Annotated in this window: 57 protein-coding genes and 1 pseudogene; 39 read left to right on the plus strand and 19 right to left on the minus strand. The window is 66.1% G+C overall.

All coding sequences use genetic code 11. From position 1 onward, the window contains the following. From HV798_RS28510 to HV798_RS28530, 5 genes and pseudogenes are all read right to left on the minus strand, one after another. A pseudogene (locus tag HV798_RS28510) lies at positions 1–479 on the minus strand (flagellar hook-length control protein FliK); the annotation flags it as partial. Then, a complete protein-coding gene (locus tag HV798_RS28515; protein ID WP_025138863.1) occupies positions 476–829 on the minus strand; it encodes a flagellar protein FliT in 354 nt (117 codons plus the stop codon). The pseudogene HV798_RS28510 and the gene HV798_RS28515, both read right to left, overlap by 4 nt. A gap of 47 nt (positions 830–876) precedes the next feature. Beyond that, positions 877–1,305: a flagellar export chaperone FliS gene (gene fliS / locus HV798_RS28520; RefSeq protein ID WP_025138862.1), complete on the minus strand. Its 429-nt coding sequence runs from the start codon at positions 1,303–1,305 to the stop codon at positions 877–879. Between the two features lie 18 nt (positions 1,306–1,323). Next, entirely contained in the window at positions 1,324–2,733 is a 1,410-nt protein-coding gene (gene fliD, locus HV798_RS28525; protein ID WP_175196659.1) for a flagellar filament capping protein FliD, read from the minus strand. 144 nt (positions 2,734–2,877) lie between these two features. After that, a complete protein-coding gene (locus HV798_RS28530; protein ID WP_025138860.1) occupies positions 2,878–3,255 on the minus strand; it encodes a flagellar protein FlaG in 378 nt (125 codons plus the stop codon). Between the two features lie 143 nt (positions 3,256–3,398). Between HV798_RS28530 and HV798_RS28535 the strand changes: the two genes are divergently transcribed. Next, the gene (locus HV798_RS28535) at positions 3,399–4,136 is read left to right on the plus strand and encodes an IclR family transcriptional regulator (RefSeq protein ID WP_025138859.1); all 738 of its coding nucleotides are present in this window, start codon (positions 3,399–3,401) and stop codon (positions 4,134–4,136) included. A 2-nt stretch (positions 4,137–4,138) separates the two neighbouring features. On the opposite strand, the gene HV798_RS28540 is transcribed toward HV798_RS28535, so the two are convergent. From HV798_RS28540 to HV798_RS28555, 4 genes are all read right to left on the minus strand, one after another. Continuing rightward, a complete protein-coding gene (locus tag HV798_RS28540; protein WP_175196661.1) occupies positions 4,139–5,305 on the minus strand; it encodes an acyl-CoA dehydrogenase family protein in 1,167 nt (388 codons plus the stop codon). Beyond that, positions 5,305–6,540, minus strand: a complete 1,236-nt coding sequence (locus HV798_RS28545; protein ID WP_175196663.1) for a CaiB/BaiF CoA transferase family protein — start codon at positions 6,538–6,540, stop codon at positions 5,305–5,307. Before HV798_RS28545 ends, HV798_RS28540 begins: the two co-directional genes overlap by 1 nt. Then, complete coding sequence (locus HV798_RS28550; RefSeq protein WP_175196665.1) at positions 6,537–7,511, minus strand: Bug family tripartite tricarboxylate transporter substrate binding protein; 975 nt, start codon at positions 7,509–7,511, stop codon at positions 6,537–6,539. Before HV798_RS28550 ends, HV798_RS28545 begins: the two co-directional genes overlap by 4 nt. A 104-nt stretch (positions 7,512–7,615) precedes the next feature. Further along, positions 7,616–8,026, minus strand: coding sequence for a cupin domain-containing protein (locus HV798_RS28555; RefSeq protein ID WP_025138855.1), 411 nt, complete (start codon positions 8,024–8,026; stop codon positions 7,616–7,618). Positions 8,027–8,190: 164 nt separating this feature from the next. Here HV798_RS28555 and folC point away from each other — a divergent pair, with 164 nt between their 5' ends. Genes folC through purF form a run of 4 tightly spaced genes read left to right on the plus strand, consistent with a single transcriptional unit; the run spans position 8,191 to position 12,415 of the window. Beyond that, positions 8,191–9,501 (plus strand): bifunctional tetrahydrofolate synthase/dihydrofolate synthase, encoded by a 1,311-nt coding sequence (gene folC, locus HV798_RS28560; protein ID WP_175196667.1) that lies wholly within the window; start codon positions 8,191–8,193, stop codon positions 9,499–9,501. A 32-nt stretch (positions 9,502–9,533) separates the two neighbouring features. After that, the gene (locus HV798_RS28565) at positions 9,534–10,376 is read left to right on the plus strand and encodes an SPOR domain-containing protein (RefSeq protein ID WP_175216613.1); all 843 of its coding nucleotides are present in this window, start codon (positions 9,534–9,536) and stop codon (positions 10,374–10,376) included. Beyond that, positions 10,376–10,864 (plus strand): CvpA family protein, encoded by a 489-nt coding sequence (locus HV798_RS28570; RefSeq protein WP_025138852.1) that lies wholly within the window; start codon positions 10,376–10,378, stop codon positions 10,862–10,864. Before HV798_RS28565 ends, HV798_RS28570 begins: the two co-directional genes overlap by 1 nt. A gap of 30 nt (positions 10,865–10,894) precedes the next feature. Next, the gene (gene purF / locus HV798_RS28575) at positions 10,895–12,415 is read left to right on the plus strand and encodes an amidophosphoribosyltransferase (RefSeq protein ID WP_175194337.1); all 1,521 of its coding nucleotides are present in this window, start codon (positions 10,895–10,897) and stop codon (positions 12,413–12,415) included. An 83-nt stretch (positions 12,416–12,498) separates the two neighbouring features. On the opposite strand, the gene HV798_RS28580 is transcribed toward purF, so the two are convergent. The 5 genes from HV798_RS28580 to map all read right to left on the minus strand — a co-directional run bounded on the left by HV798_RS28580 (position 12,499) and on the right by map (position 17,877). Further along, entirely contained in the window at positions 12,499–13,014 is a 516-nt protein-coding gene (locus HV798_RS28580; RefSeq protein ID WP_175194335.1) for a M48 metallopeptidase family protein, read from the minus strand. Continuing rightward, on the minus strand, positions 13,011–13,502 hold the full coding sequence (locus HV798_RS28585) for a disulfide bond formation protein B (RefSeq protein WP_175194333.1): 492 nt from the start codon (positions 13,500–13,502) through the stop codon (positions 13,011–13,013). The genes HV798_RS28580 and HV798_RS28585 overlap by 4 nt, the downstream gene beginning before the upstream one ends. A 91-nt stretch (positions 13,503–13,593) precedes the next feature. After that, positions 13,594–14,307 carry a MarC family protein gene (locus HV798_RS28590; protein WP_025138848.1) on the minus strand — a complete coding sequence of 238 codons (714 nt, stop codon included), beginning with the start codon at positions 14,305–14,307 and terminating at the stop codon, positions 13,594–13,596. Positions 14,308–14,421: 114 nt separating this feature from the next. Continuing rightward, on the minus strand, positions 14,422–17,025 hold the full coding sequence (locus tag HV798_RS28595; protein WP_175194331.1) for a [protein-PII] uridylyltransferase: 2,604 nt from the start codon (positions 17,023–17,025) through the stop codon (positions 14,422–14,424). 30 nt (positions 17,026–17,055) lie between these two features. Then, positions 17,056–17,877, minus strand: coding sequence for a type I methionyl aminopeptidase (map, locus tag HV798_RS28600; RefSeq protein WP_175194329.1), 822 nt, complete (start codon positions 17,875–17,877; stop codon positions 17,056–17,058). Positions 17,878–18,702: 825 nt separating this feature from the next. Between map and rpsB the strand changes: the two genes are divergently transcribed. The 21 genes from rpsB (at position 18,703) to HV798_RS28705 (ending at position 37,066) form a co-directional block, all read left to right on the plus strand. After that, positions 18,703–19,452 carry a 30S ribosomal protein S2 gene (gene rpsB / locus HV798_RS28605; RefSeq protein WP_025138845.1) on the plus strand — a complete coding sequence of 250 codons (750 nt, stop codon included), beginning with the start codon at positions 18,703–18,705 and terminating at the stop codon, positions 19,450–19,452. Between the two features lie 181 nt (positions 19,453–19,633). Further along, entirely contained in the window at positions 19,634–20,512 is an 879-nt protein-coding gene (tsf, locus tag HV798_RS28610; RefSeq protein WP_025138844.1) for a translation elongation factor Ts, read from the plus strand. Positions 20,513–20,690: 178 nt separating this feature from the next. Then, positions 20,691–21,407, plus strand: a complete 717-nt coding sequence (gene pyrH / locus HV798_RS28615; RefSeq protein WP_025138843.1) for a UMP kinase — start codon at positions 20,691–20,693, stop codon at positions 21,405–21,407. A gap of 15 nt (positions 21,408–21,422) precedes the next feature. After that, positions 21,423–21,983 (plus strand): ribosome recycling factor, encoded by a 561-nt coding sequence (frr, locus tag HV798_RS28620; RefSeq protein ID WP_175194327.1) that lies wholly within the window; start codon positions 21,423–21,425, stop codon positions 21,981–21,983. Positions 21,984–22,132: 149 nt separating this feature from the next. After that, positions 22,133–22,897: a polyprenyl diphosphate synthase gene (uppS, locus tag HV798_RS28625; RefSeq protein ID WP_175194325.1), complete on the plus strand. Its 765-nt coding sequence runs from the start codon at positions 22,133–22,135 to the stop codon at positions 22,895–22,897. Between the two features lie 67 nt (positions 22,898–22,964). Further along, complete coding sequence (locus HV798_RS28630) at positions 22,965–23,822, plus strand: phosphatidate cytidylyltransferase (RefSeq protein WP_175194323.1); 858 nt, start codon at positions 22,965–22,967, stop codon at positions 23,820–23,822. Continuing rightward, positions 23,819–25,018, plus strand: coding sequence for a 1-deoxy-D-xylulose-5-phosphate reductoisomerase (locus HV798_RS28635; protein ID WP_025138839.1), 1,200 nt, complete (start codon positions 23,819–23,821; stop codon positions 25,016–25,018). Before HV798_RS28630 ends, HV798_RS28635 begins: the two co-directional genes overlap by 4 nt. 50 nt (positions 25,019–25,068) lie before the next feature. Then, on the plus strand, positions 25,069–26,400 hold the full coding sequence (gene rseP, locus HV798_RS28640; protein ID WP_025138838.1) for an RIP metalloprotease RseP: 1,332 nt from the start codon (positions 25,069–25,071) through the stop codon (positions 26,398–26,400). A 53-nt stretch (positions 26,401–26,453) separates the two neighbouring features. Further along, positions 26,454–28,799, plus strand: coding sequence for an outer membrane protein assembly factor BamA (gene bamA, locus HV798_RS28645; RefSeq protein WP_175194321.1), 2,346 nt, complete (start codon positions 26,454–26,456; stop codon positions 28,797–28,799). A gap of 109 nt (positions 28,800–28,908) precedes the next feature. Then, the gene (locus HV798_RS28650; protein ID WP_025138836.1) at positions 28,909–29,469 is read left to right on the plus strand and encodes an OmpH/Skp family outer membrane protein; all 561 of its coding nucleotides are present in this window, start codon (positions 28,909–28,911) and stop codon (positions 29,467–29,469) included. An 11-nt stretch (positions 29,470–29,480) separates the two neighbouring features. Further along, on the plus strand, positions 29,481–30,575 hold the full coding sequence (gene lpxD, locus HV798_RS28655) for a UDP-3-O-(3-hydroxymyristoyl)glucosamine N-acyltransferase (protein ID WP_175194319.1): 1,095 nt from the start codon (positions 29,481–29,483) through the stop codon (positions 30,573–30,575). 71 nt (positions 30,576–30,646) lie between these two features. Further along, positions 30,647–31,102, plus strand: a complete 456-nt coding sequence (gene fabZ, locus HV798_RS28660; protein ID WP_025138834.1) for a 3-hydroxyacyl-ACP dehydratase FabZ — start codon at positions 30,647–30,649, stop codon at positions 31,100–31,102. Continuing rightward, complete coding sequence (lpxA, locus tag HV798_RS28665; protein WP_175194317.1) at positions 31,103–31,897, plus strand: acyl-ACP--UDP-N-acetylglucosamine O-acyltransferase; 795 nt, start codon at positions 31,103–31,105, stop codon at positions 31,895–31,897. Continuing rightward, positions 31,894–33,090: a lipid-A-disaccharide synthase gene (gene lpxB / locus HV798_RS28670; protein ID WP_175194314.1), complete on the plus strand. Its 1,197-nt coding sequence runs from the start codon at positions 31,894–31,896 to the stop codon at positions 33,088–33,090. Before lpxA ends, lpxB begins: the two co-directional genes overlap by 4 nt. Next, the gene (rnhB, locus tag HV798_RS28675) at positions 33,077–33,685 is read left to right on the plus strand and encodes a ribonuclease HII (protein ID WP_175194312.1); all 609 of its coding nucleotides are present in this window, start codon (positions 33,077–33,079) and stop codon (positions 33,683–33,685) included. The genes lpxB and rnhB overlap by 14 nt, the downstream gene beginning before the upstream one ends. Beyond that, the gene (locus tag HV798_RS28680) at positions 33,682–34,470 is read left to right on the plus strand and encodes a TrmH family RNA methyltransferase (protein WP_175194310.1); all 789 of its coding nucleotides are present in this window, start codon (positions 33,682–33,684) and stop codon (positions 34,468–34,470) included. Before rnhB ends, HV798_RS28680 begins: the two co-directional genes overlap by 4 nt. A 119-nt stretch (positions 34,471–34,589) precedes the next feature. Beyond that, positions 34,590–35,060: a DUF2846 domain-containing protein gene (locus HV798_RS28685; RefSeq protein ID WP_175194309.1), complete on the plus strand. Its 471-nt coding sequence runs from the start codon at positions 34,590–34,592 to the stop codon at positions 35,058–35,060. A gap of 112 nt (positions 35,061–35,172) precedes the next feature. Continuing rightward, a complete protein-coding gene (locus tag HV798_RS28690; RefSeq protein ID WP_246289269.1) occupies positions 35,173–35,607 on the plus strand; it encodes a hypothetical protein in 435 nt (144 codons plus the stop codon). Further along, the gene (locus HV798_RS28695; RefSeq protein ID WP_175194307.1) at positions 35,604–36,071 is read left to right on the plus strand and encodes a DUF2846 domain-containing protein; all 468 of its coding nucleotides are present in this window, start codon (positions 35,604–35,606) and stop codon (positions 36,069–36,071) included. Before HV798_RS28690 ends, HV798_RS28695 begins: the two co-directional genes overlap by 4 nt. 20 nt (positions 36,072–36,091) lie before the next feature. Then, the gene (locus HV798_RS28700) at positions 36,092–36,565 is read left to right on the plus strand and encodes a DUF2846 domain-containing protein (protein ID WP_175194304.1); all 474 of its coding nucleotides are present in this window, start codon (positions 36,092–36,094) and stop codon (positions 36,563–36,565) included. 21 nt (positions 36,566–36,586) lie between these two features. Next, the gene (locus HV798_RS28705) at positions 36,587–37,066 is read left to right on the plus strand and encodes a DUF2846 domain-containing protein (RefSeq protein WP_025138827.1); all 480 of its coding nucleotides are present in this window, start codon (positions 36,587–36,589) and stop codon (positions 37,064–37,066) included. 117 nt (positions 37,067–37,183) lie between these two features. Here HV798_RS28705 and ppsR read toward each other — a convergent pair whose 3' ends face one another. Then, the gene (gene ppsR / locus HV798_RS28710; protein WP_025138826.1) at positions 37,184–38,011 is read right to left on the minus strand and encodes a posphoenolpyruvate synthetase regulatory kinase/phosphorylase PpsR; all 828 of its coding nucleotides are present in this window, start codon (positions 38,009–38,011) and stop codon (positions 37,184–37,186) included. Between the two features lie 193 nt (positions 38,012–38,204). Between ppsR and ppsA the strand changes: the two genes are divergently transcribed. Then, on the plus strand, positions 38,205–40,571 hold the full coding sequence (ppsA, locus tag HV798_RS28715; protein WP_175194303.1) for a phosphoenolpyruvate synthase: 2,367 nt from the start codon (positions 38,205–38,207) through the stop codon (positions 40,569–40,571). 377 nt (positions 40,572–40,948) lie between these two features. After that, positions 40,949–41,824 (plus strand): LysR family transcriptional regulator, encoded by an 876-nt coding sequence (locus HV798_RS28720; protein WP_175194301.1) that lies wholly within the window; start codon positions 40,949–40,951, stop codon positions 41,822–41,824. 93 nt (positions 41,825–41,917) lie between these two features. On the opposite strand, the gene HV798_RS28725 is transcribed toward HV798_RS28720, so the two are convergent. Then, positions 41,918–42,760 (minus strand): bifunctional transcriptional activator/DNA repair enzyme AdaA, encoded by an 843-nt coding sequence (locus HV798_RS28725; RefSeq protein WP_025138822.1) that lies wholly within the window; start codon positions 42,758–42,760, stop codon positions 41,918–41,920. A 120-nt stretch (positions 42,761–42,880) separates the two neighbouring features. Further along, a complete protein-coding gene (locus tag HV798_RS28730) occupies positions 42,881–43,618 on the minus strand; it encodes a glutamine amidotransferase (protein ID WP_175194299.1) in 738 nt (245 codons plus the stop codon). Between the two features lie 168 nt (positions 43,619–43,786). Between HV798_RS28730 and HV798_RS28735 the strand changes: the two genes are divergently transcribed. The 3 genes from HV798_RS28735 to HV798_RS28745 all read left to right on the plus strand — a co-directional run bounded on the left by HV798_RS28735 (position 43,787) and on the right by HV798_RS28745 (position 46,552). Further along, positions 43,787–44,227 (plus strand): NfeD family protein, encoded by a 441-nt coding sequence (locus HV798_RS28735; protein WP_025138820.1) that lies wholly within the window; start codon positions 43,787–43,789, stop codon positions 44,225–44,227. A gap of 181 nt (positions 44,228–44,408) precedes the next feature. Continuing rightward, on the plus strand, positions 44,409–45,335 hold the full coding sequence (locus HV798_RS28740) for an SPFH domain-containing protein (protein WP_025138819.1): 927 nt from the start codon (positions 44,409–44,411) through the stop codon (positions 45,333–45,335). Between the two features lie 26 nt (positions 45,336–45,361). Beyond that, positions 45,362–46,552 (plus strand): GGDEF domain-containing protein, encoded by a 1,191-nt coding sequence (locus HV798_RS28745; RefSeq protein ID WP_175194297.1) that lies wholly within the window; start codon positions 45,362–45,364, stop codon positions 46,550–46,552. A gap of 20 nt (positions 46,553–46,572) precedes the next feature. On the opposite strand, the gene smpB is transcribed toward HV798_RS28745, so the two are convergent. Next, the gene (gene smpB, locus HV798_RS28750) at positions 46,573–47,121 is read right to left on the minus strand and encodes an SsrA-binding protein SmpB (RefSeq protein ID WP_175194351.1); all 549 of its coding nucleotides are present in this window, start codon (positions 47,119–47,121) and stop codon (positions 46,573–46,575) included. 109 nt (positions 47,122–47,230) lie between these two features. On the opposite strand from smpB, the gene HV798_RS28755 reads away from it, so the two are divergent. From HV798_RS28755 to HV798_RS28785, 7 genes are all read left to right on the plus strand, one after another. After that, entirely contained in the window at positions 47,231–47,665 is a 435-nt protein-coding gene (locus HV798_RS28755; protein ID WP_006223413.1) for a type II toxin-antitoxin system RatA family toxin, read from the plus strand. Next, a complete protein-coding gene (locus HV798_RS28760) occupies positions 47,655–48,002 on the plus strand; it encodes an RnfH family protein (RefSeq protein ID WP_175194295.1) in 348 nt (115 codons plus the stop codon). The genes HV798_RS28755 and HV798_RS28760 overlap by 11 nt, the downstream gene beginning before the upstream one ends. 221 nt (positions 48,003–48,223) lie before the next feature. Then, complete coding sequence (locus HV798_RS28765) at positions 48,224–49,378, plus strand: acyl-CoA dehydrogenase family protein (protein WP_175194293.1); 1,155 nt, start codon at positions 48,224–48,226, stop codon at positions 49,376–49,378. Next, entirely contained in the window at positions 49,375–50,550 is a 1,176-nt protein-coding gene (locus HV798_RS28770; protein WP_175194291.1) for an enoyl-CoA hydratase/isomerase family protein, read from the plus strand. The genes HV798_RS28765 and HV798_RS28770 overlap by 4 nt, the downstream gene beginning before the upstream one ends. A 91-nt stretch (positions 50,551–50,641) precedes the next feature. After that, the gene (gene mmsB / locus HV798_RS28775; RefSeq protein WP_175194289.1) at positions 50,642–51,532 is read left to right on the plus strand and encodes a 3-hydroxyisobutyrate dehydrogenase; all 891 of its coding nucleotides are present in this window, start codon (positions 50,642–50,644) and stop codon (positions 51,530–51,532) included. A gap of 1 nt (position 51,533) precedes the next feature. Continuing rightward, positions 51,534–51,971, plus strand: a complete 438-nt coding sequence (locus HV798_RS28780; protein WP_175194287.1) for a PaaI family thioesterase — start codon at positions 51,534–51,536, stop codon at positions 51,969–51,971. 58 nt (positions 51,972–52,029) lie between these two features. After that, on the plus strand, positions 52,030–52,719 hold the full coding sequence (locus HV798_RS28785; protein WP_025138811.1) for a VIT1/CCC1 transporter family protein: 690 nt from the start codon (positions 52,030–52,032) through the stop codon (positions 52,717–52,719). Between the two features lie 19 nt (positions 52,720–52,738). On the opposite strand, the gene ygfZ is transcribed toward HV798_RS28785, so the two are convergent. After that, positions 52,739–53,737, minus strand: a complete 999-nt coding sequence (ygfZ, locus tag HV798_RS28790; RefSeq protein WP_175194285.1) for a CAF17-like 4Fe-4S cluster assembly/insertion protein YgfZ — start codon at positions 53,735–53,737, stop codon at positions 52,739–52,741. A 157-nt stretch (positions 53,738–53,894) separates the two neighbouring features. On the opposite strand from ygfZ, the gene mltG reads away from it, so the two are divergent. Continuing rightward, positions 53,895–54,944: endolytic transglycosylase MltG (mltG, locus tag HV798_RS28795; RefSeq protein ID WP_175216614.1), on the plus strand; the 1,050-nt coding region annotated here is incomplete at its 3' end.

Here is a 54,944-nt window from a genome sequence, read left to right on the forward strand (position 1 = left end):
GCGGGTGGCTGCGCCGCAGGCTGGCCGGCGGCCGGCTGTGCGGGCGTGCCGGCTGGCGGCGCCGCAGTGTCCGGCGTCCAGAGCGGCGCGCGGCCTTGCACCGCGGGGGCGGCTTCAGGGTATTGGGCCAGCAGCGCCAGGATGGCGCGCGCGGTGGTGCCCAGCGTGGTCGGGGCCGATGCCGTGGTGTCGCTGCTGGTGACCAGGCCACGCGCAGCCAGCGCCAGCGCGGCGGCTGTCTTGGCGTCGACAACGGTCGGCGGGCGGTCGCCACGGGCGCCGCCCGTCTGCACGCCTTGGCGTGCGTCGCGGTTGGAACCATCGGCCGAGCCGGGACGATCCAGGCCGGCAGGCTGGCTGACCGCATCGGGCCGTGCGCCCGACACCTGATTGGCGTTCGCGGCGGACATGGTCGTGCCAAGCACGGCGTCCAACCGCTGCACCAGGACGTTGCCGAGTGCCGCGGGACCTACGCTCATTCTTCAGACGCCTGGTAGCCGTAGGCCGAAAGCAGGGTCTGCTGGCGCTTCATGCGGCCGAGCAGTTCGCCCAGCCGGGCCAGTTGCGGAAGCGCCAGGTCGCGCGTGAGGGCATCGTTTTCCAGGATGCGCACGAGCAGGTCGTATTTCATGGCGCGGCCCGCCTCGTCCAGCGGCGCTTTGGGTTCGGCGGCGCGCAGGCGCTCGACCAGCTCGCAATACTGCTGCCCATGGACCATCGCCGCATCCCAGTCGCCAGCCTGGGCGGCCGTCAGCATTTCGCCCGTGATAAGGGCGATCTCCTGGTAGTGTTCCAGGATGGGAGAGGAGTACTGGGTAAGGGACGTCATGGAAATCTCGGGCGTTCGATGGCTGGCTGAAATCGTGGAATGGGCCATCAGGGCTGCGTCACGCCAGCCGGTCGGTCGATGGAAGTCTGCCAAGCCTCGGCCAGGTCCGCCAGCAGGCGGTCGGCGATGTCGAGTTGCTCGGCATCCGCTTTCAGATTCGCCATCAGCAAAGTGCGGACGATGTAATCGTAGAGCCTGGCGAGGTTGGCGGCGATGTCGCCGCCAGCCTCCATGTTCAACCCCGTCTTCAACCCTTCATCGACGATCTTGATCGCTTTCGAGATAGCCGCGCCGCGATCGGCAATCCGGCCTTCCTGCATGTGGATGCGTGCCTGCCCGATCGCCGCCCGGGCCCCCAGATACAACAGGGTGATCAGCCGCTCGGGGCTCGCGCCCAGCACCTGGGTTTCCAGGCCGATATCGGCGTAGGAGCGGACAGAGTGGGACCCTGTGGGACGGCGGGCGGCGTAAGTCATTAATGCATCTTCTACAGGTTATTTGCTCGATTTGTTCATCGCCGCAAATTGTTGGGTCAGGTAGTTGGCGGTGACGCTGGTCTGGGCAACGAATTTGTCCAAGGCGACGAAGCGGGTGCGCATCTGGTCCATTTCCGCATCGCTCGAGGCCTTGGCGCGTTTTTGCTGAGCGTCCAGGTCGCTCATGGTCTTGTTCAGACCGTCGGTACGGGTCTTCAACGAGCCGTTGGTGCCCAGCACGTCCTTGAACGCGGCCTCGAAATTCTTGGCCAGGCCGTTATCGCCCGACAGCAGTTTGGTGAGGTCGCCGGGGTTCTCGGCCAGGGCCTTGTCCAGCTTGGTCTGGTCCAGCTTCAACTGGCGCGTCTGCGGGTCGGTGGTGATGCCCAGGTCCGCCAGGGAACGCACGGTGCCCTCGCCCAGCACCGCTTGCAGTGCGCTGGTCATCGACGACTGGATCGAGCGCGTGGTGCCGTCGCCGGTCAGCGGCATGTTGGTGGCTGCCTTGGGGTCGAAGGCCGTCAGGTTCTTGATGGTCGACTGCAGAGCGTTGTAGTTCTTGACGAAGTCCTGGATGGCCTTGTTGGCGACGGACGTGTCCGATTCCAGCTTCAGGGTGATCGGCTTGTCCGGCAGGGTCGTTTCGGTCAGGTTCAGCGTGACGCCGTCGATGGCCGTCGAAATGCTGTTCGAGCCGCTCTTGACGGTGAGACCGTTGATGACCAATTCGGCGTCGGCGGGCTTGGTCTGGGTCATGCCGGTGGTGGTGCCGTCGGCGGCGGTGCTGAAGCTCAGCACGTTCTTGAGCGACTGGTCGCCCGTCACCGTGATGTTCTTCACCGCGGCCTGGACGCCGGTGTCCTTGGCCGTCAGCATCAGGTAGTTGTTACCGTTGCCGTCGTTGATGACGGTCGCGCGCAGGCCGGACTTGTCGTCGGCATTGATGGCCTTGACGATGCCGTTCAGCGACGTATCGCCCTTCAGGTCGACCGTGTGCTTGGTGCCATTGGCCAGCTCCACTTCAAAGGAACCCGTGTCGCCGTTCTTGGCGGTACGGTCGGCCACGGCGCCCGATTGCAGGCTTTGGGCGCGTGCCAGGGTGTTCACGGCGATCGTGTATTGACCGGCCACGGCGCCCGGCTTGCCCGCAAGCGCGCCTTCGGCCGTGATGACGGCCGTCAAGGCGGTGCCGCCCGTGACGCTGCCCTTGATGGCGGACATCGTTTCGGGTTTGCCGAGCACGCCGGCCGATTTCTGCACGGCTTCCAGCGCGCTTTGCAGCTGCGCATAGGCGTCGATGCGGGTCTTGTAGCTGGCCGCGCGATCCGTGTAGATCGAGAGCTTCTTATCCTCGGCGGCCTGCAGGTCCGACAGGATCTTTTCCAGGGGCAAACCGGAAACTGAACCGAGGTTAGTGATAGAGGCCATGTGAAATTCCTTCCTAGCGATGCGATTCTGTCAAAAATAGGGTGCCGGCGATTGGCCGGGTAAGGGCATAAGGCGGGCCTAATTCGATGCTTCTGTCATCGAATGGCGCCAAAACGGGCACAGCAGAAAATATTCGGGGCCATATCAAGCCGTGGTTTTGATGCCATTTCCCTGCATGTTCACGATCATTTTGGCGATCTTGAGCAGGGCTTCACTGGGGATGGTGCGGATGACGTCCCCCGTATTGGCGTCCACCACCGACACCACGACCTGGTGCACGTTCGGGTCGATCTCGAACTGCAGCTGGGTCGACCAGGCCTTCATCTGGTCGTTGATCTCGTCCAGCGCTTTTTCCAGCGGCAGCTTCTGCGAGTTGGACTGCTCGGACGTGGCGGAGTCGGTACCCCCGCTGTTGGTGCTCGCCACGGGCGGCGCGACGGTGACGGACGGGTCGGCGACGACGGGCGTCGCGGCGACCGACACCGGCGCGAACGTTGCGGGGGCTAAGGGGGTTACGGCCATGATCACTCCAACGGCGAGGTGGGCGTCTCGGAGGAACGCGCTGTTTTCAGGGAATTCTCAGCTACGATAACGGCACCCTCGCAGGGAACTTTAGCCCCCTGCGGGGACAGATGTTTCACGTGCTAAACAGTTCGGATCGGGCAATGAGTGTCAAAACGGCGTTGCGAGTCATAGAAATCATCGAAACCTACGCCCGGGAGAAGCGCGCACTGCCCCTGTCCGAGCTGGCCCGCCTGCTGGATGTGCCGGTGTCCAGCTGCCTGGCCCTGATCCGCACCCTGACGGGCCTGGGCTATCTGTACGAAACCGGGCGCCGCCAGGGCTATTACCCGACCGGACGCCTGTTGGCGATGGCGCAGCGCATCGCCCGCGCCGATCCCGTGCTGGACCGCGTCTATCCCAGTCTGGTTGAATTAAGGGACGCAACACGAGAAACCGTCGTCTTCGCCAAGCTGACGCAGGACGGCCGGGTGGTCTACCTGGATGTGCTGGATTCGCCCCATACGATCCGATACGCACCTGTTGCCGGCGAGTTCAAGGACGTACACGCCAATTCGCTGGGTAAAGCCCTGATGTCGCTGATGGATGACGCCGGCCGGGATGCCCTGCTGGGGGCGACGCCGCTGACGCGCTACAACGAGCGCACGCTGGTCACGCGCGAGGCGGTCCTGGGCGACCTCGAACACTCGCGCCAGCGCGGCTGGTTCATGAACAGCGGCGAATCCATCGCCGACGTCGGCGCCATCGCCTGGCCCGTCACGCTGTCGGGCGAGCACTATGCGATTTCGGTGGGCGGCCCGATCTATCGCATCGAGCCGCACCAGGAAGAATACGCCCGCATCCTGCGGGCGGCCTGCACGGGGCTGGAACAGCAGTCCTAGCTTCAATAAGACTTCGGCAGCCCCAGCACCTTTTCCGCAATGAAGCACATGATCAGCTGCGGGCTGACCGGGGCGATGCGCGGAATGAAGCTTTCGCGCAGCAGCCGTTCCACGTGGTATTCCTTGGCGTACCCCATGCCGCCCAGCGTCATCACCGCCGTCTGGCAGGCGTTGTAGCCGGCTTCGGCCGCCAGGTACTTGGCGGCGTTGGCCGCCGGGCCGCAGGGCTGGCCCGCGTCGTACAGGCTGGCCGCCTTGAACACCATCAGGTCGGCGGCTTCCAGCTGCATCCAGGCTTGCGCCAAGGGGTGCTGGATGCCCTGGTTCTGGCCGATGGGCCGGCCGAACACCGTGCGTTCGCCGGCATACTTCACTGCCCGGTCCAGCGCGGCGCGGCCGATGCCCACGGCTTCGGCCGCGATCAGGATGCGTTCCGGGTTCAGCCCGTGCAGGATGTATTCGAAGCCGCGGCCTTCTTCGCCAATGCGGTCAGCCGCCGGAATGCGCAGGCCGTCGATGAACAGCATGTTCGAATCGACCGCCTTGCGGCCCATCTTCTCGATCTCGCGCACCTCGATCTTGCTTCGGTCCAGATCGGTATAGAACAGCGACAGGCCCTGGGTGGGCTTGGCCACCTCGGACAGCGGGGTGGTGCGGGCCAGCAGCAGCATCTTGCTGGCGACCTGGGCGGTCGAGATCCAGATCTTGCGGCCGTGCACCACGTATTCGTCGCCTTCGCGCACGGCGCGGGTGCTCAGCTTGGTGGTGTCCAGCCCGGCGTCCGGCTCGGTCACGGCGAAGCAGGCCTTTTCGCGGCCGGCGATCAGTGGCTCCAGCCAGCGGGCGCGCTGTTCGTCGCTGCCGAACACCACCACCGGATTCAACCCGAAGATGTTCATGTGCACGGCGGACGCGCCGGTGAAGCCCGCGCCCGATGCCGCAATGGTCTGCATCATCAGGGCGGCTTCGGTCATGCCCAGACCGGCGCCGCCGTATTCCTGCGGCATGGCGATGCCCAGCCAGCCGTCGCGCGCCAGGTCGGCATGCAGCGGCTCGGGAAAACCGCCTTCGCGGTCGCGTTCCAGCCAGTATTCGTCGGGGTAGCGGTCGCAGATGCGGGACACGGCGTCGCGTAGCGCCAATTGGTCGGGAGTGAATGCAAAGTCCATCAGTCGGTTCCGTCTTGGGTGATGCGGTGGGCGAACAGGGCGGCGATGCCGGCGTCGTCGTAGCCGGCTTCGGCCAGTACTTCGCGGCTGTGCTGGCCCAGCGTGGGGGCCGGGCGGCGCAGGGACGTGGGCGTGCCTTGATAGCGGCCCAGCGGGGCAGGGGTGCGCAGGCGCCCCTCGGTGGGGTGGTCCACGTCCTGCACGAAGCCGGTGGCCGTCAGGTGTTCGTCCTGCAACAGGTCGTCCACCGTGTACAGCTGGGAGGCCGGAATATCGGCCCGCGCCAGGTCTGCCAGCCAGGCCTTTGTCGCCCGCGTGCGGATCACCTCGGCGACAAAGGCGTACACCTCGCTGATATGCGCCGCCCGCGCGCCATGGGTGCAAAAACGAGGGTCGTCGGCCAGCTCGGGCTGGCCGATCAGGTCGAAGAAATTGCGCCAGTGCTTGTCGTTGTAGATCAACAGGCACAGGTAGCCGTCGGCCGTGGCGTAGGGCCGGCGGTGCGGCGCCAGCAGGCGCGCATAGCCGGTGGGGCCCAGCGGCGGCTCGAAGGTGGCCCCGCCCAGGTGGTCGCCCAGCACCAGGTGCGCCATGCCTTCGAACATCGGAATCTCCACTTGCTGGCCGTGGCCGCTGGCGCGGGCATGCAGCACCGCCGACACCAGCGCGATGCCCACGTGCAGCCCCACCGCGCGGTCGGCCAGCGTCAAGGGTGCATAGCGCGGCACGTCGCCGCTTTGCTGCGCCGACAGCGCGGCGATGCCGGTCTGCCCCTGGATCAGGTCGTCATAGGCGGGCCGGCCTGCGTAAGGGCCGGCCTCGCCGAAGCCATAGGCGCCCAGGTAGACGATGCGCGGGTTGCGCGCCGCCACCGCTTCATACGACAGGCCCAGCCGGGCCATCGCCTGGGGGCGGATGTTGTAGAGCAGGGCGTCGCAGCTCTCGGCCAGCCGCAGGCAGGCCTCGCGGCCTTCCGGCGTCTTCAGGTCCAGCACCACCGACCGCTTGTTGCGGTTCAGGTGCAGGTACAGGTGGCCCATGCCCGGGTTGCGCATGGGGCCGACGGCCCGCATGTTGTCACCCAAAGGCGATTCCACCTTGATGACGTCGGCGCCCAGGTCGGCCAGCACCTGCGTGGCATAGGGCCCCATCACCACCGAGCTCAGGTCCAGGATGCGCACGCCGGCCAGGGGGCCTGCGCCTGGGGCGGCGGGCGTAGTCGAAGCTTGCGTCATTGCTGCTCGATCCCCGCGTCGCGAATCAACTTGCCCCACAGGTCGCGCTGTTCGCCGACGAATTGGGCGAAGGCGTCCGGCGTGCTCGAAAAGGCGTCAAAGCCCAGGCCGGCCAGGCGCTTGCGCACATCGGGCTTGGCCACGATCTGATTGATGGCGTCGTTCAGCTTGGCGACCACCTCCGGCGGCATGCCGGCCGGGCCGAAATAGCCGTTCCAGGAATTCAGGTCGAAATCCGGCACGCCCGATTCGGCCATGGACGGCAGGTCCGGCACGATGGCGCTGCGCTCGGCGGTGGATACCGCCAGCGCGCGCAACTGGCCCGACTGCACGAACGGCAGGCCCGATGCCAGGTCGGTGAACATGAAGTCGACCTGGCCGCCGACCACGTCGGTCAGGCCTTGCGGGGTGCCCTTGTAGGGCACGTGCAGGATGTCGATCTTGGCGCGGTTGGCCAGCGTGGCGCCGGCCACGATGCCGGTGCTGTTGCCGCTGGCGTAGGTGATGCGGCCGGGATGCTGGCGCGCATCGGCCACCAGGTCGGCCACCGACTTCCAGGGGCGCTTGGGGTTGGCAACCAGGATGAACGGCAGGTTGCCGCCGCGGGCGATCGGCGTGAAATCCTTGACCGGGTCGTACGGAATGTTCTTCATCAGCCAGGGGGCGGCCGAGTGCGAGGTATTGGTGGTGACGAACAGCGTGTAGCCGTCCGGACGCGCCCGCGCCACGTAGCTGGCCGCGATGGTGGCATTGGCGCCGGGCTTGTTTTCCACCACCACCTGTTGGCCCAGGATGGCCGACAGTTCGACGCCGAAGATGCGGCCGACCGCGTCGGTGCCCGAGCCGGCCGGGAAGGGCACGATCAGGGTGATGGGCTTGTTGGGATAGTCCGCCGCGGCGTGGGCGGCGGGTTGCGCGAGCAGCGTGGCGCCGCTGGCGAGCAGGGCGGCAAATAGTCTCAGGGCTTGCATGGGGTTGTCTCCTGGTGGGGATGCCGGGCGCGGCTCTGCGGCCGCTGCCTGGTTTTCTTGGGGGGAAATCTGGGGGCTGAATCGCCGCCGGTCTGCGCGGCGCTTCAGGCGCCGGCCGCCGGGAAGTTCCGGATCACGCGGTCGGGGGATTCTTCATACGGCGGCGTGTAGATCACCAGCAGGCGGGCGGGCTCGTCGCTGGTGACGGTGAACACGTGCGGGATGTCCGGCGGGAAATAGCAGCAGTCGCCCGGGCCCATGTCGGCCCATTCGTCCTGGACCTGCGCGCGGGCGGTGCCCGACAGCAGGTAACAGACCTGCTCGATGCCCGGGTGGGCGTGCGGCAGCGCGCCCTTGCCCTTGTCGATCACGCCCAGCAGCACCTCCACGCCGCGCGCGCCCACCGTGTCCGGGCCGATCAGCCGCCGGTTCAGCGTGCCGGTGTGGTTGGCGGGGTGGTAGCCGGGAACGTCCGCTTCCCGGACCAGCCAGGCCGGGGTCTTTTGCTGCGTCATGTCTCTTCCTTTTGAGTTTTCATATGTGAATTTATTTTCACGTATGAAAAAAACATCGGCAAGTGGTTTTTCCTCGGGCATACCGCTGCGCTCCCTGGGGGATTAGGGAAAACACGGGCCGTGCACTGTTAAAATGGCAGGCTGACTTCCTTTGCGACCCCGACATGCCTTCTGCCCGCACGCCCGACGCTTCCGCCACCCTGTCCGACTGGCTGCAATACCTGGAATCCATCCACGCCACGGCCATCGACATGGGTCTGGACCGCGTACGCGAGGTGGCCGCGCGCATGGACCTGGAACTGTCCGGCGTGAAATTCGTGGTGGGCGGCACCAACGGCAAGGGCTCCACCTGCGCCATGCTCGAAGCCATCCTGCTGGCCGCGGGCTACAAGGTCGGGCTGTACACGTCGCCCCACCTCATCGATTTCAACGAGCGCGCCCGTGTCAATGGCCAGATCGCCACCGACGCGGCCCTGATCGAACAATTCGTCGCTGTCGAAGCCGCGCGGGGTGAAACCTCGCTGACGTACTTCGAATTCACCACCCTGGCCATCCTGCGTCTCTTTGCCCAGTCGCGCCTGGACGCCGTGGTGCTCGAAGTCGGCCTGGGCGGCCGCCTGGACGCCGTCAACATCATCGATGCCGACTGTTCCGTCGTCACCAGCGTCGACCTGGACCACACCGACTGGCTGGGCGACACCCGCGAAAAGATCGGCTTCGAAAAAGCCCACATCTACCGCGCCGGCCGGCCCGCCATCTGCAGCGACCCCGTGCCGCCGCAGTCGCTGCTGGACCACGTCGAGAAAATCGGCGCCGATCTCTGGCTGTTCGGCCGCGACTTCAATTATTCCGGCGACCGCCAGCAGTGGGCCTACGGCGGACGTGAACAGCGCCGCGGCGCGCTGGCCTACCCGGCGCTGCGCGGCGCCAACCAGCTGCTGAACGCCTCGGCCGCGCTGGCCGCGCTGGAATCCGTGCGCGACCGCCTGCCGGTGCCGGCCCAGGCCGTGCGCCAGGGCCTGCTGCAGGCATCGCTGCCCGGCCGCTTCCAGATCCTGCCGGGCCAGCCCACGATCATCCTGGACGTGGCCCACAACCCGCACGCCGCGGCCGTGCTGGCCCAGAACCTGGACAACATGGGCTTTCATCCCTACACCTATGCGGTGTTCGGCATGCTCAACGACAAGGACCTGTCCGGCGTCGTGGCCAAGCTGGGCGCACGCATTGACCACTGGTTCTGCGCCGGCCTGCCCGGCCCGCGCGGCGGTACCGGCCAGGCCCTGGCCGATCAGGTCGCCGCCGCCTTGCCGGCCGCGCCCGCAGGGGGCCAGGCGCCTGGCGTGTCGGCTTACGCCGACCCCGCGCTGGCCTTTGCCGCAGCGCGCGAACGAGCGGGCGAGAATGATAGAATCGTGGTGTTTGGCTCGTTTCTCACCGTGGCCTCGGTTTTGCAGTCGCTGGGCCGCAAGGCGTAAGCAAAAAACACGTAGGCAAGGAATTCTCTCCCATGGGTTTTTTCAATCGCAAAGATCCTGCCGACCAGGCGCAGCCCTCCAAACGGGCGGCGGTGCCTAGCGAGGTCCAGGCGGCGGAACTGCGCGGACGCGCTCGGCGCAGATTGGCAGGCGCCATCGCGCTGGTGCTGGCGGCCGTCATCATTCTTCCCATGGTGCTGGATTCCCAGCCCGTCCCCGTTGCCGACAACATCCCCATCCGGGTGCCGGACCGCAATACGCCGTTCCAGCCCCAGGTAAGCGAACCCCAGGCTGGCGCCGCGCCCGCCACCACGCCTGCGGCGCAGGGCACCGCGCCCAACGAGCCGCCCAATATTCCCACGCCGCCGCCGGTCACGTCGGCGCAGCCGCAGACCGCCACGCCGCCCGCGACCACGCCGCCGGCCACGACGACGCCGCCTGTGGCCACGCCGCCGGCCGTCACGCCGCCGCGCACGGCCCAGGCCACGCCGCCCAAGCCGGAAACCAAGCCCGAGCCCAAGCCGGCCGCGCCCAAGCCTGAAACCCGTTCCGACGACGGCGCCCGCGCGCTGGCGCTGCTGGAAGGGCGCTCGGCGCCCGCCGCCGCCACGCCCGCGCCCAAGCCGGCTGCCGCCAAGGGCAATTTCGTGCTGCAGATCGCCGCGTACACCACGTCCGAAGACGCGCAATCGCGGCGCGACAAGCTGCACCAGGCCGGCGTCACCAATGCATTCGTCGAGCAGGCTTCCATCGGAGGCAAGCAGCAGTACCGCCTGCGCGTGGGGCCGTTCCCCTCGCGTGACGCGGCGCAGGCGGCCCAGGCGCGGTTGCGCACCCTGGGCTACGACAACGGTTTCATTGCCGCCGCCCAGTAGTGACCGGCTTCGACTTCGTCGTGCTGGCCATCCTGGCGGTATCGGGTGTGCTGGGCCTGGTGCGCGGCTTGCTCAAAGAGGTGCTGTCGCTGGTCGCCTATCTGCTGGCCTTCGTGGCCGCGATATGGTGGGGGCCCACGGTCTATACCTGGCTGGAGCCCTATATTGAAACGACGCTGCTGCGCATGGGTGTCTCGTACGCGGTGGTTTTCATTATCGTGCTGCTCGGCGTGGGGTTGGTCAACATGACGCTTGCCGCCTTGATCCGCAGCACCGGACTGGGTCCGGCCGACCACGGCCTGGGCGGTATGTTCGGTCTTGCCCGGGGTCTCTTGATTGTGCTGGCGCTGGTCGCCGCCGCCGGCTATACGCCGCTGCCCCAAGAGCCCTGGTGGCAGGACGCCATGTTTTCGCATTCGGCCATCGAGGCCATCAAACATATCAAGACGTGGCTGCCGCCGTCTCTGGCGACGTGGCTGCCGTATTGATTGGCTTTACATCAACCAGGAAATGTCACCATGTGTGGAATCGTAGGGGTCATCGGGCGCGGGCCGGTCAACCAGCTGCTCTATGACAGCTTGCTGCTGTTGCAGCATCGCGGGCAGGACGCCGCGGGCATTGCGACGTCGCAAGGCAACCAGTTCAATATGTACAAGGCCCACGGCCTGGTGCGCGACGTATTCCGCACGCGCAACATGCGCGCCTTGCCGGGCACGTCCGGCGTGGGCCAGGTGCGTTATCCCACCGCCGGCTCCAGCGCCAGCGAAGAAGAAGCGCAGCCGTTCTACGTCAATGCCCCGTTCGGCATCATGTTCGCCACCAATGGCAACCTGACCAACTGGCGTGAACTGCGCGAATCGCTCTACCGCGTCGATCGCCGCCACATCAACACCAACTCCGACTCCGAAGTGCTGCTCAATGTGCTGGCGCACGAGCTGCAGTCCTCGGCCAACGGCGTGTCGCTGGACGACGACGCGATCTTCCGCGCCGTGTCGGCCCTGCACAAGCGTGTGCGCGGCGCCTACGCCGTGGTCGCGCAGATCTCCGGCTACGGCCTCTTGGCCTTCCGCGATCCCAACGGCATCCGTCCGCTGTGCATCGGCCGCCAGGAAACCGACGAGGGCGTCGAATGGATGGTGGCCTCGGAATCCGTGGCGCTGGAAGGCAGCGGTTTTGCCTTCGTGCGCGACGTCGAGCCGGGCGAAGCCGTGTTCATCGACCTGGACGGCCGCTTCGTCAGCCGCCAGTGCGCCGACAACCCCCAGCTGGTGCCGTGCATCTTCGAATACGTCTACTTTGCCCGCCCCGATTCGCTGATCGACGGCGTGTCGGTGTACGACGCCCGCCTGCGCATGGGTGAATACCTGGCCGACAAGGTCGCGCGCAACATGCGCCTGGGCGATATCGACGTGGTCATGCCGATTCCCGATTCCTCGCGTCCGGCCGCCATGCAGCTGGCCGCGCGCTTGAACCTGGACTACCGCGAAGGCCTGATCAAGAACCGCTACGTCGGCCGCACCTTCATCATGCCGGGCCAGGCCGTGCGCCGTAAATCGGTGCGCCAGAAGCTCAACGCCATCGGCATGGAATTCAAGGGCAAGAACGTGCTGCTGGTGGACGACTCCATCGTGCGCGGCACCACCAGCCGCGAAATCGTCGACATGGCGCGCGCCGCCGGCGCCAACAAGGTGTATTTCGCCTCGGCTGCGCCTCCGGTGCGCTTCCCCAACGTCTACGGCATCGACATGCCCACGCAGAGCGAGCTCATCGCCACCGGCCGCAGCGACGAAGAAATCGCCCGCGCCATTGGTGCCGACAGCCTGGTCTACCAGGACCTGCACGACATGCAGCAGTCCGTACGGGATATCAATCCCAAGCTGTCGCGCTTCGAAGCTTCGTGCTTCGATGGTGAGTACGTCACGGGCGACATCACCGCGGAATACCTGGCCCGCCTGGGCCAGTCGCGTGCCGAACCCGGTCAGGACGAAGGCGCCAGCGGCCTGCAGTTCAACATGGGCTACGCGGCCAACGACGCCTGATCGCGTACGTCGCTTTGCGATGCAAATCGCCGCCCCTTGGGGCGGCGATTTTTTTTGGGGTCAGGCGTCAGGTCACGACGCCGTCATTGGGCGGCCACGTTCCAGAGCGGCTGGCGCGTGGCCTCCAGATGGGTCAGGTACAGCCGCAGGTCGAACTCGTACTGATGGTAGTGCGGCTCCATCAACTGGCACAGGTTGTAGAAGGCCTTGTTGTGGTCCTTTTCCTTCAGGTGGGCCAGTTCGTGCACCGTGATCATCTTCAGGAATGGCTCGGGCACCGCCTTGAACAGCGTGGCCACGCGGATCTCGTGCTTGGCCTTGAGCTTGCCGCCCTGCACGCGCGAAATGAAGGTGTGCTGGCCCAGCGCGTGCTGGATCACGTGGATCTTGCTGTCGAATGCGATCTTGCTGAGCGGTGCGCCGTTGCGGATATAGGTGTTCTTCAGGTCCACCACATAGTCGTACAGCGCCCGGTCGGTGCGCACATCGTGCGCGCCGCCGGGATAGCGGGCCAAGAGCGCCGGCCCCAGCTTGCCCTGGTCGAGCAGCGTGCGGGCCTGCGCCAGCAGAGATTCGGGGTAGCCGGTCAGGTACTTCAAAGGGCGCCCGGCCGGCCGCGTCCGAACACGACGGGCAGCGCCATGAAGAACAGGATCACGAACAGCGCCAGGCTCCACAGGGCGTACTCGATGCCCAGCACCGGCACCACGGCGTCCATGCAGGTGGCGTAGATGCCGAACAGCCAGGGCACGCTGCCGTCCAGGCCGATGCCGGTCATGAAGCGGTCGGCGAAGGTCTGGTCGCACGACAGCATCTTCGCGGCCACGCTGTACTGGTACCACGCCGCGGCCACGCCGGTGACGGCCAGCAGGGCGGCCAGGCTGCCGCAGACGCGGGTCAGCGCGCGGCCGCCGCCAAAGCCGCCCACCAGGGCTATGACGCCGATCACCAGGTAGATCAGGCGCTGCATCACGCACCAGGCGCAGGGCGGCATGTCGAAGGCGTACTGGGAAATCAGGGCAATGCCCACGGCGCCGAAGCAGAAGAGGGCGATCAGGCGAAGCAGGCGTTCTGAACGGGAAGTCATGGTGATTCTGCGTTAAGGGTTCAAGAGGTAAGCCCCGGTCGCGGCAGCCCGGGTCGGGTGTGGCGCGCCGGGACGGTGGACCAGGCAGGGCTTAGGCCTTGGGAATCGGAATTGGTTGCATGCCTTGCTGCAACACGCCCAGCAGCAGTTCACGCGAGCCTTCCCAGAAGATCTGCACGCCCAGGCACAGCATGATGAAGGCGGACATGCGCATGAACACGGCGGTGCCATTGTCGCCCAGCCGGTGCAGCATCTGCGCCGCAAAGCGCAGGCACACATACAGCGTCAGCGACACGACGATGATGCCGGGAATCGACCCGCCCAGCCGCAGCAGGCTCAGCACGTGGTTCTGGTCGCGCAGCGACACGCCCACGGTGATGGCCGCGGCGATCGAGCCCGGGCCGCAGCTGATGGGAAAGGTCAGCGGGTAGAACGCCCGCGCCTTGGCCATTTCGGGGGTGAACGATTCGGCCATGCGGGCCACGCGTTCGGTGTCGGCATCGGGCGAGTTGACCAGGCGCCAGGCGCTGGCGATGACCAGCAGGCCGCCGCCCACCCGCACGATCGACAGCGAGATGCCGAAAAAGCTCAGCAGCACGTTGCCGGCCACCATGGCCACGATCAGCATCAGGCCGACATTCACGGCAACCCGCTTGGCCAGCACCGTCCGGGTGGCCGATGACGCGCCTTCGGTCAGTGACAGGAAGATGGGGGCGATCGCCGGCGGATTCAGGAATGGCAACAAGGTCGCCAGCGCGAAAAAGAAGCTGGTACCCAGGACACGCAAGTATTCGTTGAGCTCCATCGCAGGGCATCGCCAAGCCGAAAACCGGATTGTATGCGGTCGGCGCCGGTCTGGCGATGCGGGGCGTTCGCCGGCCCGCACGCGGTGGCGACGGCCGGCGTGCGGGCAGGGAAGTCAGGCGGCCTGCTGACGCGCGTCGTCGCCGGCCAGCGCGTCCAGGATGTCGCGCTCGAACTGCATCTGGCTGCGCGGGCGGGCCAGCGCCGAGCCGTCGACGATGAAGACGTCTTCGACCCGGTCGCCCAGCGTCATGATCTTGGCCATCAGCAGGTTGACTTCATGCTGGGCAAAGACCCGCGCCAGGGCGTGCAGCAGGCCGGGGCGGTCGGTCGCGGTGACCGACAGGCGCCACGAGGTGCTGCGTTCGTCGGGCTGCAGTTCGGCCTGCGGCATGATCGGAAACACCCGCGACATGCGCGACTGGCGGCCGCGGCCGTAATAGCCGCCGCGGCTGGGCTGCGCCTGCGCCGCCCGGGTGTCCTTCAGGCGCTCGGCCAGCTCGTGTTCGACGAGGGTGGCCTGGGCCCGCAGGTCGCTGGCGCCTTCGGGCAGCAGCACGATGAAGCTGTCCAGCGCCCAGCCGTGGCGGGTGGTATGGATGCGCGCATCCTGCACCGACAGCGACTTGGCGTCGAAATAGCCGCAGATGGCCACGAACAGGTCGGGCGCGTCGCGGGTGTACACCATGATCTGCAGGCCTTCGCCCTGTTCGGTGGGGCGGGCGCGCACCACCGCCTGGGCCGGCGCCACCTGGTGGTACAGGTGGCGGGTGTGCCAGGCGATGTCCGAGGCGTCGTGGCGCAGGAAATACGCCACGTCCAGCTGGTTCCAGAAGGCTTCGCGGGCGTCGTCGCGCAGGCCGGCCAGGCGCGTCAGGCGGGCGGCTTCTTCCTTGCGTTCGGTCAGCACGGTGTGCGCGTCGGCATGGGCGCCGCCCAGGGCGGCCAGCGTCAGCTTGTACAGGTCTTCGAGCAGCTTGCCTTTCCAGGCGTTCCAGACCTTGGGGCTGGTGCCGCGGATGTCGGCCACCGTCAGCAGGTACAGCGCGGTCAGGTGGCGCTCGTCTTTTACGGTGGCGGCGAAATCCTGGATGACGGCCGGGTCGGACAGGTCGCGCTTTTGCGCCACGGCCGACATCAGCAAATGCTGGCGCACCAGGAATTCCACCAGCCGGGTGTCTTCGGGCTCCATGCCGTGGTCTTGCGCGAACTTGCGCACTTCGCGCGCGCCCAGTTCGGAGTGGTCGCCGCCGCGGCCCTTGGCGATGTCGTGGAACAGCGCCGCCACGTACAGCAGCCAATGGCGGTCCAGCCCGGCGATCAACTGGCTGGCCAGCGGATATTCCTGGGCGTGCTCGGGCATGGTGAAGCGGCGCAGGTTGCGCACCACGGCCAGCGTGTGCTGGTCCACCGTGTAGGCATGGAACAGGTCGTGCTGCATCTGGCCGACAATGCGCCGGAACACCGGCAGGTAGCGCGGCAGGATGTTCAGCATCGTCATGCGGCGCAGTTCATGCACGATGCCCCGTGGCTGCTGCAGGATCTGCAGGAACAGCTTGCGGTTGACCGGATTGCGGCGGAACTGCGCGTCGATGCGGTGGCGCGAATGCCAGATGGCGCGCAGCGTGCGCGCCGACATGCCGGTCAGCTCGGGGTGCTGCTGCATCACCAGGAAGGCGCGCAGCAGCAGCGTCGGGTTGCGCTCGAAACCGTCGTCGCGAATGATGTCCAGGCGGTCGCGCAGGTTGCGGAAGTCGTCGTCGATGTCGCGCGCATCGCTGTCGGGGCGCGGAAACAGCCGTTCTTCGATGTTCTGCACCAGGATGCCGTTCAGCTGCGTCACCAGGCGCGCGGCCCAGTAATAGCGCTGCATCAGCAGTTCGCTGCCGCGCCGCGTGGCGGTGGCATGGATGCCGTAAACCTCGGCCAGGGCCGGTTGCAGGTCGAACAGCACGCGGTCTTCACGGCGGTTCGACAGCAGGTGCAGTTCGATGCGCAGGCGCTTGAACGCCTGTTCCGCCTTGCGCAGGTCGCGCGCTTCGGACGAGGTCAGCAGCCCGGCCTGGGCAACTGCCCGCCAGTTGTTGCCAAAGCCCGCCGCCCGCGCCATCCATAGGATGACCTGCAGGTCGCGCAGGCCCCCCGGCGATTCCTTGCAGTTCGGTTCCAGCGCGTACGGCGTGTCGTGATAGCGGGCGTGGCGCTGCTGCATTTCAACGCGCTTGGCGCGAAAGAACGCGCGCGGATCCAGCCGCGATTTGGTGGCCGCGTCGAATTTCCTCATCAGCACGCGGCTGCCCGCCAGCCAGCGCGATTCGAGCAGCGCGGTTTCCACCGTGATGTCGGCATCGGCTTCGCGCTCGCAGTCTTCGATGGTGCGCACGCTGTGGCCGGGCTCCAGGCCCAGATCCCAGAGCGCGGCCACCAGCCGTTCGATGGCGGATTCGTCTTCGGCGGTGGGCACGTGGGGCAGCAGGATCAGCAGGTCCACGTCGGAATGCGGATACAGCTCGCCGCGGCCATAGCCGCCCACGGCGGCCAGTGAGGCGCCCAGCGGCAGCGGGCAGTGCTTGACCAGGTCGCGCAGCGCCGCGTCGACGATGCGGCGCAGGTCGCCCAGCAGCGTGTCGGGGCGTTCGTGTTCGCGGAACTGCGCCACCGCGGCCCGCCGGGATTCCTGGATGCGTTCGCGCAGGGAGGTAAGGATTTCGGCGGTCATGGTGAAGAGCAGCGGTGGCGGGCGGCCCGGTCAGACGGCGGGAATGACGATGGGCTCGGTAATGAAGGCGGGCGGTTGGGGCATGCCGGGCGACAGGGTCAGCACTTCGTAGCCCGTGTCGGTGACGCAGACAGCATGCTCCCATTGGGCGGACAGGCTGTGGTCGCGGGTCACGACCGTCCAGCCGTCGGACAACTGGCGGATCTCGCGGCGGCCGGCATTGATCATCGGTTCGATGGTGAACAACATGCCCGTCACCAATTTCACACCCGTGCCCGGTTTGCCATAATGCAGCACCTGCGGATCTTCATGGAAGCGCTGGCCGATGCCGTGGCCGCAGAATTCGCGCACCACCGAAAAGCCGTTGGCTTCGGCATGCTTCTGGATCGCGTTGCCGATGTCGCCCAATGTGGCCCCGTTTTTCACCTGCTGGATGCCTTTCCACATGCATTCGAAGGTGATGTCGGTCAGGCGGCGCGACAGGATCGACTGCTCGCCCACCGCGTACATCCGGCTCGTGTCGCCGAACCAGCCATCCTTGATGATGGTGACGTCGATATTGAGTGAGTCCCCGTTTTTCAGGGCCTTGTCGCCGGGGATGCCGTGGCATACCTGATGGTTGACCGAGGTACAGATGGCGCCGGGGAAGGGCGGGTAGCCGGGGGGCGCGTAGCCCACCGTGGCCGACTTCACTTTCAGCTCGTCGGTCAGGAATTCCAGGCAAAGGCGGTCCAGTTCACCGGTGGTGACGCCGGGCTTCACGAAGGGGGTGATGAAGTCGAGGACTTTGGCGGCGTCCTGGCAGGCGGCGCGCATCTTGGCCAGGTCGGCCGGATTGGTAATGGTGCCCATGTGGTAACTGGCGGATCTCGCTTGAATGTCTGCTTGAAAGAATAGTAGAATTATAGGCTTCCCTAAAATTTTGGGGGGCAATCTGGGTAGCGGCAAGAGCCCGCCCGGCAAGTGCTTGGGTATGCGTGCCCAGACAAATTTCGATCTTTCTTTGATTTTCACCTATCTGTTTATTGCCAGCGAGATCGGTGGCAAGTCTGGATTTTTACCGCAAGCGAAGGTTGCGATACGAATTCGGTCAGGCCGCCAGGTTCCTGGAGATGGTCGGAGCAGGTGCGAAGCAGGGGCTGCGCGAAATTGTCTGGATGCGAAGGCCGGCAGATGCTGGGCACGGCGTGTTCGCAAACCCGGGTCGTGTTTTCGAGCGGCGATGCAGGTTCGGTGTGGGTGCCGGCTTAAGTTCTTGGAAACGTTGGCTTTTTGCCTGCGGTTCTTGAAGAGATGCCCCGGTGGCTGATGCGCGGTCTGGCTGAAAGGCCAGGGCGCGAGGAACTGGATTTCGCTGCCAACAAAACAGGTCCGGGCGCGCCTTGAAGAAACTGCCAGGAATCTCCTGGCGGGTCGGAAAGCGCAATGCAGGCATGCGGTACAGGTTCTTCGTCGTGGCGGCCGTCTGGGTTTATCGCGGCAGCGTAGTAGAAGGCGTGAAGCAGGCGGCGTCGCAAGACGCAACTGGCCACGCCGTAGTATTGCGGCAGTGATCGGCCGGCCCGGTTAAAATGATGTCCATCCCGCAGGTGCGGGAAATCGCGCGCAACACCACCCAGGGTGTCAGCCACAGGCTGATGCAGGTGCGGCGCAAGAAATCAACCCTTGGAGAAAGTTATGTCTTTGATGCGCGAAATGCTGGAAGCGGGTGTCCACTTTGGTCACCAGACCCGCTACTGGAACCCCAAGATGGCCCCTTACATCTTCGGCCATCGCAACAAGATTCACATCATCAACCTGGAAAAGACGGTTGATAAGTACCAGGAAGCCACCAAGTTCGTGAAGCAGCTGGCTGCTCGCGGCGGCAACATCCTGTTCGTCGGCACCAAGCGCGCTGCGCGCGAGCTGGTCGCCTCCGAAGCCGCTCGTTGCGGCATGCCCTTCGTCGACGCCCGCTGGCTCGGCGGCATGCTGACCAACTTCAAGACGGTCAAGACCTCGGTCAAGCGCCTGAAGGACATGGAAGCCGTGGTCGCCGAAGGCGGCGCCGAGCGCATGATCAAGAAGGAAGGCCTGCTGTTCCAGCGCGAACTGGAAAAGCTGAACAAGTCGATCGGCGGCATCAAGGACATGAACGGTCTGCCCGATGCCATGTTCGTCATCGACGTCGGCTACCACAAGATCGCCATCGCCGAAGCCAAGACGCTGGGCATCCCCGTCGTCGCCGTGGTTGACACCAACCACTCGCCCGACGGCATCGACTACGTCATCCCCGGCAACGACGACTCGGCCAAGGCCATCGCGCTGTACGCCAAGGGCATTGCCGACGCCGTGCTGGAAGGCCGCGAACAGAACCTGAACGGTCTGGTCGAAGAAATCGGTGAAGGTCAGGAAGAGTTCGTCGAAGTGCAGGACAACCAGGCCTAAGCCTGCTGTCATGTCCGGCGGTTAGTGTCTGGGGGCGGCCCGTAAAACCGGTACGCCCCCGCCTCGCCGGCTGTGCGAAGGTGGGCTCCCATCTTCCCGATCCGCAACTCGCGGACGTCCCATCGAATCACACCATTGCCCCGGCCCGCCGGGGCATGTCTTAGCAAAATTTGGAGCTAACATGGCTGAAATTACCGCCGCCCTGGTCAAGGAACTGCGCGAAAAGACCGATGCGCCCATGATGGAGTGCAAGAAGGCCCTGACGGAAGCCGAAGGCGACCTGGCTCGTGCCGAGGAAATCCTGCGCGTCAAGCTGGGCAACAAGGCCAGCAAGGCTGCCGCCCGCGTCACCGCCGAGGGCCTGATCGGCCTGTTCATTTCCGCCGACGCCAAGAAGGGCGCCGTCATCGAAGTGAACTGCGAAACCGACTTCGTCGCCAAGAACGACGACTTCGTCGGCTTCGTGAACAAGCTGGCCGAACTGGTCGCCACGCAGAACCCGGCCGACGTGGCCGCGCTGTCGGCGCTGCCCTACGGCGAAGGCACCATCGAATCGACCCGCACCACCCTGATCGGCAAGATCGGTGAAAACATCTCGATCCGCCGCTTCGAGCGCATCGAGACCCCGAACGCGCTGGCCAGCTACGTGCACGGCGGCAAGATCGGCGTGCTGGTGGAATACGCCGGTGCCGAAGAAGTGGGCAAGGACCTGGCGATGCACATCGCTGCGACCAAGCCCAAGGCCCTGAACGCCGACGGCGTCAACCCGGCCGACATCGCTGCCGAGCGCTCGGTTGCCGAGCAGAAGGCTGCCGAATCGGGCAAGCCGGCTGACATCGTCGCCAAGATGGTCGACGGTTCGGTTGCCAAGTTCCTGAAGGAAGTCACCCTGCTGTCGCAGCCGTTCGTCAAGGACGACAAGCACACGGTCGAGCAGATGCTCAAGGCCAAGGGTGCGTCGATCAGCAAGTTCGTGCTGTTCGTTGTCGGCGAAGGTATCGAGAAGAAGACCAGCGACTTCGCCGCTGAGGTTGCCGCTGCCGCCGCCGGCCGCGCCTGACCCCAGGGTAGTGCTTAGAGGCCGGGGCTAGATTATTCTAGACCGGCCTTTTTTCAGCGCCGCGCAGCCCCAAGGTGCATTTTTCCCTGGGGCGGCCCACCCGCCTGGCGGGTGCGGCGTGGGGGATTTCCCCTTCTTGTCTTAAACTTTCGTCGGATTGTTCTTCGGGATATCACCTATGAGCAGCAGATCATACAAACGGGTTCTTCTCAAACTTTCCGGCGAGGCGCTGATGGGCGATGATGCATTCGGCATCAATCGCGCCACCATCGTCCGCATGACCGATGAGATCGCCGAAGTCGCCGCCACCGGCGTCGAGCTTGCCATCGTCATCGGCGGGGGCAACATCTTCCGTGGCGTCGCCCCGGGTGCGCAGGGCATGGACCGCGCAACCGCCGACTACATGGGCATGATGGCCACCATCATGAACGCGCTTGCCCTGCAAGACGCGCTCAAGCACAAGGGCATCGATACCCGCGTGCAGTCGGCCCTGAACATCGACCAGGTCGTCGAACCCTACATCCGTCCCAAGGCCCTGCGTTACCTCGAAGAAGGCAAGGTCGTCATCTTCGCCGCGGGCACGGGCAACCCGTTCTTCACGACCGATACCGCGGCCGCCCTGCGCGGCGCCGAGATCGGCGCAGAGATCGTGCTGAAGGCCACCAAGGTCGACGGCATCTACAGCGCGGACCCCAACAAGGACCCCTCCGCCACGCGCTATGCGCGCATCAGCTTCGACGAAGCGATTGTCCGTCGTCTGGAAATCATGGACGCCACCGCGTTTGCGCTGTGCCGCGACCAGAAGCTGCCGATCAAGGTGTTTTCGATCAATAAGTCGGGCGCGCTCAAGCGCGTCGTCAGCGGCGAAGACGAAGGCACGTTGGTACACGTTTAAAGAAAAGGAAAATCCATGAGCGCCGCAGAAATCCGCAAATCCGCCGAAGCCAGGATGGCCAAGTCGCTTGAAACGCTCAAGGCCAACTTGGGCAAGATCCGCACGGGTCGCGCCCACACCGGCATCCTGGATCATGTGCAGGTCGAGTATTACGGTTCGCCCGTGCCGGTGGGTCAGGTGGCCAACGTCAACCTGGTCGACGCCCGCACCCTGAGCGTGCAGCCGTACGAAAAGCACATGTCCGGCCCGATCGAAAAGGCCATCCGTGAATCGGACCTGGGTCTGAACCCCATCTCGATGGGCGACAACATCCGCGTCCCGATGCCTGCCCTGACCGAAGAGCGCCGCCGCGACCTGACCAAGGTCGTGCGCAGCGAAGGCGAAGACGCCAAGATCGCCGTGCGCAACCTGCGCCGCGAAGCCAACGATTCGCTCAAGAAGCTGGTCAAGGACAAGGAAATCTCCGAGGACGACGAGCGTCGCGCCCAGGACGACATCCAGAAGCTGACCGACCGCAACGTGGTCGAGATCGACAAGATGGTCGTCCAGAAAGAAGCGGAAATCATGACCGTATAATCCTTGGCATCGCCGCGGTGGGCCTGATGGCCCGCCGCGACGCCAGGATTCTTGCCTTCGCGCCGTCCCATTCATCGCCTCGCAGCGCTCGCTCGAGCGTGGTGGCTGGACGGCGCGGGTTTTTCCCCCGTATTCCCCCCCTCAGATCCATGGCAACCAGTTCTACCCAGGCGGTTCCCGATATCCGCGACATCCCGGAGCACGTGGCCATCATCATGGATGGCAACGGCAGATGGGCGACGCGGCGGTTGCTGCCGCGTACAGCGGGGCATGCCAAGGGGGTGCAGGCGGTGCGGCGCGTGGTCGAGGCCTGCGGCCGCGCTGGCGTGCGCTACCTGACCCTGTTCGCCTTCAGTTCCGAGAACTGGCGCCGTCCCGCCGAAGAAGTGTCCCTGCTGATGCGCCTGTTCGTGCAGGCGCTGGAGCGCGAAATCGGCAAGCTGGAAGAGCAGGGCGTGCGCCTGCACGTCATCGGCGACCTGTCTGCCTTCGAGCCCCGGCTGCAGGAACTGATCTTCGCCGCCCAGGCCCGCACCGCCCACAACGACCGCCTGCACCTGACGGTGGCGGCCAACTACGGCGGCCGCTGGGACATCTTGCAGGCCACCCGCGCCATGCTGGCCGCGGAACCCGCCTTGGCCGAGCAGCCGCAGCTCGTGGACGAAGAGCGCCTGGCGCGCCATCTCTCCATGGCCTGGGCGCCCGAGCCTGACCTGTTCATCCGCACCGGCGGCGAACAGCGCATCTCGAATTTCCTGATCTGGCAGATGGCGTACGCGGAGTTCTACTTCACCGACCGCTACTGGCCGGACTTCGGCGCCGACGAATTGCGCGAGGCCTTCGAGTGGTACAAGACGCGCGAACGCCGTTTTGGCCGCACCAGCGCCCAGCTCGCCGAGGGCGGCGCAAAATAATGCGGCTGTGCCCGCTTGCAGCGACCCGCAAGCGGCAGCCCTGAGTCGACCTCGAGGAGACCGTCATATGTTGGGCCAGCGTATCGTTACCGCCGTCATCCTGCTTGCCATCCTGGCAGCCGCGATGGCCAGCTCAAATCCCTGGTGGTTCGTGGCCCTGCTGGCGCTGGCCGCCGCCTGCGCCAATTGGGAATGGCTGCGCCTGACGCTGCCGCAACCGCCTTCCCCCCTGATTGCCGTCGGCATTCCCGTCCTATTGTTTGCGGCCATGCTGGCCCTGGCATCGGCCTGGCTGGGCGGCAACCCCACCGGTCTGGCCAACCCCGACTGGATCCTGCGCTACCTGACCCCCGCCGTCGCGCTGGTCTGGCTCGTCGGCGCCGTGGTGGCCGTGGTCCGCGGGCGCGCCGACGCGCCGCCCGCCAGCCTGGGCTGGTCCGTGTTTTCGGTGCCGGCCGCGTTTGTCGCCTGGGCGGTGCTGGCTCAACTGTTCATGGCGCATGGCGCCGTGTTCGTGGTGTCGCTGCTGGCCCTGGTGTGGGTGGCGGACATCGCCGCCTATTTTGCGGGCCGCGCGTTCGGCAAGCGTAAACTGGCCCCGCGCGTCAGTCCGGGCAAGACCATCGCCGGCGCTGTGGCCGGCGTGCTGGGCGCGGTGGTCTGGATCGGGCTGTCCAGCCTGTGGGACGGCACCTTCGGCCACGCCCTGGTGGCGCGCTGGACGTTCTGGCTGGCCCTGCCCATTGCCGCCTTGCTGGGCGTGCTGTCCATTGTCGGAGACCTGTTCGAGTCGCTGCTCAAGCGCCGCGCGGGCCGCAAGGATTCCAGCACGCTTCTGCCCGGTCACGGCGGGGTCTATGATCGCATCGACGCGATCCTGCCCGTTGCGCCGTTCGCGCTACTTTTGTCTGGAGTCTTGTTTTGACGGCTTTTCAACGCGTCGTCGTGCTGGGGTCGACCGGCTCGATCGGCGAGAGCACGCTGGATGTGATTGCCCGCCACCCGGATCGCCTGGCGGTCTACGCCCTGTCCGCCTACAGCCGCATGGAGCGGCTTGCCGAGCAGGCGCTGGCCAGCCGCGCCGCGGTGGTGGTGGTGCCCCACGACCAGGCGCGCCAACAGTTTGTCGCTGCCTGGCCTGCCGGCCAGGCCATGCCTGAAGTCCGCGTAGGCGCACAGGCCCTGGCCGATACGGCAGCCGATCCGCAATGCGATTCGGTCATGGCCGCCATTGTGGGTGCGGCGGGGCTGCCTGCCGCCCTGGCTGCCGCCCGGGCGGGCAAACGGGTGCTGTTGGCCAACAAAGAAGCCCTGGTGGCCGCGGGCTCGCTGTTCATGCAGGCGATACGCGATAACGGCGCCGAACTGCTGCCTATCGACAGCGAACACAACGCCATATTCCAATGCATGCCGCATGCGGGCCGGGCAGGGGCGCCGGATGCGCCAGCCCCCGGCGTACGCCGCCTGCTGCTGACGGCGTCCGGGGGGCCGTTCCGTGGCCGCGACCTCGAAGACCTGCACGACGTCACCCCGGAACAAGCCTGCGCCCACCCCAACTGGAGCATGGGCCGCAAGATCTCGGTCGACTCGGCCACCATGCTGAACAAGGGCCTTGAGGTCATCGAGGCGCACTGGCTGTTCGCCATGCCGGCCGATCGTATCGAAGTCGTGGTGCACCCGCAGAGCGTGGTGCACTCCATGGTGGAGTACACCGACGGCTCGATCCTGGCGCAATTGGGCCAGCCCGACATGCGCACGCCCATTGCCTACGGCCTGGGCTTTCCCGAACGGCTCGATAGCGGGGTCGGTCCCCTGGATCTCACGCGGCTGGGCCGCCTGGACTTCGAAAAACCCGACCTGGCGCGTTTCCCGTGCCTGGCGCTGTCGTTCGCCGCGCTGCGGGCAGGGCAGGCCGCCTGCATCGCCCTGAATGCCGCCAACGAGGTGGCCGTGGATGCCTTCCTCACCGGGCGCCTGGCGTATACCTGGATTCCCCGGGTTATCGAGGCCACCCTGGAGTGGCAGGGGGGGCAATCATCTGTTACGCTCAGCAGTCTTGATGATGTGCTGGCGCTGGATGCTGCGGCGCGCGTCTACGCGGGCAACCTGGGCTTGGCGTAATACGGCAGCCCCCGCACAGCAATCCCTGATCCCTGGATTTTCCGACCTCGATGCTTTTCACCCTGCTGGCCTTTGCCGTCGCGCTTGGCTCCCTGATCATCTTCCATGAACTGGGGCACTACTGGGTGGCCCGGCTTTGCGGCGTCAAGGTGCTGCGATTCTCGGTCGGATTCGGCAAGGTGATCCTGCGCCGCGTCGACAAACACGGCACCGAATGGGCCGTGTCGGCCTTGCCGCTGGGCGGCTACGTCAAAATGCAGGACGAAGCCCCGGCCGGCGCCAGTCCGTCCGAAGCGGCTGGCGCCTTCAACAACAAGTCCGTCGGCAAGCGCATCGCCATCGTCGCCGCCGGCCCCATCTTCAATCTCATCCTCGCGGTCTTCCTGTATGCCGGCCTGAACATGGCAGGCACCGAAGAGCCCGTCGCCGTCATCGCCCAGCCTGTCGCCGATACCCCTGCCGCCCGGGCAGGGCTGGCCGCGGGCGACCGCATCCTGTCCATCGACGGCCAGGAAGTGGCGTCGTGGTCCGACGCCCGCTGGCGCCTGATGGACCTGATGGCCACGGGCGGCCGCACGCAGATCGAAGTCGGCACCGCCCACGGCGGCTCGCAGCAGCGCGAACTGACCCTGCCGGCCAACGCCATGGATCCGGCCGGTGGCGACCCGCTCGCCGCGGCCGGTATCCGCCTGGCCCAGCCCAAGCCCGCGGTGCGCGTCGTCAACGACGGCGGCGAAGGGCAGGCCGCTGGCCTGCGCCAGGGCGACCTGATCCTGGCCGTCGACGGCCAGCCCACGCCGGATACCGGCGCGCTGGTCAAGCAGATCCAGGAAAGCGCAGGCAAGGTCCTGGCCCTGACCCTGGCGCGCGATGGCGCCAACATCACCGTCAACGTCACTCCGCGGGCCGAAACCGTCAACGGCCAGGTCATCGGCCGCCTGGGCGTCCAGCTGGGCGGCGACGTGCCTATGGTAACGGTGCGCTACGGCGTGTTCGACAGTCTGTGGCGCGGCGCGGTCCGCACCTGGGACACCGCTTTGTTCTCGCTGCGCATGATGGGCCGCATGGTCACGGGCGATGTTTCCTGGCGCAATGTCAGCGGCCCGGTCACCATCGCCGATTACGCCGGCCAGACCGCCCGCATCGGCATTGTTGCGTACATCGCCTATATCGCGTTGATCAGTATCAGCCTGGGTGTACTAAATTTGCTTCCCATTCCTATGCTGGATGGTGGCCATCTGCTGTACTATCTCGTCGAAATTGTGCGGGGCAGTCCTCCGCCCGCACGATGGATAGATATCGGACAGCGCGCAGGCATTGGTTTATTGGCAAGCCTGATGGGGCTTGCGCTGTTTAATGATTTCACGCGTTTATTCACTTGAACGCCAATTAGCATAAAATCCCCCGCCATTTGCACGACCGAGGATACTCAAGGATGTCTTTTCGCCGGATGTTTCATCACAAAAAGGGTGTACTGCCGGGCATAGTGCCGAGTCTGATCGCCGCATTGCTGCTTCCAGGCATGGCCCACGCCTTCGACCCTTTTGTCGTGCGGGATATCCGCGTAGAGGGTATTCAACGAACCGACGCCGGCACCGTCTTCGGTTATCTCCCCGTTAAAGTCGGCGAGAAATTCACCGAAGAAGAAGCCACCGAAGCCATCCGCCGCCTTTATGGCACGGGTTTCTTCACCGACGTGCAGATCCAGACCGACAATAATGTCGTGGTCGTGGTGGTGCAGGAACGTCCGACAATCGCCTCCGTGAATTTCAACGGCATGCGCGAGTTCGACTCGAAGGCCATCACCAAGTCGCTGGGGCAGGTGGGTTTCGCCGAGGGCCGTATTTTCGACCGCTCGATGCTCGAACGCGCCGAATACGAACTCAAGCAGCAGTACCTGTCCAAGGGCAAGTACGGCGTCGAAGTGACGTCCACCGTCACGCCGCTGCCGCGCAATCGCGTCGGCGTGAGCTTTGACGTGTTCGAAGGCTCGGTCGCCCGCATCCAGGAAATCCGCTTCGTCGGCAACAAGGCTTTCTCGGAAAGCGATCTGCTCGACGAGTTCAAGCTGACCACGCCCGGCTGGCTGACCTGGTACACCGACACCGACAAGTATTCCCGCGAAAAGCTCGAGGGCGACCTCGAACGCCTGCGTTCGTTCTACCTGGACCGCGGCTACCTGGAATTCTCGGTCGAGCCGCCGCAGGTCACGATTTCGCCGGACCGCAAAGACATCCGCATCACGATCACCGTGCACGAAGGCGAGCCCTACAAGGTTCGCAGCGTCAAGCTGGCGGGCAACCTGATTGGCCTGGACAAGGAAATCAACGCCCTGGTCAAGGTCAAGCCCGACGAGACGTTCTCGGCCGCCAAGGCCAACGATTCGGCCAAGGCCATCACCGATTACCTGGGTGAGCTGGGCTACGCGTTTGCCAACGTCAACCCGAACCCGCAGCTGGACCGCGCCAAGCACGAAGCCGACCTGACGTTCTACGTCGACCCGAGCCGCCGTGTGTACGTGCGCCGTATCCAGATCGGCGGCAACACCCGCACGCGCGACGAAGTCGTGCGCCGCGAAATGCGCCAGCAGGAAGCCGCGTGGTACGACGCCAAGGACATCAAGACGTCCCGCGACCGCGTCGACCGCCTGGGCTACTTCAGCGACGTCAACGTCAAGACCGACCCTGTGCCCGGTTCGCCCGACCAGGTCGACGTCAACGTCGACGTGAAGGAAAAGCCCACCGGCATGATCAACCTGGGCGTGGGCTACGGCTCGTCCGAAAAGGCCATTCTGTCGGCCGGTATCAGCGAAGACAACGTCTTCGGCAGCGGCACCAACCTGACGCTGCAACTGAACACCAGCAAGTCCAACCGCGCCGTGGTGCTGTCGCACACCGACCCGTACTGGACCAAGGATGGCATCAGCCGCACCACGTCTGCGTACTACCGCGTGACCGAGCCCTGGAACAACAACGACGGCGACTACCGCGTCAAGTCCATGGGCCTGGGCATGAACTTCGGCGTGCCTATCTCTGAATATGACCGGATCTTCCTGGGCGCCAACCTCGAGCGCAACCAGATCGATCTGTTCTCGAATTCGCCGCTGGCCTACCAGAAGTTCGTCAATCAATACGGTGACTCGACCAACTCGGTCATCTTCACCGCCGGCTGGTCCAACGACACCCGCGACAGCGCCCTGGCGCCGACCAAGGGTTCGTATACCCGCCTCAAGAGCGATCTGTCGACGGTGGACCTGAAGTACTACATGCTGACCGGTCAGCAGCAGTACTTCATCCCGCTGGGCGGCTCGTACACCCTGGCGCTGAACGGCATGGTCGATTGGGGCCAGAGCTACGGCGGCAAGGACTACCCGATCATCAAGGACGTGTACGCGGGCGGTATCGGTACCGTGCGGGGTTACGAAGGTTCGTCGCTGGGTCCGCGCGACTCGATCACGGGCGACTACCTGGGCGGTTCGCGCCGCATCGTGGCGAACGCGCAGCTGTACCTGCCGTTCCCGGGCGCATCCAAGGACCGCACGCTGCGCTGGTTCATCTTCAGCGACGCGGGCCAGGTCGGCGCGGGCAGCGGCCTGTCTTGCACCAACGGCAAGCCGGGCAGCGAGGTCGACGATCCTTGCGGCTGGCGCTTCTCGGCAGGTATCGGCCTGTCGTGGCAGTCGCCGATGGGTCCGTTGCAACTGTCTTATGCCCGTCCGCTCAATGCCAAGCCGGGCGACGACAAGCAGGCCTTCCAGTTCCAGATCGGAACCGGATTCTAAGCGTCGCGTTACGCTTGAAAACAAGGGAGGGGGCCCTCGGCCCGGCTCCCTTGCCGTTTAGTGGCACAATACACACTTTGGCTTTGCCTTACTGGAAGGTGAGATTTTCATGATGTCTGATTTCGCACTTAAATCATCGAATTCGCCGCGCGCAAAACGTCGTGGCAAGCTGGGCGGCTCCATTGCCCTGGTGGGTGCGCTCATTCTCGGTTCCGTTGCGGCGGTGCCCGCTCAGGCTCAAACCACCAAGATCGGCTTCGTCAATACCGAGCGGATCCTGCGTGAGTCCGGTCCGGCCAAGACGGCGCAAAGCAAGATCGAAGCCGAATTCAAGAAGCGCGACGACGAACTGCAGCGCCTGAACACCAGCCTGCGCTCGCAAGCCGAGAAGTTCGACAAGGACGCGCCTGTCCTGTCCGAATCCGATCGCGTCAAGCGCCAGCGTGAACTGTCCAACCTGGATACCGACCTGCAGCGCAAGCGCCGCGAATTCCAGGAAGACTTCAACCGTCGTCGCAACGAAGAGTTTTCCGGCATCGTCACGAAGGCCAACGAGGCCATCAAGCGCATCGCCGAACAAGAAAACTACGACCTGATCATCCAGGACGCCGTGACGGTCAACCCACGCATCGACATCACCGACAAGGTGATCCAGAGCCTGGGCAAGTAAGTCTTAGCCGTATGCCGGTTTTACTGGATCTTGCCCGCGCGCCTACGCTCGAATCGCTGCTGAGCGCCGCCAATACCCAGGGCATGGACTGGCGCGTCAGCGCGCCTGCCGGGGCAGACCCCTTGCGGGTCTGCGGCATCGGCACCCTGGCTTCGGCGGGCAGCCAGGAAATCACTTTCCTGGCCAATCCCAAGTACCAGAGCCAATTGGCCACCACGCAAGCCGGGGCGGTCATCGTCTCGGCCGAGGTGGCCGAAGCGCTCGAGGCGGGCGATGCCCGGCCGCCGTTTGCGCTGGTCGTCTGCAAGCATCCCTATCTGCTGTATGCGCGGGTCGCGCAGTGGTTCGATGCCGCCCGGCGTCCGGCGCTGCCGGCCGCCACGCATCCTTCCGCCGTGGTGGCGGCTGACGCCACCATCGAAGCGGATGTGCGCATCGGCCCCCATTGCGTCATCGAGTCGGGTGCCCGCATCGGGCGCGGTTCGGTGCTGGGGGCAGGCTGTGTCATCGGGGTGGGCTCGTCCATCGGGCCCGACAGCCGGTTGCACGCCCACGTCACGCTGTACGAAGGCGTGAAGGTCGGCGCCCGCGCCATCATCCACAGTGGTGCGGTATTGGGCGCTGACGGCTTCGGTTTCGCGCCGGACCCATCGCTGGGCAAGGGCGCCTGGGGCAAGATTCCCCAGCTGGGCGGCGTGTCGGTCGGCGACGATGTCGAAATCGGGGCCAATACCACGGTCGATCGTGGCGCCCTCGAAGACACCGTCGTTGCCGATGGCGTCAAGCTCGACAACCAGATCATGGTGGCCCACAACGTGCGCATCGGCGCCCATACGGCCATTGCGGCCTGCGTGGGCGTGGCCGGGTCCACCACCATCGGCGAACGCTGCACCATCGGCGGCGCCTCGATGCTGTCCGGCCACCTGACACTGGGCGACGACGTGCATATTTCGGGCGGCACTGCGGTGACGTCCAATATTTCGAAGCCTGGCCGCTATACCGGGGTGTACCCGTATGCGGAACATGGCGAATGGCAGCGCAACGCCGCCGTGATACAACAGTTGGCGCAATTGCGCCGCCGCGTGCGGACGCTGGAAAAAGACTAGGGCGCTGTCACAGCCGCCCTGGCGCGTCCGGCGCCGCAAGATTTATCTCACTCGCAGGAATTCACAGAAAAATGGAACTCGACATCAAGGGGATCATGGAGAGGCTGCCGCATCGTTACCCGATGCTGCTGATTGATCGCGTCGTCGAAATGGTGCCCGGCAAATCCATCGTCGCCATCAAGAACGTCTCGATCAACGAACCGTTTTTCAATGGTCACTTTCCCCACCACCCGGTGATGCCGGGCGTGCTCATCGTCGAAGCCATGGCCCAAGCCTCGGCGCTGTTCTCGTTCACGGACGAAAACGGCGGCCTGAAGTGCGAAGGCTCCAAGACGGCGTATTACCTGGTCGGCATCGATGGCGCGCGTTTCCGCCGCCCCGTGGTGCCGGGCGACCAACTGCGCATCGAAGTCGAAGCCGAGCGCCTGAGCCGCAGCATCTGTAAATATCAGGCGCGCGCGACGGTGGATGGCCAGGAAGTGGCCTCGGCCAAGCTCATGTGCGCGATCCGTACTCTGGAAGAGTAAATGGCAGGAAACATCCATCCTACCGCCGTCGTTGATCCGGCGGCGAAAATCGACCCCAGTGTGGTCATCGGCGCGTTCTGCGTCGTGGGCCCCAACGTGACGATCGGCGCCGGCACCGAGCTTGGCCCGTATTGCATGGTCGATGGCGTGACCACCATCGGGCGCGACAACCGGTTCTACCGGTACTGCTCGATCGGCGGCATGCCGCAGGACAAGAAGTACAACGGCGAGCCGACCCGGCTGGTCATCGGCGACCGCAACACGGTGCGCGAGTTCGTCACGCTGAACACCGGTACGGTGCAGGATGGCGGCGCCACGACGCTGGGCGATGACAACTGGATCATGGCCTATGTGCACATTGCGCATGATTGCCACGTGGGCAACAACACGATCCTGGCCAATTCCGTGCAGTTGGGCGGCCACGTGCACGTGGGCGATTGGGCCATCGTGGGCGGGCTGACCGGCGTGCACCAGTTCTCGCGCATCGGCGCGCACAGCATGACGGGCGGCAACAGCTCGTTGATGCAGGATACGCCGCCGTTCGTGCTGGCCGCGGGCAATCCGTGCCGCCCCGTGGGCGTCAACGTCGAAGGCCTGAAGCGCCGCGGTTTCACGCCGGCGCAGGTGTCGGCGCTGCGCGACGCCTACAAGATCATCTACCGCCGCGGCCTGCCGCTGGACGAGGCGCGCGCCGAACTGCGTGCGCGCCAACAGGCCGAACCCGAGGTCGCCGAGCACCTGCAGACGTTGCTGGACTTCCTGGACGTCGCTTCCCGCGGCATCATCCGTCCATGAACATGCGGATCGGCATGGTGGCCGGCGAGCCTTCGGGCGATCTGCTGGCCGGGCGCATCATTGCCGGTCTGCAGGAACGCGACCCCGGCGTGCTTTGCCAGGGCATCGGAGGGCCGCAGATGCAGGCCCGCGATTTCGATGCCTGGCATCCGATGCACGCGCTGACGGTGTTCGGCTACGTGGATGCGCTCAAGCGCCTGCCCAGCCTGCTGCGCACCTATCGCGACGTTCGTGAGCGCTGGCTGGCCGAGCCGCCGTCGGTGTTCGTCGGCATCGACGCGCCGGATTTCAATCTGCGCCTGGAGCACAAGTTGCGCCAGGCCGGCACGCCCACCGTGCATTTCGTCGGCCCGTCCATCTGGGCGTGGCGCTACGACCGCATCCACAAGATCCGCGAATCGGTCTCGCACATGCTGGTGCTGTTTCCGTTCGAGGAAGAGATCTATCGCAAGGAAGGCATCCCGGTGACCTACGTCGGCCATCCGCTGGCCGGCGCGGTGCCCATGCAGCCGGACCGCGCCGCGGCGCGGGCGCGGCTGGGCATCGACCCGAACGCCCGCGTGCTGGCGATTCTGCCGGGTAGCCGTTCGTCCGAGATTCGGCTGTTGGCGCCGCGCTTTCTGCAAGCGGCGCAATTGCTGCAAAAGCGCGATCCGGCACTGCAATGCGTAGTCCCCATGGTCAACGACCAGCGCCGCGCTGAATTCCAGGCGATCCTGGCTCAGTATCCGGTGCCGGGCCTGCGCTGCATCACCGCGAATGACCTGCACGGCGAGGGCGGCGACCGCCAGGCCCCGGTGGCCTGGTCCGTCATGGAAGCCAGCACCGCGGTGCTGGTGGCCAGCGGCACCGCCACGCTTGAAACGGCGCTGTACAAGCGCCCCATGGTGATCTCGTACGTGCTGTCGCCCTGGATGCGCCGCATCATGGCCTGGAAGTCCGGCCAAGAGCGGCCGTATCTGCCGTGGGTGGGCCTGCCCAACGTGCTGCTGCGCGACTTTGCCGTGCCCGAATTGCTGCAGGACGATGCCACGCCCGAGAAGCTGGCCGAGGCCACCTGGACGGCCCTGACCGACGAGGCCTACACCGCGCGTATCGAGGCGCGCTTTACCGCCTTGCACCAAGAGTTGCTGCGCGATACGCCAGCGCTCGCCGCCCAGGCGATCCTGGAGGTGGCCGGTGGAGCAGCCTGACCTGTTCGCCATGCCGGCCCAGCCGGCGCTGGTGACGGCCGGCGTGGACGAGGCGGGCCGCGGTCCGTTGGCGGGTGCGGTCTATGCCGCCGCGGTCATCCTGAACCCGGCGCGTCCCATCGACGGCCTGGCCGATTCCAAGGCGCTCAAGGCCGCCACGCGCGAAGCCCTGGCGCTGGAAATCCAGGCCCACGCCCTGGCCTGGTGTGTGGCCAGCGCCAGCGTGGCCGAAATCGACAGCCTGAACATCCTGCGCGCCACGCTGCTGGCGATGCAGCGCGCCGTGCAAGGCCTGGCCACCATGCCCCAGCTGGCGCTGGTGGACGGCAACCAGGCGCCCAAGCTGGGCTGCACGGTCCAGACGGTCATCAAGGGCGACGCCCTGGTGCCGGCCATTTCGGCGGCCTCCATTCTGGCCAAGACCGCGCGCGATGCCGATCTGTTGCGCCTGCATGCCCTGTATCCGCAATACGCGTTCGACCAGCACAAGGGCTACGGCACCGCGCTGCACCTGCAGATGCTGCGCGAGCATGGTCCCTGCGCCGAGCACCGCCGCAGCTTCGCGCCCATCAAGGCCTTTGGCGCGACGCCATGAAACACATCAGTTCCCGCGACAATCCCGCGGTCAAGGCGCTGGTCAAGCTGGCCGGCACCGCCGGCAAGCGCGGCGCGCCCGTGTTGCTGGACGGCGTGCACCTGTGTCAGGCATGGCTGCAACACCATGGCGCGCCGGACCAGGCCATTTTCGACATCGAGCGACTGTCGCAGCCTGACATCGCCGCGCTCGCCGCGTCGGTGCCGGACGCGCGCTGCCTGGCGCTGGACCCGCGCCTGATGCAGTCGCTGGCCAGCGTCGAAAGCGGGCAGGGCGTGGCCTTCCTGGTCACGCCGCCCAGCCCGGCGTTGCCGGATGCCGTCGACGAGAACTGCGTGCTGTTCGACCGCATCCAGGACCCCGGCAATGTCGGCACCCTGCTGCGCACCAGCGCGGCTGCGGGCATCAAACGGGTGTTTCTGGCTACGGGCACGGCGGCCGCCTGGTCGCCCAAGGTGCTGCGCAGCGGCCAGGGCGCGCATTTTGCGTTATCCATCCACGAACACATGGATTTGCAGGCACTGGCGCCGCGCCTGGGCGTGCCGCTGGTCGCCACCGCGCTGGACGGCGCGCAGGACCTGTATGCCGGGCGCCTGCCCGCGCGTTGCGCGTGGGTGTTCGGCCATGAAGGGCAGGGCGTGGCGGCATCGCTGCTGGCGGCTGCCCAGCTCAAAGTGCGCATCCCGCACGACATGGCCGCCGTGGAATCGCTGAACGTCGGTGCCGCCGCCGCCATCTGTCTGTTCGAACAGCGCCGCCAGGCGCTTGCCGCTGCCGCGGGCTGATTCGGTCCGCTCTTCGCTCCCTGCGCTTTACCGGGGCCTGTCCCCGCTTATACTTTCGCCTGCCCGGGACGTGACGCCGCTATTGACGGCGCGCCGCCCGCTATCGAGGAGGAAAGCGCATGAAGGGCTGGACCCGATTGACCCTGGCCGCGTCGGCGGCCGCGTTGTTGCTGGCAGGCTGCGCGGGGCCGCGCTACGGCGAGATCGCCGCGCAGATCCCCACCATCGAGGCCGGCAACGGCCGCATCTACGTCTACCAGCCCGCTCAGGCGGACGGCAGCGGTAGCGCCGCCGAACCCGCGATTCTGGTCGACGGCCGCAAGATCGGCCGCTCCAAGCCCGGCCGCTTCTTCTTCGTTGACCGCCCCGCAGGTAGGCATACGGTTGCCACCGCCACCGACAAGAAGGCGGGCAGGGCCGCCCTGGACGTGCCCGTGGACGTCGGCCAGACCCGCTATGTGCGCACCGAGGTCGTGTCGGGCACCCAGGTGCTGCGCCTGGAAGACGATGCCGACAAGGCGCAACAGGACATGGCGGGCTTGCGCTATTGGGGCGCGGGCTGGCGCGACCGCGAAAAGCTGCGTTACTGATCGACTTGAGGGGCCTGCCTGGGGCGCGTGCCGGGCAGGCGACAGGCTATTATTTTTTTGTAAAAAACTGTCGCACTTATATACTTCAGCCTTTTGTCATTCCGAGGTGTCCATGGCGTCATCGCAGGTCGTAAACAAGCGCGCAAGCCGGGCTGCCCGGTCGGGTGGCGCACTGCTGGCGGCCACCCTGTGCGCGGTTGCGCTGGGCGGCTGCATGTCCGTGAAATCGGAGAGGGTCAATCTTGTGCCGGTCGCGGCGTCGGAACCGGTCGGGTCGATCCAGCTGTCGCGTGCGGTCGTCGCCGTGTTGCCTAACGAGACGGTCGTGACGCTGGCTTCCGGTTCGCAATGGCAGCGTACCGGCGCGATATTGCAGGGCGATGTCTATCGTTCGCAAGGGGGGTTGTTCACCATCACCACGCGGCGCCAGAACGAAGCCTATCTGGTGGCGTCGTCGGGCAAGCTGGTGGGGTTCTACCTGCCGGGCGAGAGTTCATTCATGGCGTTGTCACGTCCCGTCAACCTGCCTGTGGAGATGCGGCAATGACGTGGCTGAAGGCGGTCATCGTGGTGCTTGCTACGGCGCTGCTTGCGGGTTGCGCAGGCAGCCGCTACCAGGCCTCGAGCGGGCGAATTCCGCCTATCGCGCAGGGCAGCGGCCGCATCTATTTCTATCAGCCCCAGCCGGAGATGATGTCGTCGGTGCAGCAGAAATTGCGTGTCAACGACGACGTGGTGGGGCGCAACAAACCGGGCAGCTTCTTTTTCGTCGACCGGCCTGCCGGCCGCTATACGGTCACCAACTTGTACTGGACCGGCGATGGCGTGAGTTTCATGCTCGATGCCGGCCAGACCCGTTATGTGCGCATCCGTGCCGAATCGCTGGGCAGCACCAGTGCATCGGGCAAGCTGATGATGGACCTGGTCGATCCGCCCGAACTGGCCGAGACAGAAATGCGCCGACTGCGCTATTGGGGCGCGGCCTCGCCCGAACAGGTGCCTGGCCTGTAGTGCCGCGATAAGGAAACAGCATGAATCGCAGAACAGCGCTGTCGGTTGTCTTGGCGGCAGGGGTCTTGACGTTGGCGGGGTGTGCCGGGACCCGGTATGAGGACGCCAGTGCGAAGATCCCGCCGATCCCGCAAGGGCAGGGCCGCATCTATTTCTACCAGCTCCATCCGGACCTGATCTCCACACGCCAGCAGAAGCTGCGCGTCAATGACGTGGTGGTAGGTCGCAACAAGCCGGGCGGCTTCTTTTTCGTCGATCGTCCGCCCGGCAACTACGTGGTCACCAACTTGTACTGGACCGGTGATGGCGTGAGCTTCAAGCTGGAAGCGGGCCAGACCCGTTATGTGCGCTCCGAAGCGCCATCTCCCAGTGTCAAGACGACGACCTTGAGGGCGGCCCTGACGCTGGTCGATCCGCCTGACATCGCCGAGGCCGAAATGCGGCGGCTGCGCTACTGGGGCGCGGCATCGCCGGAACAGGTGCCAGGCCTGTAATCACACATAACAAGGAAAAATATGAAACGCGGGATCAGAATGTTGGCCGCCGTGGCCATTGCGGCAGGCGTGTTGGCGGGTTGCGGGGGCGCCCGGTATCGGGACGTGGCCGGGAACATACCCGTGATGGTGCCGGATACCGGCCGGATCTATTTCTATCAGCCGCCCGCGCCGGGCAGCGTGCTGTCCAGCCAGCCCTATCTGCGGCTCAATGGCCAGAAGGTCGGGCGGTCCAAGCCGGGCAGTTTCTTCTACATCAATCGACCGGCCGGTACCTACCGGGTCGACACCATGCGCGAGAACGACTTCCTGACCTTCGATCTGGCGCCGGGCCAGACGCGCTACGTGCGCTTGAGCATCGAGGGCGTGGGCGGCAATTCGTCCAGCGTGGGCACCCAGGCCATGCGGCTGGAAGATTCCGAGACGCTGGCGCAGCAGGAAATGGCGCCGTTGAAATACTGGGGGGCGGGGTCGCGCGACCGCGTCAAGCTGCGGCCTTGAACGAGGCGTGAGCGGCAGGCAGGCGTAGAACGAAAGTTCCCCGGCTATGCCTGGCCTGCAGTTCGCAGTGCAGTCAGTAGAAGATCCGGGCGCGCCATTGGCGCGCCCGGATCGTTTTCAGCCGCGGTCCAGGCCGACTTCCTGCAGCACCGTGGTCGAGATCTCTTCGATCGACTTGGTGGTGGTGGACAGCCACGAGATGCCTTCGCGGCGCATCATGCGTTCGGCTTCGGCGACTTCGTAGCGGCATTGCTCGAGCTGCGCGTAGCGGCTGTTGGGGCGGCGTTCGTTGCGCACCTCGGACAGGCGTTCGGGCTGGATCGACAGGCCGAACAGCTTGGAGCGATGCGGCGCGATGGTCGAGGGCAGGGTGCCGCGCTCGAAGTCGTCGGGCGTCAGTGGGAAGTTGGCGGCCTTGATGGCGTACTGCATGGCCAGGTAGAGACTGGTGGGAGTCTTGCCGCAGCGCGAGACGCCCACCAGGATGACGTCGGCCTGGTCCAGCTGGTTCACGAACTGGCCGTCGTCGTGCGCCAGGCTGAAGTTGATGGCGTCGATGCGGTTGCGGTACTTTTCAGAATTGGCCTGCATGTGCGAGCGGCCGATGGAATGGCTGGATTTGAGCCCCAGCGCCTGCTCGATGTGGCTGACGAAGGTGCCGAACAGGTCCAGGAAAATTCCGTTCGCCTGGCGAACACGGGCCAGGATATCGGGATTGACCAGGGTGCTGAACACGATGGGCGGTACCCCGGCTTCCAGGGCGCTGCGATCGATGCGCCCGGCGACTTCGGCGGCTTTTTCCAGCGTGTCGACAAACGGCAGCCGCACAGGCTTGAAATTGACTTCTTCAAACTGGGAAAGCACTGACTGGCTGAAGGTTTCCGCAGTGATGCCGGTGCTGTCGGAAACGATGTATACCGTGCGTACGATCGGGGTAGATGTCATGTGTAAAAAATTCCAACCAGGCAGATGGCCGACTGTGCTCGTACGAGTACAATCAGGCCCCTATAAGTCACCCCAAGGGCGGTCCAAGGCCAGTTTGGTCAGCGCAGTCGGATCGGCAATTTCCGGGCAGTTGCCGGGCGCCGAATCTGCATTGACCAAACTCGCTTTCATTCCATTGTAAAAGGTGACTTCAATGTCGTATGTTGTTTTGTTCGAGCAGCTCCGCATGACGGACGTGGACTCGGTAGGAGGCAAGAACGCATCACTAGGCGAAATGATCAGCCAGCTGTCTGGCGCGGGCGTCCGCGTACCGGGCGGCTTTGCCACGACCGCTGATGCTTTCCGCGACTTCCTCAAGGCCTCGGGCCTGGATAAGCGCATCGCCGAACGCCTGACCACGCTGAACCCCGAAGACGTCCGCGAACTGGCCAACGCCGGTGGCGAAATCCGCCAATGGATCGTCGACGCGCCGTTCTCGTCCGAATTCGAAGCACAGATCCGCGAAGCCTTCGCCAAGCTCGACGCTGATGGCAAGGGCTCGTTCGCCGTGCGTTCGTCCGCCACCGCCGAAGATTTGCCCGACGCCTCGTTCGCCGGCCAGCAGGAAACCTTCCTGAACGTGGTCGGCATCGACGACGTGCTGGACAAGATCCGCCACGTGTTCGCCTCGCTGTACAACGACCGCGCCATTTCCTATCGCGTGCACAAGGGCTATGCCCACGCCGATGTGGCCCTGTCGGCCGGCATCCAGCGCATGGTGCGTTCCGACAAGGGCAGCGCCGGCGTGATGTTCACCATCGACACCGAATCGGGCTTCCAGGACGTGGTGTTCATCACCTCGTCGTATGGCCTGGGCGAAACCGTGGTGCAGGGCGCCGTCAACCCCGACGAGTTCTACGTCTTCAAGCCCACGCTGGCCCAAGGCCACTTCCCCATCGTCGGCCGCCGCATCGGTTCGAAGCTCATCAAGATGGAATTCGACCCCGAGCGTCCGGAAGGCCGTGCCGTGCGCACGGTGGACGTGCCCGTGTCCGAGCGCAACCGCTACTCGCTGACCGACGACGAGGTCAATGAACTGGCCCGCTACGCCGTCATCATCGAAAAGCACTACGGCCGCCCGATGGACATCGAGTGGGGCCGCGACGGCGTCGACGGCAAGATCTACATTCTGCAAGCGCGCCCGGAAACGGTGAAGTCGCAGCAGGGCGCCAACGACGTGCAGCAGCGCTACCGCCTGAAGGCCACCGGCCAGGTCCTGATCACCGGCCGCGCGATCGGCCAGAAGATCGGCGCGGGCCCGGTGCGCGTGGTCGGCGACATCTCCGACATGGACAAGGTGCAGCCCGGCGACGTGCTGGTCACCGACATGACCGACCCCAACTGGGAACCCGTCATGAAGCGCGCCTCGGCGATCGTGACCAACCGCGGTGGCCGTACCTGCCACGCGGCCATCATCGCGCGTGAACTCGGCATTCCGGCCGTGGTGGGTTGCGGCAACGCCACCGACCTGCTCAAGGAAGGCCAGGCCGTGACCGTGTCGTGCGCTGAAGGCGACGAAGGCCGCATCTATGACGGCCTGATCGAAACCGAAGTCGAGGAAGTGCGCCGCGGCGACATGCCCGCCATCGATCTGAAGATCATGATGAACGTGGGCAACCCCCAGCTGGCGTTCGACTTTGCCCAGATCCCCAACGGCGGCGTGGGCCTGGCTCGCCTGGAATTCATCATCAACAACAACATCGGCATCCACCCGAAGGCGGTGCTGGACTACCCGAACGTCGATGGCGAACTGAAGAAGGCCGTGGAATCGGCGGCTCGCGGCCATGCCAGCCCGCGCGCGTTCTTCGTCGAGAAGATGGCCGAAGGCGTGGCCACCATCGCGGCGGCGTTCTACCCGAAGCCGGTCATCGTGCGCATGTCGGACTTCAAGTCCAACGAGTACCGCAAGCTGGTCGGCGGTTCGCGCTATGAGCCCGAGGAAGAGAACCCCATGCTGGGCTTCCGCGGCGCGTCGCGCTACATCGCCGAAGACTTCGCCGAGTGCTTCCGCATGGAATGCGAAGCCCTCAAGAAGGTGCGCGATGACATGGGCCTGACCAACGTCGAGATCATGGTGCCGTTCGTGCGTACGCTGGGTCAGGCCGAGAAGGTCGTGAACCTGCTGGCCAAGCACGGCCTGGCGCGCGGCGAAAACGGCCTGAAGCTGATCATGATGTGCGAAGTGCCGTCCAACGCCATCCTGGCCGACGAGTTCCTGCAATTCTTCGACGGCTTCTCGATCGGCTCGAACGACATGACCCAGCTGACGCTGGGCCTGGACCGCGATTCGGGCATGGAACTGTTGGCCGCCGATTTCGACGAACGCGACGAAGCCGTGAAGTTCATGCTGCGCCGTGCGATCAAGGCTTGCCTGGCCGCCAACAAGTACGTGGGTATCTGCGGCCAAGGCCCCAGCGACCACCCGGACTTCGCGCAGTGGCTCAAGGACGAGGGCATCCTGTCGATGTCGCTCAACCCGGACACCGTTGTCGATACGTGGCAGCGCCTGGCCAAGCAGTAATCGCCAGCCGCTCTTAAAAACCCGCGCCGTTTTCGGCGCGGGTTTTTTTATGGCGGTTCGTGTCTGTTCCAGGCACTGCGTTTACGGCGGTTGCACGTTTGCGGGGCGCGCGCCGGGGGACCGGGTTCAGGCCCCGTTGGGCGGGACCCTGAAGCGTTCGATGATGCGTTTCTCGGCGCGTGCCAGCCTGGCGCGCACGGCGGTCACCCAGCGTCGCAGCCGCCCGCCGGGACGGTCTGGCGGCAAGTTCATGGCGGTCTGTTCGGCCGGGGCACGTTGGGGGGAAGGCGGGGTGTCGTTGTGCATGGCCAGGATGGTCGGCGATGGGTTAGCATCCGTAAAGTTGACTTTAATGGCATGATTAGTCAGAAAAACTGATGCGTAACCTCAACCTGGACCAGATCCAGACCCTGGTGGCCATTGCTGACCTGGGCACGTTCGCCGCGGCGGCGCAGGCCTTGCACCTGGCTCCGCCGACGATCAGCCTGCACGTGAAAGAGCTGGAAGCGCGCTTGCAGGTCGCGCTGGTGGCGCGCGGACGCCGTCAGGCCGAGTTGACGCCCGCAGGCCTGGCGCTGGTGCAAGCGGGCCGCAAGCTGCTGTCGGCCAGCGATGACCTGGTCGACCTGGTGCGCCGCTGCGCGGCAGGCGGTGGGGGCGTGGTGAGGGTAGGGGTGTCCGCCGGGGTGGGGATGCGGCGGCTGCCGCTGATGCTCGACGCGCTGGGGCGGCGCAACCCGGGGGTGGAGCTGAAGCTCGAAGCCGTGGGCTCTGCCGAGGCGATGCTGCGCTTGCAGGCCGATACGCTGGATATCGCCATCGTCGCCAGCCCGCAGCCGGCCGCGGCGCGGGTGACGCTGGCGCCTTGGCGCAGCGATCCCATGGTGGCGCTGGTGCCGCCAGACTGGGAAGCGCCGGAGACGGTGACGCCCGAATGGCTGTCGACCCGGCGTTGGGCGTCCTTTGCGCCGGGCACGCAGATGCACGGCTTGATTGCATCCTGGTTCGGACAGGCCGGGCTGAATCCGCGGCCCTACCTGGCGCTGAGCTACCCCGAGGCCTTGAAGCGGTTGGCCGCGGCGAACCAGAGCGTGGCGATCCTGCCGCTGGAAGAGGTGGGCGATGAGCCGGACCGGGTACGCCCTTTGTCGCCGCCGCTCATGCGGCCGATGGCGCTGGCATACCGCAACGCACCGGCCCCTGGTGATGCCGTGAGCGCGGTGCTGGAGGTGCTGGCGGCGTTTGCGACGTAGGGGCCAGAAAGCGGCCAGAAAGGGGCCCGGCAGGAATCAGGCAAGGGCGCGGCCCGTCCTGCACCTGACTGCCCGAAGCCGGGCGGCCCGGCACTAGGCCGCCAGCGCTTCGCGTTCGATCAGTTCGCGCTTGCGGTCGATACCCCAGCGGTAGCCGGCCAGCGAGCCGTCGGTGCGCACCACGCGGTGGCAGGGAATGGCCAGCGCGATGTTGTTGGTGGCGCAGGCGCGGGCCACGGCGCGTACCGCGCTCGGGGCGCCGATGCGTTCGGCAATGTCGGTGTAGGTGGCGGTGGCGCCCACGGGGATGTCGCGCAGGGCTTCCCAGACGCGGCGCTGGAAGGCCGTGCCGCGCACGTCCAGCGGCAGGTGCAGGCCTACCGAGGGATTTTCGACGAAGCCGACCACGGCGGCCATCCATTGCTCGAATTCGCGGTCGGCGCCGATCAGCCGGGCCGCCTTGAAGCGGTCTTGCAGGTTGCGCACGAGTTGTTCGGGGTCGTCGTGCAGGGCGATCTCGCAGATGCCGGTATCGCTGGCGGCCACCAGCAGCGCGCCCAGCGAGCACTGGCCGACCGCGAAGCGGATCTCGACGCCCGCGCCGTCCTTGCGGAAGGCCGTAGGCGTCATGCCCAGGATGGCGGGCGCAGCTTCGTAGAAGCGGCCGCTGGAATTGAAGCCCGCGCCGTACATGGCGTCGGTGACGCTGGCGCCTTGCCGCAATTGCTGGCGCGCGCGGTCGGCGCGCAGCGCGGTGGCGTAGGCCTTGGGGGTGATGCCCGTGGCCGCCTTGAAGATGCGGTGGAAATGGAAGCGGCTCATGCCGGCCTGTTCGGCCAGCGTGTTCAGGTCGGGCGGCTGTTCAGCTTCAAGCGCGCGGCAGGCGCGTTCGACGGCGGCGGCGTGCTGTTTGCTCAAGGGGGCGGCTTGGGTCATGAGGGGCTCCAGGGCGCGGGAATCGACGCGCTTTTGGGTATGTTCTCAAAGGCCGCCCCGTGCCGCACTCCGGTTGTTGCGGGCGGGCCCGCCGACCAGGGGCGCCGCCGGGCAGGGGATTCAGGCCGGCGCGTAGGCATCCAGGAAGCGGCGCACCAGTTCGCCAGAGACGGGCGTGGCGCGCACGTTGGCCGACAGCCCGGGCACGTCGAGGTTTTCGGCGGCATAGCGGCGGCCGAAGCGTTCGAGGTGGGCGCGGACGAAGTCGGGGCCGAATTCGGGGTGGAATTGGGTCGAGAAGATGTTGCGGCCGATGCGGATCATCTGGTGCTCGTCGAGGTCCGAGCGCGCCAGCACGGCCGAGCCGGGCGGCGGCTGCAGCACGGTCTGGGCATGCAGCATCTGGGCGGGGAAGGTGGGCGGCAGGCCGGCCAGCAGCTTGTCGCCGGCAGCGGCGGGCAGCAGTTCGACGGTCTGGGTGCCGACTTCGCGGCCGGCGGGGTTGTAGCCGACCTTGCCGCCCAGCGCGTGGGCCAGCAACTGGTGGCCGTAGCAGACGCCGAACATGGGCAGGCCGGCGGCGGCGGCTTCGCGCAGCCAGGCGGCGGTGTCTTCGCTCCAGGGTTCCAGGTCGGTGACCATGGCGGGCGAACCGGTGATGAGGGCGGCGCGGTATTGGTCAGGCGCGCGGGGGCGTTCGCCGTTGTGGACGGCGACGACTTCGAGGGCGTCGGATGCCAGGCCGGAGGCCCGGGCAAGTTGTTCGGCATAGCCGCCGAACTGGCTCTTGAGCGTGTCGTCCGGATCGCCCGTGTGCAGGATGAGGACGGGGCGGACTGAGGGTATTGCAGCGGTCATGGAGGCTTATGCGTTGAAGATGCCGGGCGCCGGAGTCGGGCCGGATGGCGAACGCCAGCGCACATCATAATCCAGGCGATTGTCCGGGATGGGGGCGGATGGCCCCCGTTGTGTCCTGGAAATCCGTACAATCCGCTGAACGACTCATCCTTTCAGGCGAATTCGACTATGTGGATATGGCTGGGACTGGCCGCGCTGGCCCTTATCGGGGAATTGGCGACGGGAACGTTCTACTTGCTGCTGGTGGCGCTGGGACTGGCCGCCGGCGGTGTCGCGGCATGGCTGCTGGCGGGCCTGGAATGGCAACTGGTGGCCTGCGGCGTGGTGCTGTTGCTGGGCCTGTTGCTGCTGCGCAAGACGCGCGTGCTGAAAAAGCGCGAGGTCAACGCCGCCCGCAACGCCGACGTCAACCTGGACATCGGCCAGACCGTCAAGGTGGAAGCCTGGGCGGCCGACGGTTCGGCGCGCGTCTGGTATCGCGGCGCGCACTGGCAGGCGCAACTGGCCGAGGGCCAGCCCGCCCATGCCGGCGAGCACGTCATTACCGAAATGCGCGGCACATGCCTGGTCCTGACGCCCAAGGGCGACCTGGCCGGGGTCGCGCACTGACAAGGATTCCCCACGAAGGCATACCCCCAATAAGGAACCCCCGCACGGCCAGTCGGTCTTGCCGCGCGGGCGGCTTCCACGCAAGACCCAGGCCCGCCCCAGGCGGCGCCGGCCGCAGCAGGCGCCCTGGCTATCGCGGGCAGGAGCGCCACCGCATTCACCCCAGAAGAGGCTCTACATCATGATCGATACTTCCACTATCGTCCTGCTCGTCATCGTCGCGCTGGCGATCCTGATCGTCATCCGGGCGATCGCCATCGTCCCCCAGCAGCATGCCTGGGTGGTCGAACGACTGGGCAAGTTCGACCGCGTGCTGTCGCCGGGCGCCGGCTTCGTGATTCCGTTCATCGAACGCGTGTCCTACAAGCATTCGCTCAAGGAAATCCCGCTGGACGTGCCGAGCCAGGTCTGCATTACGCGCGACAACACCCAGCTGCAGGTGGACGGCGTGCTGTACTTCCAGGTGACCGACCCGATGCGCGCTTCGTACGGTTCGTCGAACTACATCTCGGCCATCACGCAGCTGGCGCAGACCACGCTGCGCTCGGTGATCGGCAAGATGGAACTGGACCGCACCTTCGAAGAGCGCGATTCCATCAACAGCAACATCGTCTCGTCACTGGACGAGGCCGCGCTGAACTGGGGCGTGAAGGTGCTGCGTTATGAAATCAAGGACTTGACCCCGCCCAACGAGATCCTGCGTTCGATGCAGGCGCAGATCACCGCCGAGCGTGAAAAGCGCGCGCTGATCGCGGCCTCCGAAGGCCGCCGCCAAGAGCAGATCAACATCGCCACCGGTGAACGCGAAGCCGCCATCGCCCGTTCGGAAGGCGAGAAGCAGGCCCAGATCAACCAGGCCCAGGGTGAAGCCGCCGCAGTGCTGGCCATTGCGGAAGCCACCGCCAAGGCCATCACGCAAGTGGCCGACGCGGTGCGCCAGCCGGGCGGCATGGAAGCCGTGAACCTGAAGGTGGCCGAGCGCTACGTCGAAGCCTTCGGCAACGTGGCCAAGGAAGGCAATACGCTGATCTTGCCGGCCAACCTGGCGGATGTCGGCGGCATGATCGCGTCCGCCATGACCATCGTGAAGTCCACCCGCAACACCTGACCCGCGCGCCGCAAGGCGCACCGCCCATGATCGCTCCCGTTCATTTGCTGTCGATAGCAGTGCTGGCGGGGGTGCTCTCGCTCTGCGTGCTGGGGTCCCTGGCACGCAGCGGCATGGCGGGGATACCCGAGACCATACGCGCCAACCTGCTCACGCTGTTGGCGTTTTTTTTATTCGGCCTGCAGGTGACCGAGGCGCCGCGCTGGCTGTCCATCCTGCTGCCCAATGCGCTGATCGGCCTGGCGCTGTGCGCCTACTACACCGGCATCCGCCGCCTGATGGGGCAGCGCGTGCCGCGGCGCCTGATGCTGCTGGCCTGCGCCGCCGCCTGGCTGGTGGTGGCTGGCTATACCTATATCGACAGCCAGGTGGCGCCGCGCATCGTGGCAATGTCGACGCTGCAGATGGGTTTCATGTTCGCGGTCGCCATGGGGGTGCGCCGCGGCATGCCGGTGAACCGCTCGCGCTACAGCTACTACTTCGTGTGGTCGGTGGCGATGATCTCGGGCCTGACCTGCGGGCTGCGGTCGCTGGTGTTTGCGTCGGGCGTGGCGCCCGCCGAATCGCTGCTGGCGCCCACCGCCTGGAACATCCTGTTCATGACGCTGGGCGTGCTGGCAATGCCTTGCCTGACGCTGGGCACCATCATGATCATCCACGACCGCATGCTGGCCGAGCGCGAGCAAGAGGCCAGCACCGATTTCCTGACGGGTCTGATGTCGCGCAAGGCGTGGTGGCTGCAGGCCGAGCGTTACTGCGCCCAGGCGCTGCGCACGCGCCGGCCGCTGGCGCTGATGGTGCTGGACATCGACCATTTCAAGCGCATCAACGACACCCATGGCCATGCCGCGGGCGACGCCGTGCTGCGCCATTTCGGCCTGCTGGCCACCGCCACGCTGCGCACGGGCGACCACGTGGGCCGGGTAGGGGGCGAGGAATTCAGCGTGCTGTTCGCCGACATGCGCAGCGACGCGGTGATGGACGTGGCGGACCGGCTGCTGGATTCGGTGCGGCGCACGCCCTGTGCGCACGGCGGCAGCACGATCGCGTATACGTTCAGTGCGGGGGTGGTGGATTGGCTGCCCGGTGAGAACCTGCAAGCCTGTTTCGAGCGCGCCGACCGGATGCTGTATGCGGCCAAGCAGGCCGGGCGCAACCGGGTCGTGGGGCCGGGCGGCGCGGTCGTGGAGCTGCCCGCGCTGCCGGCGGCGGCCTAGAGGGTGTCGACAGGCCGGGGTCAGTCGGCCTTGCGGGGGGCGCGGGTGTCGTGCTTCATGATGCGTTCTTTCTCGCGCTGCCAGTCTTTTTCGCGCGCCGTATCGCGCTTGTCGAACAGCTTCTTGCCGCGGCCCAGCGCGAAGTCCAGCTTGATGCGGCCGTTCTTGTAGTGCAGGTTCAGCGGCACCAGGGTGTAGCCGCGCTGTTCGACCTTGCCGATCAGCTTGCTGATTTCCTCGGCCTTGAGCAGCAGCTTGCGCGTGCGCATGGCATCGGGGTGGATGTGGGTGGACGCCGTGGGCAGGGGGCTGACGTGCATGCCCAGCAGGTACAGTTCGCCGTCTCGCACGATGACGTAGCTTTCCTTGAGCTGCACGCGGCCATCGCGGATCGCCTTGACTTCCCAGCCTTGCAGGACCAGGCCAGCCTCGTAGCGGTCTTCGATGAAATAGTCGTGCGTGGCCTTGCGGTTATCGATAATGCTCATCTTGTTTTGCCCATCTTTCTTGGCCCATCTTGTTGGGGCGGCCGACGTGTTGGTCGAATTTTTGTCGACTGGAAGATCGATGCTGACGTTGGCTTTGCAGCCGACTCGGCGATCGTCTGTCTACCGCCGTTTTGGCCTGGAGGGCGCGGTGCCGGTAAAATCCTGTCATTCTAGCCATTTGCGATAGTCGATGCACAAAGTACAGCGATCCGTCCTGGTGCCTTACAGCGCCGCCCAGATGTTCGACCTGGTGGCCGACGTGGAAAAGTACCCCGAGTTCATGCCGTGGTGTGGCGGCGCCGAGGTGCAGACCCGCGACGAACACGGCATGCAGGCCTCCATCCTGATCAGTTTCGCGGGGATGAAGCAGCGCTTCACCACGCGCAACACGCACGTCTATCCGGACCGCATCGATCTGGAACTGGTCGACGGCCCGTTTTCCAGCCTGGTGGGGCATTGGGAATTCCAGCCCCTGGCCGAAGACGCGTGCAAGGTCTTGTTCACCATGGAATACGCGTTCTCGAACCGTGCGCTTGAAATGGTGGTGGGGCCGGTGTTCAACCGCATCGCCACCAGCTTCATCGATTCGTTCACCAAGCGGGCGCAGGCCAAGTATGGCGAATGAGGCATCCGCCGATGGCCTGATCGGCGTCAGCGTCTGTTATGCCTTGGCCGCCCAGGTCTGGCTGCGCGAACTGCGCCTGCCGGCCGGGTCGACGGTTGCCGATGCGCTGCAGGCCAGCGGCTTTGCACAGGCCTTTCCGGTGGTGCAACCCTGGGAGCGGGGCGTGGGCGTGTTTGGCCGCGCGGCCGAGCCGCAGACGCTGCTGGCTGACGGCGACCGGGTCGAGATCTACCGCGGCCTGTCGTTCGACCCGAAGGAATCACGCCGCCGCCGCGCCGAACACCGGCGCGCCAAGACTGCCCGCAACGGGCGGGTGCGGCCGGCCGGGCTGCTGTAGCGAAGGCGCGCGGGGCGGCGCCTGGCGCCGTCATCCGTGCAGGCGGGGCCGCGCCGCCGCCACATTGTCATCAATAGGACAAATTCCGCCGCCGCTTCCGGCGTAACATTATCGTCACCGCACTTACGTTTACGTCAACGTCATGTCAAAATCGGCAGGCTGGCGTTCACGAGACGGCAGCAACGCCAACAGACAATACCCATAACACCAGGAGACAGGCTGTGGACTTGGAACTGACCGACGAGCAGCGCGCGTTCGCGCAGGCCGCGCGCGACTACGCGCAAGGTGAACTGGCGCCCCACGCGGCGCGCTGGGACGCCGAAGGCATCTTCCCCAAAGACGCGTTTGCGCGGGCCGGCGAAATGGGCTTTTGCGCCATCTACGCCAGCGAAGACATCGGCGGCCTGGGCCTGCCGCGCCTGGACGCCACGCTGGTGTTCGAGGAAATGGCCGCGGTGGACCCGTCGACCACGGCCTTCCTGACGATCCACAACATGGCCACCTGGATGGTGGGCAAGTGGGGCCAGCCGGCCCTGCGCGAAGCCTGGGGGCCGCTGTTGGCCAGCGGCCAGAAGCTGGCCTCGTACTGCCTGACCGAGCCGGGCGCCGGGTCCGACGCCGCGTCGCTGTCCACCCGCGCGCAGCGCCAGGGCGAGCACTACGTGCTCAATGGCGCGAAGGCCTTCATTTCGGGCGGCGGCGATACCGACCTGCTGGTGGTAATGGCCCGCACGGGCGGCGAGGGCGCGGGCGGCATCAGCGCCTTTGCCGTGCCTGCCGACAGCGAGGGCATCAGCTACGGCCGCAAGGAAGAAAAAATGGGCTGGAACAGCCAGTCCACCCGGCCCATCGTGTTCGAGAACGTGCGCGTACCGGCGGCCAATCTGCTGGGGGAAGAAGGCGAAGGCTTCAAGATTGCCATGAAGGGCCTGGATGGCGGTCGCATCAATATCGGCACCTGCTCGGTGGGCGCGGCGCAGGGCGCGCTGGACGCGGCCCGGCGCTACATGGACGAGCGGCGCCAGTTCAACCGCCGCCTGGCCGAGTTCCAGGCGTTGCAGTTCAAGCTGGCCGACATGGCCACCCATCTGGTGGCGGCGCGCCAGATGGTGCGGCTGGCGGCCTGCAAGCTGGATGCGGGCGCGCCGGATGCGGCCACCTATTGCGCGATGGCCAAGCGCTTTGCCACCGACATGGGGTTCCAGATCTGCCTGGATGCCCAACAGATCCACGGCGGTTACGGCTACCTGCGGGACTATCCCTTGGAGCGTCTGGTGCGCGATACTCGCGTACATCAGATTCTGGAAGGGACCAACGAGATCATGCGTGTGATCATCGCCCGCCAATTGTTGGAAAAAGGAGCCGACATAAGATGACTGCACCGGTGCTGTTCGAAGAAAGAACCGCTGCCAACGGGATGCGCTTCGGGATTGCGACGCTGAATTCGCCGCAGACCCTGAACGGCCTGTCGCTGGACATGGTGGACCTGCTGGCCGAGCGCCTGGATGCCTGGGCGCGCGACCCGGGCCTGGCGCTGGTGGTGCTGCAGGGCGCGGGCGAAAAGGCCTTCTGCGCCGGCGGCGACCTGCACGGCCTGTACCGCAGCATGACCGAGAACGCGGGCAAGGGCCCGTGGGGCAATGCCTACGCGCGCCGCTTCTTCGAGCACGAATACCGGCTCGACTACCGCATCCACAGCTACCCCAAGCCGGTGCTGTGCTGGGGCCACGGCATCGTCATGGGCGGCGGTATCGGCCTGATGATGGGCGCCAGCCACCGGGTGGTCAGCGAGACCTCGCGCCTGGCGATGCCGGAAGTGTCCATTGGTCTGTTCCCCGACGTGGGCGGCAGCTGGCTCTTGAACCGCATGCCGGGCCGCACCGGCGTGTTCCTGGCCCTGACGGGCGCGCAGCTGAGCACCGCCGACGCATTCTTCGCCGGGCTGGCGGATTTCCGCCTGAACCACGAAGACTGGCCCAAGCTGCTCGAGTCGCTGCAAGAGCAACCCTGGGCCGGCCAGGCCACGGGCGGCGCCGAAGACGCGATTCCGCCGCGCTCGATCAACGACGGCCTGCTGCGCCGCGCGCTGACCGCGCTGGAACCGCAGACCCCGCTGGAAGTGGGCAACCTGCGCCAGCATTCGTTCCTGATCAACAGCGTATGCAGCGGCAACCGCCTGGACGAGATCGTCGAAGAACTGGCCGCCCTGAAAGACCACGCCGACCCCTGGCTGGCGCGCGCCGCGAAGACCATGCTGGCCGGTTCGCCGGGGTCGCTGCGCCTGTCGTTCGCGTTGCAGCAGCGCATGCGGCTGCGGTCGCTGGACGACGTGTTCCGCGCCGAATACGTGGCGGCGCTGCATTGCACGACGCAGGGCGACTTTGCCGAAGGCATCCGCGCGCTGCTGATCGACAAGGACAAGAATCCGCGCTGGAACCCGGCGTCGCTGGACATGGCCACCGAGGCCTGGGTGCAGCGGTTCTTCGATGAACCCTGGCCCGCCGGCCAGCCGCATCCGCTGGACGACCTGGGCAAGGAAGGCCGCTGATCTTCGCCTGCCGCGCTCGCGCGGCAGGCCCGCATTACGCAGCACACGATGATTTCATACCTACAGCAATAGCAACAGGAGACAGGACATCATGAGCAGTATCGCGTTTATCGGTTTGGGCAACATGGGCTCGCCCATGGCGTTGAATCTGGTCAAGGCCGGCCACAGCCTGACGGTGTTCGACCTGGTGCCGGCCGCAGTCAAGGTCTTGACCGATGCGGGGGCCAAGGCGGCCGCATCGGCGTCGGAAGCCGTCAAGGGCGCCGACGTCGTGATTTCGATGCTGCCCGCCAGCAAGCACGTCGAAGGCCTGTACCTGGGTGAAGACCTGCTGGGCAAGATTTCGTCTTCCGCGCTGGTCATCGAGTGCAGCACCATTGCGCCGGATTCGGCTCGCAAGGTGGCGCAGGCGGCCGAAGTGCGCGGCATCGCCATGATCGATGCGCCGGTGTCCGGCGGTACCGGCGGCGCGGCAGCCGGTACGCTGACCTTCATCGTGGGCGGCCAGGTCGCCGCGCTGGAACGCGCCCGCCCGGTGTTGGAAAAAATGGGCAAGAACATCTTCCATGCCGGCCCGGCAGGCGCCGGCCAGGTGGCCAAGATCTGCAACAACATGCTGCTGGGGATCCTGATGGCCGGCACGTCCGAGGCGTTGGCGCTGGGCGTGGCCAACGGGCTGGACCCCAAGGTGCTGTCGGACATCATCGCCAAGAGCTCGGGCCGCAACTGGGCCACCGAACTCTACAACCCGTGGCCCGGCGTGATGGAACACGCGCCGGCCTCCAAGGGCTATGCCGGCGGTTTCGGCGTGGACCTGATGCTCAAGGACCTGGGCCTGGCGGCCGAAGCCGCGCTGTCGGCGCGCGCCTCGATTCCGCTGGGCGAGCTGGCGCGCAACCTGTATTCGCTGCACAGCTCGGGCGGTTCGGGCAAGCTGGACTTCTCCAGCATCGTCAACCTGGTCAAACGCGAACAGGACTGACATGGCGGCGCATCCGTCTTTCGCGGACCCCGCCGAACGCGTCAAGGCCAGCTTCGACCAGCAGAGCATCATGCGGCTGATCGGGGCCAGCCTGGACGTGGTCGAGCCGGGCAGGGTGGACATCGTCCTGCCTTACCGGCAGGACCTGTGCCAGCAGAACGGCTTCCTGCATGCCGGCATCTCTACCACCATCGCCGATTCGGCCGGCGGCTATGCCGCCTTCAGCCTGTTCCAGCCGGGCGAAGACGTGCTGACCTCGGAGTTCAAGATGAACTTCCTGGCGCCCGCCAAGGGTGACCGCTACGTGGCCAGCGGCCGCGTGGTCAAACCGGGCAAACGGCTGTCGATCTGCCAGGTCGAGGTGCATGCGTACGAGGGCGAACAAGCCACGCTTTGCGTGATAGGCTTGCTCACCGCGGTGCGCGTGACGCCGCGCTGATCTGCTTGCGGCGGGCGTCCGCCGCAAGCTTTGTCGCGCCTTGAACAGGTCTTCGGCAATGCCCTCGAAAGAACACCACCGCATCTTCCGCAGCAACTGGCTGCGCGCCGCCGTCCTGGGCGCCAATGACGGCATCGTGTCCACCGCCAGCCTCATCACCGGTGTCGCCGCGGCGCAGGCCACGCACGGCGCGGTGCTGACCTCGGGCCTGGCCGGCCTGGTGGCAGGCGCCTTGTCGATGGCCGCGGGCGAATACGTGTCGGTGCGGTCGCAGGCCGATACCGAGGCCGCCGACCTGCGTCTTGAGCAACGTTCGCTCAAGCGCAATTCCGACGAAGAACTGGAAGAACTGATCGGTATCTACGTGGACCGGGGCCTGTCGCCGGACCTGGCCGAACAGGTGGCGCGGCAACTGACGCGCCACGATGCGCTGGACGCCCACGCGCGCGACGAGCTTGGCATTTCGGTGCACAACCGCGCCCGTCCGGTGCAGGCCGCCGTGGCCTCGGCCGCGTCTTTCGCGGGCGGGGCGGCATTGCCGCTGGCCGTGGCCGCGGTGACGCCCATGCCGCATTTGATTCTGTGGGTGATCGGCGCGTCGGTGGCCTGTCTGGCCGCCCTGGGCGCGTTGGCGGCGGGCGCCGGGGGCGCGCCCAAGGGGCCGGCGGCGCTGCGCGTGACCATCCTGGGGGCGTTGGCGATGGCGGCCACCGCGGGGGTGGGCGCCTTGTTCGGCACGGTGGTGTAAAGCCCGGCCGGCGCCGGAATTACGGCGTGATCGAATAGGGCAGCGGTTGGGCCGCAATGCGCGGGCCGTCGGCCGCGCCCAGCCGCAGGTCGCCTTCAGGCAGTGCGGCCAGCGTGGTTTCGAACAGCACCGACACCCCGCCTTGCGTCGCGGCGGCATCGACGACGCGGCCGGTGGGTTCGCCCGGCTGGGTGGCATCGAACACGTCGGTGCCGGCCAGCGCGCCGCCGGCCAGCCCGGCGTCGGCGATGGTGCCGTAGGCCATGCGGCGCTTGACGGTGCCGCGGTAGTGGCTGCGCGCCACCACTTCCTGGCCGGGATAACAGCCCTTGGTGAAGCTCACGCCCTGGATCAGGTCCAGGTTGACCGTCTGCGGAATGAAGACGTCTTGCGTGGCCGTGGTGATCCAGGGGAGGCCGGCGGCCAGGTCGGCGGCGTGCCATTGCGCGGCGGGGGCCAGGCCCAGCGTGGCGGCCAGCGGCGCGGCGGCGGCCAGTTGTTCGTCAGAGGCGATCCACCACCAGCGCAGCGTGGCGTCGGCCGAGGGTGCGGCGATCCAGGTGCCGGACGGCAGGTCGACGCGCTGCCAGGCGCTGCGCGGCAAGGCGCCCGCAACGGCTTCCAGCGCGGCCGCCTGGGCGGCGTCGGCCTGTACGCCGGCCACATGCAGGGGGGCGGGGGCCAGCTTGACCTTGGCGCGCAGCACGAACATGGACAGGCGCTTGATCAGGGCGGCCGACAGGTCCTGGCGCACCAGGCCGTAGAGTTGCGGGGCGTCGTCGGCGGCGGGGGCGCCGCGCCACATCACCAGGGTGGCCAGCAGGCGGCCCTTGGCGGTGCAGTAGCCGGCCAGGCGGGCGGCGTCGACGGGCAGGCCGGTGACGTCTTGCGTCAGCTGGCCATGCAGGAAGGTCAGCGCGTCGGCGCCGGCAGCGGCGAATACGGAAAAATCTTCCAAAGGCGCGCATTGGGCGCAACCTTCCGCGCGCACAGGGATCGAAGAATAGAAAGCATGCATGGCGGCAAAGGCCCGTGACTCGTCATCAAAGGCTTGATGATAGCCGCCTTCCCCCTGATAGAGGCCCATGTCCTGGACAGGCACAGGGGCGCAATACGCGCTCTGGCCCTGGTTTGGCCGCGACAGGGCCGCGCGATCCATTAAACTCCCCACACTTATGAAGAAGCGACTCCGTTTTTACGTCCTGTGGTCTTTCCTGCTGCTCGTGCTGGCTGCCGCCGCCGCGGTCGGCGCCGCCTGGAGCTGGATGCACCGACCCCTGCATCTGTCGGCCGACAGGATCGATTTCGTGGTGGACCCGGGCAGCAGCCCGCGCACCGTCGTGCGCGCGTTGAACGCCGCGGGCGTGCCCGTCTGGGAGCCCGGTTTTGTCTGGATGGCGCGGCTGACCGAGCAAGACAAATTGATCAAGGCCGGGGGCTACCAGGCCATCAATGGCGACACCCCCTGGCTGCTGCTGGAACGCATGGCGCGCGGCGACATGACCCAGCGCCAGATCACCTTCCTGGAAGGCTGGACCTTCCGCCAGATCCGCCAGGCGCTGCGCGAGAACCCGGACGTCAAGCAGACGCTGGGCGACATCAGCGATGAAGCGCTGATGGAACGCCTGGGGTCCGATATCAAGCATCCGGAAGGCCTGTTCTTTCCCGATACCTATATCTTCACGCCGGGCAGCACCGATTTCGACCTGCTGCGCCGCGCCTACCAGGAAGGCCAGCGCATCCTGGACGACACCTGGTCCAAGCGCCAGGCCGACCTGCCGGTGGCCACGCCCTATGAAGCGCTGGTGCTGGCGTCCATCATCGAAAAGGAAACCGGCCATGGGCCGGAACGCCGCCGCGTGTCGGGCGTGTTCACCAACCGCCTGAAGATCGGCATGCTGCTGCAGACCGACCCCACCGTCATCTACGGCATGGGCGACGCCTACCAGGGCCGCATCCGCAAGCGCGACCTGCAGACCGATACGCCCTGGAACACCTACACGCGTCCGGGCCTGCCGCCCACGCCCATCGCGGCACCCGGCCGGGCCGCGCTGCTGGCGGCGGTGCAGCCCGAACAGCATAAATTCCTGTTTTTCGTATCGCGGGGCAACGGCACCAGCGAGTTCTCGGTGAACCTGAACGAGCACAACCGCAACGTGTCCCGCTATATCCTGGGCCAGACCCCGGCGGGCCGCCCGGCCGCGACCACGCCGGCGCCTGCGGGC

The organism is Achromobacter deleyi (assembly GCF_902859705.1).
Taxonomy (GTDB): Bacteria; Pseudomonadota; Gammaproteobacteria; order Burkholderiales; family Burkholderiaceae_B; genus Achromobacter; species Achromobacter deleyi.

What these genes read in the sequence shown, in the direction of transcription:
- HV798_RS28515 (WP_025138863.1), bottom strand. Translation starts at nt 829, where the DNA reads ATGACGTCCCTTACCCAGTACTCCTCTCCCATCCTGGAACACTACCAG.
- fliS (WP_025138862.1), bottom strand. Translation starts at nt 1,305, where the DNA reads ATGACTTACGCCGCCCGCCGTCCCACAGGGTCCCACTCTGTCCGCTCC.
- fliD (WP_175196659.1), bottom strand. Translation starts at nt 2,733, where the DNA reads ATGGCCTCTATCACTAACCTCGGTTCAGTTTCCGGTTTGCCCCTGGAA.
- HV798_RS28530 (WP_025138860.1), bottom strand. Translation starts at nt 3,255, where the DNA reads ATGGCCGTAACCCCCTTAGCCCCCGCAACGTTCGCGCCGGTGTCGGTC.
- HV798_RS28535 (WP_025138859.1), top strand. Translation starts at nt 3,399, where the DNA reads ATGAGTGTCAAAACGGCGTTGCGAGTCATAGAAATCATCGAAACCTAC.
- HV798_RS28540 (WP_175196661.1), bottom strand. Translation starts at nt 5,305, where the DNA reads ATGGACTTTGCATTCACTCCCGACCAATTGGCGCTACGCGACGCCGTG.
- HV798_RS28545 (WP_175196663.1), bottom strand. Translation starts at nt 6,540, where the DNA reads ATGACGCAAGCTTCGACTACGCCCGCCGCCCCAGGCGCAGGCCCCCTG.
- HV798_RS28550 (WP_175196665.1), bottom strand. Translation starts at nt 7,511, where the DNA reads ATGCAAGCCCTGAGACTATTTGCCGCCCTGCTCGCCAGCGGCGCCACG.
- HV798_RS28555 (WP_025138855.1), bottom strand. Translation starts at nt 8,026, where the DNA reads ATGACGCAGCAAAAGACCCCGGCCTGGCTGGTCCGGGAAGCGGACGTT.
- folC (WP_175196667.1), top strand. Translation starts at nt 8,191, where the DNA reads ATGCCTTCTGCCCGCACGCCCGACGCTTCCGCCACCCTGTCCGACTGG.
- HV798_RS28565 (WP_175216613.1), top strand. Translation starts at nt 9,534, where the DNA reads ATGGGTTTTTTCAATCGCAAAGATCCTGCCGACCAGGCGCAGCCCTCC.
- purF (WP_175194337.1), top strand. Translation starts at nt 10,895, where the DNA reads ATGTGTGGAATCGTAGGGGTCATCGGGCGCGGGCCGGTCAACCAGCTG.
- HV798_RS28585 (WP_175194333.1), bottom strand. Translation starts at nt 13,502, where the DNA reads ATGACTTCCCGTTCAGAACGCCTGCTTCGCCTGATCGCCCTCTTCTGC.
- HV798_RS28590 (WP_025138848.1), bottom strand. Translation starts at nt 14,307, where the DNA reads ATGGAGCTCAACGAATACTTGCGTGTCCTGGGTACCAGCTTCTTTTTC.
- HV798_RS28595 (WP_175194331.1), bottom strand. Translation starts at nt 17,025, where the DNA reads ATGACCGCCGAAATCCTTACCTCCCTGCGCGAACGCATCCAGGAATCC.
- map (WP_175194329.1), bottom strand. Translation starts at nt 17,877, where the DNA reads ATGGGCACCATTACCAATCCGGCCGACCTGGCCAAGATGCGCGCCGCC.
- rpsB (WP_025138845.1), top strand. Translation starts at nt 18,703, where the DNA reads ATGTCTTTGATGCGCGAAATGCTGGAAGCGGGTGTCCACTTTGGTCAC.
- tsf (WP_025138844.1), top strand. Translation starts at nt 19,634, where the DNA reads ATGGCTGAAATTACCGCCGCCCTGGTCAAGGAACTGCGCGAAAAGACC.
- pyrH (WP_025138843.1), top strand. Translation starts at nt 20,691, where the DNA reads ATGAGCAGCAGATCATACAAACGGGTTCTTCTCAAACTTTCCGGCGAG.
- frr (WP_175194327.1), top strand. Translation starts at nt 21,423, where the DNA reads ATGAGCGCCGCAGAAATCCGCAAATCCGCCGAAGCCAGGATGGCCAAG.
- uppS (WP_175194325.1), top strand. Translation starts at nt 22,133, where the DNA reads ATGGCAACCAGTTCTACCCAGGCGGTTCCCGATATCCGCGACATCCCG.
- HV798_RS28630 (WP_175194323.1), top strand. Translation starts at nt 22,965, where the DNA reads ATGTTGGGCCAGCGTATCGTTACCGCCGTCATCCTGCTTGCCATCCTG.
- rseP (WP_025138838.1), top strand. Translation starts at nt 25,069, where the DNA reads ATGCTTTTCACCCTGCTGGCCTTTGCCGTCGCGCTTGGCTCCCTGATC.
- bamA (WP_175194321.1), top strand. Translation starts at nt 26,454, where the DNA reads ATGTCTTTTCGCCGGATGTTTCATCACAAAAAGGGTGTACTGCCGGGC.
- HV798_RS28650 (WP_025138836.1), top strand. Translation starts at nt 28,909, where the DNA reads ATGATGTCTGATTTCGCACTTAAATCATCGAATTCGCCGCGCGCAAAA.
- lpxD (WP_175194319.1), top strand. Translation starts at nt 29,481, where the DNA reads ATGCCGGTTTTACTGGATCTTGCCCGCGCGCCTACGCTCGAATCGCTG.
- fabZ (WP_025138834.1), top strand. Translation starts at nt 30,647, where the DNA reads ATGGAACTCGACATCAAGGGGATCATGGAGAGGCTGCCGCATCGTTAC.
- lpxA (WP_175194317.1), top strand. Translation starts at nt 31,103, where the DNA reads ATGGCAGGAAACATCCATCCTACCGCCGTCGTTGATCCGGCGGCGAAA.
- lpxB (WP_175194314.1), top strand. Translation starts at nt 31,894, where the DNA reads ATGAACATGCGGATCGGCATGGTGGCCGGCGAGCCTTCGGGCGATCTG.
- HV798_RS28680 (WP_175194310.1), top strand. Translation starts at nt 33,682, where the DNA reads ATGAAACACATCAGTTCCCGCGACAATCCCGCGGTCAAGGCGCTGGTC.
- HV798_RS28685 (WP_175194309.1), top strand. Translation starts at nt 34,590, where the DNA reads ATGAAGGGCTGGACCCGATTGACCCTGGCCGCGTCGGCGGCCGCGTTG.
- HV798_RS28690 (WP_246289269.1), top strand. Translation starts at nt 35,173, where the DNA reads ATGGCGTCATCGCAGGTCGTAAACAAGCGCGCAAGCCGGGCTGCCCGG.
- HV798_RS28695 (WP_175194307.1), top strand. Translation starts at nt 35,604, where the DNA reads ATGACGTGGCTGAAGGCGGTCATCGTGGTGCTTGCTACGGCGCTGCTT.
- HV798_RS28700 (WP_175194304.1), top strand. Translation starts at nt 36,092, where the DNA reads ATGAATCGCAGAACAGCGCTGTCGGTTGTCTTGGCGGCAGGGGTCTTG.
- HV798_RS28705 (WP_025138827.1), top strand. Translation starts at nt 36,587, where the DNA reads ATGAAACGCGGGATCAGAATGTTGGCCGCCGTGGCCATTGCGGCAGGC.
- ppsR (WP_025138826.1), bottom strand. Translation starts at nt 38,011, where the DNA reads ATGACATCTACCCCGATCGTACGCACGGTATACATCGTTTCCGACAGC.
- ppsA (WP_175194303.1), top strand. Translation starts at nt 38,205, where the DNA reads ATGTCGTATGTTGTTTTGTTCGAGCAGCTCCGCATGACGGACGTGGAC.
- HV798_RS28720 (WP_175194301.1), top strand. Translation starts at nt 40,949, where the DNA reads ATGCGTAACCTCAACCTGGACCAGATCCAGACCCTGGTGGCCATTGCT.
- HV798_RS28725 (WP_025138822.1), bottom strand. Translation starts at nt 42,760, where the DNA reads ATGACCCAAGCCGCCCCCTTGAGCAAACAGCACGCCGCCGCCGTCGAA.
- HV798_RS28730 (WP_175194299.1), bottom strand. Translation starts at nt 43,618, where the DNA reads ATGACCGCTGCAATACCCTCAGTCCGCCCCGTCCTCATCCTGCACACG.
- HV798_RS28735 (WP_025138820.1), top strand. Translation starts at nt 43,787, where the DNA reads ATGTGGATATGGCTGGGACTGGCCGCGCTGGCCCTTATCGGGGAATTG.
- HV798_RS28740 (WP_025138819.1), top strand. Translation starts at nt 44,409, where the DNA reads ATGATCGATACTTCCACTATCGTCCTGCTCGTCATCGTCGCGCTGGCG.
- HV798_RS28745 (WP_175194297.1), top strand. Translation starts at nt 45,362, where the DNA reads ATGATCGCTCCCGTTCATTTGCTGTCGATAGCAGTGCTGGCGGGGGTG.
- HV798_RS28755 (WP_006223413.1), top strand. Translation starts at nt 47,231, where the DNA reads ATGCACAAAGTACAGCGATCCGTCCTGGTGCCTTACAGCGCCGCCCAG.
- HV798_RS28760 (WP_175194295.1), top strand. Translation starts at nt 47,655, where the DNA reads ATGGCGAATGAGGCATCCGCCGATGGCCTGATCGGCGTCAGCGTCTGT.
- HV798_RS28770 (WP_175194291.1), top strand. Translation starts at nt 49,375, where the DNA reads ATGACTGCACCGGTGCTGTTCGAAGAAAGAACCGCTGCCAACGGGATG.
- mmsB (WP_175194289.1), top strand. Translation starts at nt 50,642, where the DNA reads ATGAGCAGTATCGCGTTTATCGGTTTGGGCAACATGGGCTCGCCCATG.
- HV798_RS28780 (WP_175194287.1), top strand. Translation starts at nt 51,534, where the DNA reads ATGGCGGCGCATCCGTCTTTCGCGGACCCCGCCGAACGCGTCAAGGCC.
- HV798_RS28785 (WP_025138811.1), top strand. Translation starts at nt 52,030, where the DNA reads ATGCCCTCGAAAGAACACCACCGCATCTTCCGCAGCAACTGGCTGCGC.
- ygfZ (WP_175194285.1), bottom strand. Translation starts at nt 53,737, where the DNA reads ATGCATGCTTTCTATTCTTCGATCCCTGTGCGCGCGGAAGGTTGCGCC.